General features: G+C 65.0%; 56 protein-coding genes (1 of these 56 cut by a window edge). 23 read left to right on the top strand and 33 right to left on the bottom strand.

The window, feature by feature from the left end; all coding sequences use genetic code 11:
* The 3 genes from DOD19_RS13985 to argS all read right to left on the bottom strand — a co-directional run.
* On the bottom strand, positions 1-67 hold the start of the coding sequence (locus DOD19_RS13985; protein ID WP_004633713.1) for a thiol:disulfide interchange protein DsbA/DsbL. It extends 590 nt beyond the left edge of the window; 67 of the gene's 657 nt are visible here — the first part of the coding sequence; the start codon lies at positions 65-67; its stop codon lies beyond the left edge, outside the window.
* 161 nt (positions 68-228) lie between these two features.
* Positions 229-939 (bottom strand): SPOR domain-containing protein, encoded by a 711-nt coding sequence (locus DOD19_RS13980; protein WP_024976831.1) that lies wholly within the window; start codon positions 937-939, stop codon positions 229-231.
* Between the two features lie 60 nt (positions 940-999).
* Positions 1,000-2,790: an arginine--tRNA ligase gene (gene argS / locus DOD19_RS13975; RefSeq protein WP_112186144.1), complete on the bottom strand. Its 1,791-nt coding sequence runs from the start codon at positions 2,788-2,790 to the stop codon at positions 1,000-1,002.
* Positions 2,791-2,967: 177 nt separating this feature from the next.
* On the opposite strand from argS, the gene DOD19_RS13970 reads away from it, so the two are divergent.
* Positions 2,968-3,291, top strand: a complete 324-nt coding sequence (locus DOD19_RS13970) for a DUF1840 domain-containing protein (RefSeq protein WP_024976829.1) — start codon at positions 2,968-2,970, stop codon at positions 3,289-3,291.
* A 127-nt stretch (positions 3,292-3,418) separates the two neighbouring features.
* On the opposite strand, the gene DOD19_RS13965 is transcribed toward DOD19_RS13970, so the two are convergent.
* The 3 genes from DOD19_RS13965 to DOD19_RS13955 all read right to left on the bottom strand — a co-directional run bounded on the left by DOD19_RS13965 (position 3,419) and on the right by DOD19_RS13955 (position 4,761).
* Positions 3,419-3,976, bottom strand: coding sequence for a ferritin-like domain-containing protein (locus DOD19_RS13965; protein ID WP_112186142.1), 558 nt, complete (start codon positions 3,974-3,976; stop codon positions 3,419-3,421).
* A gap of 35 nt (positions 3,977-4,011) precedes the next feature.
* Positions 4,012-4,443 carry a DUF883 family protein gene (locus DOD19_RS13960; protein WP_112186141.1) on the bottom strand — a complete coding sequence of 144 codons (432 nt, stop codon included), beginning with the start codon at positions 4,441-4,443 and terminating at the stop codon, positions 4,012-4,014.
* 144 nt (positions 4,444-4,587) lie between these two features.
* Positions 4,588-4,761, bottom strand: a complete 174-nt coding sequence (locus DOD19_RS13955; RefSeq protein WP_004633727.1) for a DUF1328 family protein — start codon at positions 4,759-4,761, stop codon at positions 4,588-4,590.
* Positions 4,762-4,984: 223 nt separating this feature from the next.
* Here DOD19_RS13955 and DOD19_RS13950 point away from each other — a divergent pair, with 223 nt between their 5' ends.
* Positions 4,985-6,427, top strand: a complete 1,443-nt coding sequence (locus tag DOD19_RS13950; RefSeq protein ID WP_024976826.1) for a CHASE3 domain-containing protein — start codon at positions 4,985-4,987, stop codon at positions 6,425-6,427.
* Between the two features lie 84 nt (positions 6,428-6,511).
* Here the strand turns inward: DOD19_RS13950 and DOD19_RS13945 are convergent, their stop codons facing one another.
* The 6 genes from DOD19_RS13945 to DOD19_RS13920 all read right to left on the bottom strand — a co-directional run bounded on the left by DOD19_RS13945 (position 6,512) and on the right by DOD19_RS13920 (position 12,675).
* Positions 6,512-6,652: an entericidin A/B family lipoprotein gene (locus tag DOD19_RS13945; protein WP_024976825.1), complete on the bottom strand. Its 141-nt coding sequence runs from the start codon at positions 6,650-6,652 to the stop codon at positions 6,512-6,514.
* 73 nt (positions 6,653-6,725) lie between these two features.
* Positions 6,726-7,166 (bottom strand): response regulator, encoded by a 441-nt coding sequence (locus DOD19_RS13940; protein WP_024976824.1) that lies wholly within the window; start codon positions 7,164-7,166, stop codon positions 6,726-6,728.
* A 102-nt stretch (positions 7,167-7,268) separates the two neighbouring features.
* Entirely contained in the window at positions 7,269-7,901 is a 633-nt protein-coding gene (locus tag DOD19_RS13935; RefSeq protein WP_037027780.1) for a response regulator transcription factor, read from the bottom strand.
* Between the two features lie 310 nt (positions 7,902-8,211).
* Positions 8,212-8,625, bottom strand: a complete 414-nt coding sequence (locus DOD19_RS13930; RefSeq protein ID WP_112186139.1) for a hypothetical protein — start codon at positions 8,623-8,625, stop codon at positions 8,212-8,214.
* Positions 8,626-8,866: 241 nt separating this feature from the next.
* Complete coding sequence (metH, locus tag DOD19_RS13925; protein ID WP_024976822.1) at positions 8,867-11,584, bottom strand: methionine synthase; 2,718 nt, start codon at positions 11,582-11,584, stop codon at positions 8,867-8,869.
* 50 nt (positions 11,585-11,634) lie between these two features.
* Positions 11,635-12,675, bottom strand: coding sequence for a homocysteine S-methyltransferase family protein (locus DOD19_RS13920; RefSeq protein WP_024976821.1), 1,041 nt, complete (start codon positions 12,673-12,675; stop codon positions 11,635-11,637).
* A gap of 152 nt (positions 12,676-12,827) precedes the next feature.
* On the opposite strand from DOD19_RS13920, the gene DOD19_RS13915 reads away from it, so the two are divergent.
* Positions 12,828-13,220, top strand: coding sequence for a rhodanese-like domain-containing protein (locus DOD19_RS13915; protein WP_024976820.1), 393 nt, complete (start codon positions 12,828-12,830; stop codon positions 13,218-13,220).
* A 111-nt stretch (positions 13,221-13,331) separates the two neighbouring features.
* Here the strand turns inward: DOD19_RS13915 and DOD19_RS13910 are convergent, their stop codons facing one another.
* The 4 genes from DOD19_RS13910 to DOD19_RS13895 all read right to left on the bottom strand — a co-directional run bounded on the left by DOD19_RS13910 (position 13,332) and on the right by DOD19_RS13895 (position 16,724).
* Entirely contained in the window at positions 13,332-13,589 is a 258-nt protein-coding gene (locus DOD19_RS13910; protein ID WP_012760982.1) for a DUF3567 domain-containing protein, read from the bottom strand.
* A 319-nt stretch (positions 13,590-13,908) separates the two neighbouring features.
* Entirely contained in the window at positions 13,909-14,748 is an 840-nt protein-coding gene (gene pcaD / locus DOD19_RS13905) for a 3-oxoadipate enol-lactonase (RefSeq protein WP_112186137.1), read from the bottom strand.
* A gap of 1 nt (position 14,749) precedes the next feature.
* Complete coding sequence (locus DOD19_RS13900) at positions 14,750-15,832, bottom strand: DUF3108 domain-containing protein (RefSeq protein WP_112186161.1); 1,083 nt, start codon at positions 15,830-15,832, stop codon at positions 14,750-14,752.
* A gap of 19 nt (positions 15,833-15,851) precedes the next feature.
* Complete coding sequence (locus DOD19_RS13895; RefSeq protein ID WP_024976817.1) at positions 15,852-16,724, bottom strand: IclR family transcriptional regulator; 873 nt, start codon at positions 16,722-16,724, stop codon at positions 15,852-15,854.
* A gap of 82 nt (positions 16,725-16,806) precedes the next feature.
* On the opposite strand from DOD19_RS13895, the gene DOD19_RS13890 reads away from it, so the two are divergent.
* The gene (locus DOD19_RS13890; protein ID WP_024976816.1) at positions 16,807-17,799 is read left to right on the top strand and encodes a fumarylacetoacetate hydrolase family protein; all 993 of its coding nucleotides are present in this window, start codon (positions 16,807-16,809) and stop codon (positions 17,797-17,799) included.
* A 3-nt stretch (positions 17,800-17,802) separates the two neighbouring features.
* Here the strand turns inward: DOD19_RS13890 and DOD19_RS13885 are convergent, their stop codons facing one another.
* Positions 17,803-18,711: an IclR family transcriptional regulator gene (locus DOD19_RS13885; protein WP_024976815.1), complete on the bottom strand. Its 909-nt coding sequence runs from the start codon at positions 18,709-18,711 to the stop codon at positions 17,803-17,805.
* A gap of 104 nt (positions 18,712-18,815) precedes the next feature.
* Here DOD19_RS13885 and DOD19_RS13880 point away from each other — a divergent pair, with 104 nt between their 5' ends.
* From DOD19_RS13880 to DOD19_RS13860, 5 genes are all read left to right on the top strand, one after another.
* Positions 18,816-19,820 carry an LLM class flavin-dependent oxidoreductase gene (locus DOD19_RS13880; RefSeq protein WP_112186135.1) on the top strand — a complete coding sequence of 335 codons (1,005 nt, stop codon included), beginning with the start codon at positions 18,816-18,818 and terminating at the stop codon, positions 19,818-19,820.
* Between the two features lie 84 nt (positions 19,821-19,904).
* Positions 19,905-21,068, top strand: a complete 1,164-nt coding sequence (locus DOD19_RS13875) for an ABC transporter substrate-binding protein (protein WP_112186133.1) — start codon at positions 19,905-19,907, stop codon at positions 21,066-21,068.
* A 68-nt stretch (positions 21,069-21,136) separates the two neighbouring features.
* Positions 21,137-21,955: an enoyl-CoA hydratase/isomerase family protein gene (locus tag DOD19_RS13870; RefSeq protein ID WP_024976812.1), complete on the top strand. Its 819-nt coding sequence runs from the start codon at positions 21,137-21,139 to the stop codon at positions 21,953-21,955.
* A 49-nt stretch (positions 21,956-22,004) separates the two neighbouring features.
* Positions 22,005-22,883 (top strand): PhaM family polyhydroxyalkanoate granule multifunctional regulatory protein, encoded by an 879-nt coding sequence (locus tag DOD19_RS13865; protein WP_112186131.1) that lies wholly within the window; start codon positions 22,005-22,007, stop codon positions 22,881-22,883.
* A 3-nt stretch (positions 22,884-22,886) separates the two neighbouring features.
* Positions 22,887-24,071, top strand: coding sequence for a patatin-like phospholipase family protein (locus tag DOD19_RS13860; protein WP_051541470.1), 1,185 nt, complete (start codon positions 22,887-22,889; stop codon positions 24,069-24,071).
* Here the strand turns inward: DOD19_RS13860 and DOD19_RS13855 are convergent, their stop codons facing one another.
* Positions 24,072-24,767, bottom strand: a complete 696-nt coding sequence (locus DOD19_RS13855; protein WP_024976809.1) for a glutathione peroxidase — start codon at positions 24,765-24,767, stop codon at positions 24,072-24,074.
* A gap of 404 nt (positions 24,768-25,171) precedes the next feature.
* On the opposite strand from DOD19_RS13855, the gene DOD19_RS13850 reads away from it, so the two are divergent.
* Together DOD19_RS13850 and rfaE2 are read left to right on the top strand one after the other, a co-directional pair.
* A complete protein-coding gene (locus DOD19_RS13850; protein ID WP_009239234.1) occupies positions 25,172-26,026 on the top strand; it encodes a ferritin in 855 nt (284 codons plus the stop codon).
* 74 nt (positions 26,027-26,100) lie between these two features.
* On the top strand, positions 26,101-26,598 hold the full coding sequence (rfaE2, locus tag DOD19_RS13845) for a D-glycero-beta-D-manno-heptose 1-phosphate adenylyltransferase (protein ID WP_024976808.1): 498 nt from the start codon (positions 26,101-26,103) through the stop codon (positions 26,596-26,598).
* Positions 26,599-26,602: 4 nt separating this feature from the next.
* Here the strand turns inward: rfaE2 and DOD19_RS13840 are convergent, their stop codons facing one another.
* From DOD19_RS13840 to DOD19_RS13830, 3 genes are all read right to left on the bottom strand, one after another.
* The gene (locus DOD19_RS13840) at positions 26,603-27,388 is read right to left on the bottom strand and encodes an SPOR domain-containing protein (RefSeq protein ID WP_112186129.1); all 786 of its coding nucleotides are present in this window, start codon (positions 27,386-27,388) and stop codon (positions 26,603-26,605) included.
* A 101-nt stretch (positions 27,389-27,489) separates the two neighbouring features.
* Complete coding sequence (locus DOD19_RS13835) at positions 27,490-28,371, bottom strand: type III pantothenate kinase (RefSeq protein WP_112186127.1); 882 nt, start codon at positions 28,369-28,371, stop codon at positions 27,490-27,492.
* Positions 28,368-29,249, bottom strand: coding sequence for a biotin--[acetyl-CoA-carboxylase] ligase (locus DOD19_RS13830; RefSeq protein ID WP_112186125.1), 882 nt, complete (start codon positions 29,247-29,249; stop codon positions 28,368-28,370). The genes DOD19_RS13835 and DOD19_RS13830 overlap by 4 nt, the downstream gene beginning before the upstream one ends.
* Before the next feature lie 186 nt (positions 29,250-29,435).
* Here DOD19_RS13830 and DOD19_RS13825 point away from each other — a divergent pair, with 186 nt between their 5' ends.
* The 5 genes from DOD19_RS13825 (at position 29,436) to DOD19_RS13805 (ending at position 34,389) form a co-directional block, all read left to right on the top strand.
* Positions 29,436-30,560: an ABC transporter permease gene (locus DOD19_RS13825; RefSeq protein WP_024976804.1), complete on the top strand. Its 1,125-nt coding sequence runs from the start codon at positions 29,436-29,438 to the stop codon at positions 30,558-30,560.
* Positions 30,557-31,435, top strand: a complete 879-nt coding sequence (locus DOD19_RS13820) for an ABC transporter ATP-binding protein (RefSeq protein WP_024976803.1) — start codon at positions 30,557-30,559, stop codon at positions 31,433-31,435. Before DOD19_RS13825 ends, DOD19_RS13820 begins: the two co-directional genes overlap by 4 nt.
* Positions 31,435-32,403, top strand: a complete 969-nt coding sequence (locus tag DOD19_RS13815; RefSeq protein WP_112186123.1) for an MlaD family protein — start codon at positions 31,435-31,437, stop codon at positions 32,401-32,403. The genes DOD19_RS13820 and DOD19_RS13815 overlap by 1 nt, the downstream gene beginning before the upstream one ends.
* 9 nt (positions 32,404-32,412) lie before the next feature.
* Complete coding sequence (locus DOD19_RS13810; protein WP_112186121.1) at positions 32,413-33,078, top strand: ABC-type transport auxiliary lipoprotein family protein; 666 nt, start codon at positions 32,413-32,415, stop codon at positions 33,076-33,078.
* Between the two features lie 120 nt (positions 33,079-33,198).
* Entirely contained in the window at positions 33,199-34,389 is a 1,191-nt protein-coding gene (locus tag DOD19_RS13805) for a VanZ family protein (protein ID WP_024976800.1), read from the top strand.
* Here DOD19_RS13805 and DOD19_RS13800 read toward each other — a convergent pair.
* Together DOD19_RS13800 and DOD19_RS13795 are read right to left on the bottom strand one after the other, a co-directional pair.
* The gene (locus tag DOD19_RS13800) at positions 34,377-35,621 is read right to left on the bottom strand and encodes a rhizoferrin export MFS transporter (RefSeq protein WP_024976799.1); all 1,245 of its coding nucleotides are present in this window, start codon (positions 35,619-35,621) and stop codon (positions 34,377-34,379) included. The two genes, DOD19_RS13805 and DOD19_RS13800, sit on opposite strands and share 13 nt — an antisense overlap.
* Positions 35,618-37,582, bottom strand: coding sequence for an NRPS-independent rhizoferrin synthetase (locus DOD19_RS13795; RefSeq protein ID WP_112186118.1), 1,965 nt, complete (start codon positions 37,580-37,582; stop codon positions 35,618-35,620). The genes DOD19_RS13800 and DOD19_RS13795 overlap by 4 nt, the downstream gene beginning before the upstream one ends.
* Before the next feature lie 687 nt (positions 37,583-38,269).
* On the opposite strand from DOD19_RS13795, the gene DOD19_RS13790 reads away from it, so the two are divergent.
* Entirely contained in the window at positions 38,270-40,372 is a 2,103-nt protein-coding gene (locus DOD19_RS13790) for a phospholipase C, phosphocholine-specific (RefSeq protein WP_112186116.1), read from the top strand.
* Between the two features lie 180 nt (positions 40,373-40,552).
* On the opposite strand, the gene DOD19_RS13785 is transcribed toward DOD19_RS13790, so the two are convergent.
* From DOD19_RS13785 to DOD19_RS13775, 3 genes are all read right to left on the bottom strand, one after another.
* The gene (locus DOD19_RS13785; RefSeq protein WP_112186114.1) at positions 40,553-40,855 is read right to left on the bottom strand and encodes a hypothetical protein; all 303 of its coding nucleotides are present in this window, start codon (positions 40,853-40,855) and stop codon (positions 40,553-40,555) included.
* Entirely contained in the window at positions 40,852-41,922 is a 1,071-nt protein-coding gene (locus DOD19_RS13780) for a DMT family transporter (protein ID WP_112186112.1), read from the bottom strand. The genes DOD19_RS13785 and DOD19_RS13780 overlap by 4 nt, the downstream gene beginning before the upstream one ends.
* 187 nt (positions 41,923-42,109) lie before the next feature.
* On the bottom strand, positions 42,110-43,555 hold the full coding sequence (locus tag DOD19_RS13775; RefSeq protein ID WP_162634371.1) for a helix-turn-helix transcriptional regulator: 1,446 nt from the start codon (positions 43,553-43,555) through the stop codon (positions 42,110-42,112).
* Between the two features lie 269 nt (positions 43,556-43,824).
* Between DOD19_RS13775 and DOD19_RS13770 the strand changes: the two genes are divergently transcribed.
* The 5 genes from DOD19_RS13770 to DOD19_RS13750 all read left to right on the top strand — a co-directional run bounded on the left by DOD19_RS13770 (position 43,825) and on the right by DOD19_RS13750 (position 48,972).
* Positions 43,825-45,348: an aldehyde dehydrogenase family protein gene (locus DOD19_RS13770; protein WP_112186110.1), complete on the top strand. Its 1,524-nt coding sequence runs from the start codon at positions 43,825-43,827 to the stop codon at positions 45,346-45,348.
* A gap of 17 nt (positions 45,349-45,365) precedes the next feature.
* Positions 45,366-47,087 carry a choline dehydrogenase gene (betA, locus tag DOD19_RS13765; RefSeq protein ID WP_112186108.1) on the top strand — a complete coding sequence of 574 codons (1,722 nt, stop codon included), beginning with the start codon at positions 45,366-45,368 and terminating at the stop codon, positions 47,085-47,087.
* On the top strand, positions 47,087-47,896 hold the full coding sequence (locus tag DOD19_RS13760; RefSeq protein WP_112186106.1) for a TorF family putative porin: 810 nt from the start codon (positions 47,087-47,089) through the stop codon (positions 47,894-47,896). Before betA ends, DOD19_RS13760 begins: the two co-directional genes overlap by 1 nt.
* Before the next feature lie 65 nt (positions 47,897-47,961).
* A complete protein-coding gene (locus DOD19_RS13755; protein ID WP_024976789.1) occupies positions 47,962-48,264 on the top strand; it encodes a hypothetical protein in 303 nt (100 codons plus the stop codon).
* A 246-nt stretch (positions 48,265-48,510) separates the two neighbouring features.
* The gene (locus DOD19_RS13750; protein ID WP_112186104.1) at positions 48,511-48,972 is read left to right on the top strand and encodes a hypothetical protein; all 462 of its coding nucleotides are present in this window, start codon (positions 48,511-48,513) and stop codon (positions 48,970-48,972) included.
* A gap of 78 nt (positions 48,973-49,050) precedes the next feature.
* On the opposite strand, the gene lipA is transcribed toward DOD19_RS13750, so the two are convergent.
* From lipA to DOD19_RS13735, 3 genes are all read right to left on the bottom strand, one after another.
* A complete protein-coding gene (lipA, locus tag DOD19_RS13745; RefSeq protein ID WP_012761007.1) occupies positions 49,051-50,052 on the bottom strand; it encodes a lipoyl synthase in 1,002 nt (333 codons plus the stop codon).
* A 42-nt stretch (positions 50,053-50,094) separates the two neighbouring features.
* Positions 50,095-50,784, bottom strand: coding sequence for a lipoyl(octanoyl) transferase LipB (gene lipB, locus DOD19_RS13740; RefSeq protein WP_112186102.1), 690 nt, complete (start codon positions 50,782-50,784; stop codon positions 50,095-50,097).
* 158 nt (positions 50,785-50,942) lie between these two features.
* Complete coding sequence (locus tag DOD19_RS13735) at positions 50,943-51,302, bottom strand: DUF2917 domain-containing protein (protein WP_024976786.1); 360 nt, start codon at positions 51,300-51,302, stop codon at positions 50,943-50,945.
* Between the two features lie 150 nt (positions 51,303-51,452).
* On the opposite strand from DOD19_RS13735, the gene DOD19_RS13730 reads away from it, so the two are divergent.
* A complete protein-coding gene (locus DOD19_RS13730) occupies positions 51,453-52,415 on the top strand; it encodes a transcriptional regulator GcvA (protein WP_024976785.1) in 963 nt (320 codons plus the stop codon).
* An 89-nt stretch (positions 52,416-52,504) separates the two neighbouring features.
* On the opposite strand, the gene DOD19_RS13725 is transcribed toward DOD19_RS13730, so the two are convergent.
* From DOD19_RS13725 to DOD19_RS13710, 4 genes are all read right to left on the bottom strand, one after another.
* Positions 52,505-52,804, bottom strand: a complete 300-nt coding sequence (locus DOD19_RS13725) for a DUF493 family protein (protein WP_112186100.1) — start codon at positions 52,802-52,804, stop codon at positions 52,505-52,507.
* Between the two features lie 20 nt (positions 52,805-52,824).
* Complete coding sequence (locus DOD19_RS13720) at positions 52,825-54,027, bottom strand: D-alanyl-D-alanine carboxypeptidase family protein (protein WP_024976783.1); 1,203 nt, start codon at positions 54,025-54,027, stop codon at positions 52,825-52,827.
* A gap of 92 nt (positions 54,028-54,119) precedes the next feature.
* Positions 54,120-54,767 (bottom strand): alpha/beta hydrolase, encoded by a 648-nt coding sequence (locus DOD19_RS13715; RefSeq protein ID WP_112186098.1) that lies wholly within the window; start codon positions 54,765-54,767, stop codon positions 54,120-54,122.
* A gap of 34 nt (positions 54,768-54,801) precedes the next feature.
* Complete coding sequence (locus tag DOD19_RS13710; RefSeq protein ID WP_045202559.1) at positions 54,802-55,131, bottom strand: NAD(P)H-dependent oxidoreductase subunit E; 330 nt, start codon at positions 55,129-55,131, stop codon at positions 54,802-54,804.
* Positions 55,132-55,478 lie beyond the last annotated feature (347 nt).

Genomic DNA, 55,478 nt, shown 5'->3' with positions numbered 1-55,478 from the left:
CCGGCGCGGTCATCAGGAAGCCGGCGCCGGTGGCGAGAGCGATCAGGAAAGCAGCGAGTTTTTTCATGGTGAATGGACGACGGATTAGACGACGAACTGGACGAAGCAACGGAAAAACCAGCGAAATCGAGTGCCGAGCCGCTCGACGCGGGTGTCAGCGTAACTGAATCTCAGGTTTCTGACCGATCACAGCCCGCCGGGTTCACAGCGGGCTGCACGGACTTCACGTTACTGGCGGGCGAAGCGGATGACCGATGATTCCACGCCCGTCGACTGCAGGCGGCTGCGCACGGCGGTCATCTCGTCGAGCGAGTTGAACGGCCCCAGCCGCACGCGATACATGGTGGCGCCGTTCACCTCGCGCTGCGTCACCTTGGCTTCAAAGCCTTGCATGGCCAGATTGCCCTTCTGGCGCTCGGCGTCTTCGGAGGATTTGTAAGCGCCAACTTGCAGGAAATAGCCCGTCTTGGCGGCATCCTGGCGGGCGATCTCGGCAATCGGATCCGTCACCGGCTTCTCGTTGGAGGCAGTGACCGGCGGCTTGGGCGGCTTGGCGCCCGGTGCGCTTGCCACCTGCGGGGTCGAGCCCGGCTGGGCCGGGTGGATGGTGATGCCCGGCGGCGGATTGTTCTGCTCGGCGGCCTGATCGACCGGCTTGGCTGGCACGCGGCTCCACAGCGGCGCGTTCGGGTCCGCCGCCTGCGGAGCGCTCGCCTGCGGCGCGGGTTGCACCGGCACCGGAAGCGTGTTGACCACGTTGCCCGCTTCGCTCGGCTTGGGTTGCGCGCCGCCACGCGAAACGAAGGGCACCGGGGCCTTGGTGATGTACACCGCCACCACCACGGCGATCGCCAAACCGACGATCAAGCCGAGCACCAGACCCAGAAACGTGCCGCCCCGTTGCGAGCGGGCACGGGAAGATTGCGTATTGCGTGCCATGTCGATCCTTCTAGAAGCGCCCGATTATAAGAGCGCCGTGTGATGCCAAATCGTGCGCATTTACATCTTTTGCGGCGCGGACACGCCAATCACCGCCAACCCGTTGCGCAGCACCTGTCGCGTGGCAGCCAGGAGCGCCAGACGGGCACGCTTGACGGCCTCGTCATCGACCAGCACGCGATCGGCGTTGTAGAACGCGTGGAAATCGCCCGCGAGGTCGCGCAGGTAGAAGGCCACGGCGTGCGGGGCCAGTTCGCGTGCGGCGTCGGCCAGCATGTCGGGGAATGCGGCCAGGCGTTGCACCAGGGCCGTCGCCTGCGGGCTGACGTCGGGGCCCGTCACCGCGGCCAGATCTGCGCTGGTGAGCGAGGCGGCGTCAACGCCTGCGCGTTCGAACACCGAGCAGATGCGGGCGTGAGCGTACTGCACGTAGTACACCGGGTTCTCGTCGCTTTGCTTGAGCGCCAGATCGACGTCGAAGACAAATTCGGTATCGGCCTTGCGCGACAGCAGGAAGAAGCGCACGGCGTCGCGGCCGCGCGTGAAGCGTGCGGGCCAGTTCGGCTCGCCGGCGTCCACGCAGGCGCGGATGGTGTCGACGCCGGCTTCGCTCTCGGCGTCACCGTTGGACCATTCGATCAGGTCGCGCACGGTCACGTACGAGCCGGCGCGCTTGGAAATCTTGACCTCGGCGCCGTCCTTCATCACCGTGACCATCTTGTGCAGGACGTAATCCGGATAGCCTTTCGGGATGCCGATGTTCAGGCCCTGCAGGCCGGCGCGCACGCGGGCGATGGTGCCGTGGTGGTCGCTGCCCTGCACGTTGATGACCTGTGTGAAGCCGCGGCCCCACTTGGTCGTGTGGTACGCAACGTCGGGCACGAAGTAGGTGTAGGCGCCGTCGGACTTGCGCATGACGCGGTCCTTGTCGTCGCCGTCGTCGGTGGTGCGCAGCCACAGCGCGCCTTCCTGCTCGTATGTCTTGCCGGCGGCAACGAGCGTATCCACCGTCTGCTGCACCTTGCCTTCGGTGTAGAGCGACGATTCCAGGTAGTAGCGGTCGAACTTCACGCCGAAGGCTTGCAGGTCGATGTCCTGTTCGTTGCGCAGATACGTCACGGCAAAGCGGCGGATGGCTTCGATGTTTTCAACGTCGCGCTCACCCGTCACTGGCTCGCCATCGGAGGCGCGTACCGTTTTGCCGGCGAGGTAATCGGCGGCGATGTCGGCAATGTAGTCGCCGTTGTAGGCGGCTTCGGGCCAGTTGGCATCACCGGGTTTGAAGCCGCGCGCGCGGGCCTGCACCGAGACGGCCAGGTTGTGGATCTGCACGCCAGCGTCGTTGTAATAGAACTCGCGGTGGACCTTGTGGCCTTGCCAGTCGAGCAGGCTCGCCAGCGCATCGCCCAGCGCGGCTTGGCGGCCGTGGCCGACGTGCAGCGGACCGGTCGGGTTGGCCGAGACGAATTCCACCAGCACGGGCGCGCCGTCATGTGTATTGGCGGCGCCGTAGCGATCGCCTTCCGCAAACACGGCGGCAATCACGTCGGCGCGCGCGGCGGCCGACAGGCGCAGGTTGATGAAGCCGGGGCCGGCGATCTCAACGGCGGACACCAGGCGCTGGCCGCGGGCATCGGCGCGGATGGCGTCGGCGATCTTGCCGGCCAGCTCGCGCGGATTGGTGCCCAGCGGCTTGGCGAGCTGCAGCGCGACGTTGCATGCGATGTCGCCGTGCGCGGCCTGCTTGGGGCGCTCCAGGACGATCTCCGGTCGGGCTTGGCCCTCGGGCAGCAGGGAGCCGACGGCGTCGGACAACAATTGGGCGATCGTCTGTTTGTGGGAGGGCAGCATAAAGAAACCATGACGCCGACAGTGCTGAAATGGATTGAAATCCAGTTCTGGCGCCGCCAGTTGCGTTGTTCGGGGAAAAGTACGAAATTTTATCAGGTGAGCCGTGGTCTCAGAGGTATCCGCCCCCAGTCATGGCAATCTGCGGCTCCCCCACCCAACCAAGGGAAACAAGAAATCATGATCACCTTTACTTCGCACGCTTCGCAAAAATTCTCGATGCAGAAGGATCTCGCCATGGTGTTGCTGGGCGTGATCGGCAAGACGCTGGGCGAGCGCGGTGTCATTACGCCCGAAGAAATGCCCCACGCCATCGATCGCCTCAAGCGCGCCATCAAGGATGACACGCACCAGGCACATATCAAGGTGGCCGAACTTTCGGCGCCCGAGCTGGACGAAGACGGCGAAGAAGAGCCGCCACATCTCGGCCAGCGCGCCTATCCGCTGCTGCACATGCTGGAAGAATCGCTGGTCGAAAAATCCAGCGTGCTCTGGGGCGTCTGAGCTTCGGGCGCAGGCCCAAAAAAATGCCCGGCCGCCAAACGGGGCGGTCCGGGCATCCGGCCACACGGGCCGGGAGCGGGGGAGGGGGCTGGCGCGTTGGCCGGTGTCTCGTCCTGCTGCGGTTGCGTTATTGGTCGTGGAGCATGTCGGACAGTTCGTCCGCGTGTTCTTCCTCAACGGCCAGAATCTGCTCCAGCACGCGCCGCGTGGTGGGGTCTCGGTCCCCGATGTAACGGATCATCTCCAGGTAGCTGTCGATCGCAATCCGCTCGGCCACCAGGTTCTCCTTGATCATGTCGACCAGGCCGTCGCCTTCCACGTATTCAGAATGGCTGCGCGTGGATAGGCCTTCCGGGTTGAAGTTGGGCTCGCCGCCCAGTTGCACGATGCGCGTGGCGATGCTGTCGGCGTGCGCCTGCTCCTCGTTGGCGTGCACAAGGAATTCTGCGGCGATCGGTTCTGCATTGATGCCCTTGGCCATGAAGTGGTGACGTCGGTAGCGCAGCACGCAGATCAGTTCCGTGGCCAGCGCCTCGTTCAGCAGCCGCAGCACGGTTTCCCGATCGGCTTTGTAGTCTCCGGTCACCGCGCCTTCCTCGATGTGCTTGCGGGCACGTTCGCGCAAGGTTTTGATGTCGGTGAGGAAGCCGCTTTCCGAGGGGGCGGCGACGTTGGTCCGGCTCATGTGTTTGCTCCTGCGGGGTGATTGGCGGGGGTGGTCTATTCGCTGCTGGCGTCGCGTCGGCTGCTGCCGCCGGCCAGCGCGACGACCAACCCGATCGCTGCGCCAATCGCCACGGCTACACCAACCGACTTGAATGGCGCCGCGGTAATGGTTTCTTCGGTGCGATCGAGCGCCCAGTCCATGCGTTCGCGGGCTTGCTGCGCGCGGTCGTTGGCGGCTTGGCGCAGTTGGTCGGCACGCGCATGCAGCGTGCGGCTGGCGCGCCGGGCTTCGGTGCTGCCTTCGTCGGTCAGTGTATGGATGGCGTTTTCGAGCGATCGCAGCAGGCTCTGCACGTCTTCCACGGCGGGGCGAGCGGCGTACCGGGCGTGGTCGACGGCGTCGCTGGCACTGTTCATGGCGCGGTGCGCGCGATCATTGACGTCATCAATTCGGCTTCGGACGCGTTGGCTGGCAAAGAGTGACATGGTGAAGCTCCTCATCGTGGCGCCGCGGGAGACATACACCGGCGGCGCAGTTGGTTCGGGTGCGATTTCGGCTTTTGCGAAAGCGGGCCGTATGCCAAAGGGTCTAGCAAGACACGGGCCGCGCTACCGCCTGGGTGGTCCGCGCTAATCGACGGCCTTGAAGACGGTGACGCCCAGCACCAGAAACAGCACGAACAGCACCACGAAGATGAAGAACAGGACCTTGGCGATACTCGCCGCGCCTGCGGCAATGCCGGTAAAGCCCAGCACGCCGGCCACCAGGGAAATGATGGCGAAGATGAGTGCCCATTTCAGCATGTTGTCGTCTCCGGTTCGGATGGATGGAATGCAGGGCAGCCGCGTATTGGGTGAGAGGCCGGCGCCCTGTCGCGTACTCCCACGCACATCGCGTGCCTGACCGGGGTGCGCCCCAAGTGTCGCGCGGCGCGCCCACGCGGTATCATCCGAATTGCCAAAAAAACACAAACGCAACGCGCGCCGCGTCGGGCGGTTTGACGCGTTTCCTATGGGTCTGCATGCCATGCGGTCATCCTTGCGCTCCACTCTGCTGCTCGCCGGCGGCATTCTGCTGACGCTCGGGGTGCTGATTGCCTCGGAGACGGGCAACATCCGCCTGAGCCAGGGCTATCGGCAGGTGATTCAGTCGCAGCAGGCTGAAACCGCCATCAACGAACTGCTTGCCGAGCTGGTGAACGCCGAGGCCGGGCAGCGTGGTTTCCTGCTCACGGGCAAGGACGAATACCTCGATCCGTACAACAAGGCCATCCCGCATATCCACGCGTTGATGGCAGAAATTCGCGATCACTACGCCAACGATCCGGACGCGCTGAAGCTGTTCTCTGAGACGGCGCTGCAGGTGAGCCGCAAGCTCACCGAGATGGAACTCACACTGATCTACGGCAAGCGTGACCTGGAAGTTGCGCTCGATCTGGTGCGCACCGATTTCGGCAAGGCGTCGATGGAAGCGGTGCGCCAGGGTCTGGATCGGCTGCGTCAGCGCGAGATTGCCACGGTGGCCCGCAGCCTTGAACACGCCGAGCGCGATCTGGCGCTGTCGCGCTACGGCATTGCGCTCATCACGGCGGTCAACATCATCCTGCTGGTGGTGCTGGGCATGCAGCACGCCAAGCGTCTTGCCGTGACGGAGCGCGAGCGCGACATGGCGGAGGAGGAAAGCCAGAAACTCGACCGCATGGTGCGTGAGCGCACGCGGCAGTTGTCCGACTTGGCCGCCCACTTGCAGCGCGTGACCGAGGACGAGAAGACGCGCCTCGCGCGCGAGCTGCACGACGAGCTGGGCGCTATCCTCACCGCCACCAAGATGGACCTGCACTGGCTGCGTTCACGCATTCACGCCAACGAGCCGGCCGTGAGCGAAAAGATCACGCGCGTGATGGCCCACGTGGATCAGGGCATCCAGATCAAGCGCCGCCTGATCGAAGACCTGCGCCCGACGATCCTGCTCAACCTGGGTTTGGTGGAGGCGCTCTCGCAGTTGACGGAGGACGTCGGCACGCGCAACGGCTGGCACACGGAAGTGAGCCTGCCCGACGACATGCCCAAGCTGACCGACGATGCGGCCATCGCGCTGTATCGCATCGTGCAGGAATCGCTGACCAACGCATCGAAATACGCGCATGCGACCACGGTGTCAGTGGCGCTCGATGTGGATGACCAGGGCGTGCGTTTGCGCGTGCGGGACAACGGCCGTGGCTTCCCGGCCGACATCGAGCGGCGCCGCATGGTCGGCCATCACGGACTGCTGGGGATGGAGCAGCGCGCCATTGCGCTGGGTGGCACGCTCGTCATCGATTCGATGCCCGGTGGCGGCGTGACGATCATCGTTGAACTGCCTCCCAGCGATGCCGTATTCGATCGAGGTGCGGCCAACGAACCGTCGGGCATGCAGGCGCTGACTGGCGGTATTGCGCCCGCGCCGGGCCACGGTGGCGCGACGGTGTGAGTCGCCCAGCGTGATGTCAACGCCCAAACAAAAAAGCCCCATCGCGGGGCTTTTTTGTTTTTGATGCCGGTGTAGCTGACGGCGTTACATCTTCTGCTTGGCGTTGTCGGCCGAGTTCTCCAGCTTCTGGCCACCGGTCTGGAGGTCCTTGCCGGCACCGGCCATGGTGTTGCAGCCGGCCAGGAATACACACGTCAGTGCAAGTGCGGCACACAAGGTCTTCATCGAACGCTCCTTGGGGGTGAGAAATGGCGTTGGGCGCGCGCCACGACAGCAGACGCGGCGGGCGCGAAGAATCTCAGGGGTGGAAATGCTGCGCGGGCTGCTGGCGGGGGCGGCCGACGCCGGCGCGCTCTTCGATCACTTCGAACACCTTGTCGAGTTCGAGCGATTTGTCGAAGAAATAGTTTGCGCCTGCCTCAAAGCAGCGTTGCCGGTAGGTCGGCACTTGCGCGTGGTTGGTGTAGACGATGCGCACGCTGGGCGACGCTTGATCGCGCAACGTTTGGAGGACCTTGAAGCCATTGCCCTGCCGCAATTGCAGGTCGACGATCACGACGTCATAGGGGCCCTGTCCGAGAAGGCCCAGCGCCAAGTCTTCGGTGTCTGCCCATTCGACCGTCGCCACGAAGGCGGAAGCCTTGAGGTATTCCAGCACCATGCCGCGAAGCACGGGGGAGTCCTCGATCAGGAGGACGCGCAGGCCACGGGTGGAGAGGGTGACGGCTTGATCCAGCATGGGTTGATGTTAGCCAGCGGGTTGCCGAGGTGGTATCAGGCGTTGTCCTACATGCCAGTTGGGTTTGCGGCGCGCCGAGGGAATTTGGCGCCCCACCTGATGCTACTCAACCAAGCCGTTCTTGATGGCGTAATACGTCAGATCGGCATTGGATTTCATGCCCATCTTTTCCAGAATCCGCGTGCGGTACGTGCTCACCGTCTTGACGCTCAGGAACAGCTCTTCCGCGATGACCGATACCGATTGCCCGCGTGCAAGCTTGCAGAAGATCTGGAATTCGCGTTTGGACAGCGTCTGGTGCAGGGGTTGGTCGGTCGGCTTTTCCAGGCCGCCAATCAGCAGCTCGGCCACCGTCGGGCTCACATAGCGACGGCCTTGCGACACGGTGCGAATGGCTTTCACCAGCTCATCCGGCGCGCTTTCCTTGGTCAGATAGCCCGATGCGCCCGCGCGAATCAGGTTGATGGCGTACTGGTCTTCCGGGAAGGTCGACAGGATCAGCACCGGCAGATCGGGATGGCGCTGGCGAGCGAGTTTGAGGGTGTCGATGCCGTTGCGATCGGGCATGGAAATGTCGAGCACCACGACGTCAAAGGCGCCGGTGCGGAGTTGCTCCATCACCTCTTCCCCGCTGGCCGCTTCCCCCGCGACTTCGATGTCCCGCTCTTCGGACAGGAACTGTCGAAGGCCGGCACGGACGATCTCGTGGTCGTCCGCAATCAGGACGCGAATCATGCTGCTCCTTATGAGCGCGCTGGGCGGGCTGCCCGGCTCCGCGCGCTGCGCTTGTTGGTTCGATACGACAGCAATTGTATCGGACTGTTGCGCCAAAACGGGGCTCCTCTTGCTGGCGCGGTCTGGGGGAGTTGTCAGGGTTTCCATAAAAGACCTCGGGAATGTGCATGAATCGCAACATGTCGATGCCTGCCACCGAGCAATCCATGTGCCTGAGCGCGTGCGCCCAAAGAAAACGGGGCGGAAGAGTTCCGCCCCGGGGTCGCTAAGATGCGCCGGGCTGTGCCCGGCTATCCCACGTAGTGACGTGTTACTTGGTCTGGGTAGTGGCCGTGGCGTTTGCGCCGGCGTCGGCGCTCAGGCCAGTAGAGGTCTCAGCCTTGGCAGCCTTGCCCGACTTCTCTGCCGACTTTTCCGTCTTGCTGACCGACTTGCCGACCTTATCGGCGGTCTTGTCGATGCCGGCTTCCGCCTTGGCCTTGTGCTCGTGCGCGGCCTTGGCGCCGTGCTCAGCCTTGGTGTTCAGTTGGCTCTTCGTGGACTCGGTGTCCAGCTTGGTGCCGGCATCGGCCTTCAGGCCTGCGCCGGTATTGCCTTGTGCCGGAGCCACGGCAGCCGTGCCATTGGTTTGCAGCGATGCGCCGGCCGACGGGGTTTGCGCGTTGGCGTAAGCCGAAGCAGCAGCGATGGCGATGGCGGACAGGGAGATCAGCAGCTTGTTCATGGAAGAGACTCCTTTCGTTCTGAACGGCCACGCGAAGGATTCGTCGCGGCATCACTCTGTGTGTGTTGAGTGAATGGGTTCAGTCTATGGAGCTCTTCCGGTTACGACTGTTAGGGGGTGTAAGCCTTTGTAATGTAAGGATCGCCCCTCTTGAAACCCCGGCGAAACCAATGCCGGCAAGGGTTTGCGGACGTAAGACACAGTGTGGATCACACCATGTCTTAAACGTCTTGTCACAGAATCAGAGATTTGGCGCGAGGGCGCGCTCCACAAACGCGCGGTCTTCACCGCTGCGGGCGATCATGTCGTCCACTTGATCCTGTCCGATCTTGCCCAGCGTGAAGTACGTGCTGTCCGGGTGCGACAGGTAGAAGCCCGATACCGATGCAGCGGGGGTCATCGCCAGCGCCTCGGTCAGGTTCATGCCGATCTCCTGCGCGTCCAGCACGCGGAACATGTCGCGCTTGACGGTGTGTTCCGGGCAGGCCGGGTAGCCGGGCGCGGGGCGGATGCCCTTGTACTCCTCGCGGATGAGCGCGTCGTTGTCGAGCGTTTCATCCGCCGCATAACCCCACAGGTCGCGACGCACGCGGGCGTGCAGGCATTCGGCAAAGGCTTCGGCAAAGCGATCGGCCAGGCCCTTGAGCATGATCGCGCTGTAGTCGTCGTTGTCGGCTTCGAACTGCTTCTCGCGCTTTTCCACCCCAATGCCGCCCGTCACGGCGAACAAGCCGATGTAATCGGCAATGCCGGTGCTCTTGGGTGCGATGAAATCCGCCAGGCAGCGGTTCGGGCGCATCACGCCGTCGATGATCGGGCGCTCGCTTTGCTGGCGGATGTTGCGCCAGGTGAGCGCGACTTCCGAGCGCGATTCGTCGGTGTAGATCTCGATGTCGTCATCGTTGACGGTGTTGGCGGGCAGCAGCGCGATCACGCCGTTGGCCGTGAGCCAGCGGCCGGCGATCAGCCGCGCGAGCATGCTCTTGCCGTCGGAGAACACGCGACGGGCTGACTCACCCACGATTTCGTCGTTGAGGATGTCGGGGAATTTGCCGGCCAAGTCCCACGTCTGGAAGAACGGGCCCCAGTCGATGTACTGCGCGAGTTCGTTCAGGTCGTAGTTGCGGAACACGCGGCGGCCGATGAACTTGGGCTTGGGCGGCGTGTAGTTCGACCAGTCGATCTTCGTCTTGTTGGCGCGCGCGGCAGCCAGCGACACCATCGGCTGGGCCTTCTTGTTGGCGTGCTGGGTGCGGATGCGGTCGTAATCCGCATGCAGCTCTTCGACGTAGCGCGCGGCGCCTTCGTCCGACAGCAGGCTCGACGCCACGCTCACCGAGCGCGAGGCGTCCGGCACGTAGACCACTGGGCCTTCGTAATTTGGGGCGATCTTCACGGCGGTGTGCACGCGGCTCGTCGTCGCGCCGCCGATCAGCAGCGGGATCTTCTTCACGCGGAAGTATTCGTCGCGCTGCATTTCCGATGCCACGTAGGCCATCTCTTCGAGCGACGGCGTAATCAGGCCCGACAGCCCGATGATGTCCGCGCCTTCCACTTTCGCCTTTGCCAGGATGTCGTTGCACGGGACCATCACGCCCATGTTCACGACTTCGAAGTTGTTGCACTGGAGCACGACGGTGACGATGTTCTTGCCGATGTCGTGCACATCGCCCTTGACCGTGGCGATGACGATCTTGCCCCGCGAGCGCACGTCGCCGCCGGCTGCTGCAATCTGGCGCTTCTCTTCTTCGATGAACGGAATCAGGTGGGCCACCGCCTGCTTCATCACGCGGGCGGATTTCACCACCTGCGGCAGGAACATCTTCCCGGCGCCGAACAGGTCGCCGACGATGTTCATGCCGTCCATCAGCGGGCCTTCGATTACCTGGATCGGGCGGCCGCCCGCGGCAAAGATTTTCGCGCGGACTTCTTCGGTGTCTTCGACCACGTAATCGTTGATGCCATGCACGAGCGCGTGGGCCAGGCGCTTTTCCACCGGCTCCTGGCGCCAGGCGAGGTTTTCTTCGCGCTTGGTGCCGCCTCCCTTGTAGCGGTCGGCGATTTCCAGCAGGCGATCGGTCGCATCCGGGCGGCGGTTGAGCACCACGTCTTCCACGCGGTCGCGCAGTTCGGGGTCTAGGTTCTCGTACACACCCAACTGGCCGGCGTTGACGATGCCCATGTCCATGCCCGCCTGAATCGCGTAGTACAGGAACACGGTGTGGATCGCCTCGCGCACCACGTCGTTGCCGCGGAACGAGAACGACACGTTCGACACGCCGCCGCTCACCTTCGCGTACGGCAGGTTCTGCTTGATCCAGCGCGTCGCTTCGATGAAGTCGACGGCGTAGTTGTTGTGCTCTTCGATGCCGGTGGCCACCGCGAAGATGTTCGGATCGAAGATGATGTCTTCCGGAGCAAAGCCGACCTTGTTGACCAGGAAGTCGTAGCTGCGCTTGCAGATCTGGGTCTTGCGCTCGAACGTGTCAGCCTGGCCCTGTTCGTCGAAAGCCATGACCACGGCCGCCGCGCCGTAGCGCCTGATCAGCTTGGCGTGGTGCGCGAACTGTTCTTCGCCTTCCTTGAGCGAGATCGAGTTGACGATCGCCTTGCCCTGCACGCACTTCAGACCGGCCTCGATCACTTCCCACTTGGACGAGTCGATCATGATCGGCACGCGCGCGATGTCCGGCTCGGAGGCGATCAGATTCAGGAAGCGAACCATCGCCGCCTTGGAGTCGAGCATCGCCTCGTCCATGTTGATGTCGATGACCTGCGCGCCGTTTTCGACCTGCTGGCGCGCCACGGCCAGCGCCTCGTCGAACTGGCTGTTCAGGATCATGCGCGCGAACGCCTTGGACCCGGTGACGTTGGTGCGCTCGCCGACGTTGACGAACAGGGTGCTCTCGCCGATGTTGAACGGTTCGAGGCCGGAGAGGCGCATGGGGTGGTCGGTCATGATCGTTTGATGCGAATGGGGACGGCGGTGTACGGGCGTGGGGCCTGTGCTCAGGCGGCTTCTTTGTATTGGCCGGGCCAAGCGCGCGGTTTGCGATTCGCCACGCGCTCGGCAATCGCCTTGATGTGCTCAGGCGTCGTGCCGCAGCAGCCGCCCACCAGGTTCACCAAGCCGGCCGACGCAAACTCGTCGACCAGGCTGGAGGTGACCTCTGGCGTTTCATCAAAGCCCGTGTCGCTCATCGGGTTGGGCAGGCCGGCATTCGGGTAGCACGAGACGGCCGTGTCACAGATCTTCGCCAGCTCGGCAATGTACGGACGCATCAGCGCGGCACCCAGCGCGCAGTTCAGGCCGAAGGTGATCGGCTTGGCGTGGCGCAGGCTGTTCCAGAATGCCTCGACGGTTTGGCCCGAGAGGATGCGGCCCGAGGCGTCGGTCACCGTGCCGGAGATCATCACGGGCACGCACTCGCCGGTATCTTCGAAAAGCTGATCGATGGCGAACAGCGCCGCCTTGGCGTTGAGCGTGTCGAAAATCGTCTCGACGAGGAATACGTCCGCGCCGCCTTCGAGCAGCGCTTTGCCCTGTTCGTAGTACGCATCGCGCAGCAGGTCGAAGCTGACATTGCGTGCGCCCGGGTCGTTCACGTCGGGCGAAATGCTGGCGGTCTTGGGCGTCGGCCCAAAGGCGCCGGCCACGAAGCGGGGCTTGTCCGGCGTGCTGTATTTGTCGCAGGCCTCGCGCGCCAAGCGGGCGGCCACGACGTTCATCTCGTAAGCCAGCTCCGCCATCTTGTAGTCTTCTTGCGCGATAGTCGTCGCACCGAAGGTGTTGGTTTCGATCAGGTCCGCGCCGGCCGCCAGGTACTGCTCATGGATTTCACGGATGACGTCGGGGCGCGTGAGCAGCAGCAGCTCGTTGTTGCCCTTCACGTCGATCGGGTGGTTGGCAAAGCGCTCGCCGCGGTATTGCGCCTCGGTCAGCTTGTAGCGCTGGATCATGGTGCCCATCGCGCCGTCCAGGATCAGGATGCGCTCGCGCAGCAGCGCGGGCAGGTTGGCGGCACGGGTGTAGGGCAGGGGCGCGGTCATGGGGAGGGACTCCGAGGTGCTGCGGCCGGTCAAATATTCCGGATTTGCGGCCAAAGGTGAATTTTACCAGTCGCATCAATGACTTGCCGCCGTTGTGGGCAATCGCGCTCCTATAATCCACATCACGCCATTTGCCCGCCCTGACGCCCGCCATGCAATTGCTCGATCCCACAGACGCCCACGCTTTCCTGGAGCGTACGCCCGCCGCGCTTTTTGTCGACTGCCGCAGCGAAATGGAACACCTGTTCGTCGGCCATCCGGCCGGCGCCCATCACGTCTCGTGGAACGATGGCCCGCATTGGGAGGTGAACCCCGAGTTCGTGCCGACCGTGCGCAAACTGACCGGCCATGGCGTCGAGCGTCCCATTGTGCTGATCTGCCGGAGCGGCAATCGCTCAGCCGCTGCGGCGCACGCACTGGAAGAGGCGGGTTTCCGTGATGTGTATGTCGTGCGCCACGGCTTCGAGGGAGACCTGGACAGCACGCGCCATCGCAACACGCTGAATGGCTGGCGTCATGCCGGCCTGCCGTGGGAGCAATGCTAGAAGGGCGCTATCGACCCGATAGTCGATCGACACATGAAAAAACGCCCGGCAGCGCCATGCTCCGGGCGTTTTTGTTGATCCGTCTGGCGGGCGATCTTGCCCGCGCGTAGGTCAGTGCATCGTCACCGGCTGCGTCATCACCGTGTCGAATTTGCCGAGAAAGTCGTCGACTTCTTCAACGGTGGGCTCGCTGGCGATCAGCTTTTTCACGTCCTCACGGAAATGCTCGGCTAACTCGCCGCCGAGGAAGATTTCACGTTTGAGGTTCTTGTCCACGATCTCGTAGCCACCCGCTGCCAGCATGGCGTGTTGGCCGTCTACACCGAACTCAACAACACAGTAGTTGTCGCTGTTGTAGATCATCTGCATGGTGCACCTCCGAGGCGTCAATCGTCTTGCTGTTGTGGGGACTGCTCTACTGCTGCACCGGGTAGATGGGGCCCACGACCATGACTTCAAGGGCCGATCAACTCCCGCCTCCTGACCGTTCTGCCCCATCTGCTCCTTGGGCTTTATGATCGGTCACAAAGTTCGCGAACGCGAGGCGAAATGTGTGACGTGCGTTGTGATCGCGTAACAAGACCTTTCCGCTCCTGCATCGAAAGAAGCAAGCGGCCTTCCGCCATTCGGCGGGTAGACGACGGGCCGTGTGCGGGGCGCCTGCAACTATCGGCAAGGCAAGCAGGCCTTATGGCGTGTCACATTGGCTCCCGCATCCTGCGTGCCCGAGGAATTCATCCAGATCGGTGAGGAAGGCCTCCTCCTGTTCGATAGGCGCCAAGTGCGCTGCGTGCGAAATCACTTTCAAACGGGCGTCGGGAATGAGCGAGGCGATCTCGCGCGCTACTTCCACTGGCGCGCCGGTGTCTTGTTCGCCGGTCATGACGAGCGTTGGGCAAGCGATGCGTGCAAGCGAGCTGCGTGTGTCGAGCGCCTTGATGGCCAGGCATGCACCGACATAGCCGTGGGGGAGCGTGGCGCGCAGCAATTCGCGAATGCGTTCCACTACGTCGGGATGGGCTTCACGAAACGGCGTGGTCAGCCAGCGCTGCATCGTGGGTTCGACAATGCCGCTCATGCCGTGCGCTTCGACTTGGCCGATGCGTTCGTCCCACATGGCATGCGCTGACACCGGCGTGTAGCACACGGTGTCGCACAGCGTGAGCGAGAGCAGCCGCTGCGGGTATCGTACGCCCAAAACCTGCCCGACCATGCCGCCCATCGACAGGCCAACGAAATGCACCTGTTCAATCGACAGGGCATCAAGCAAGCCGGCCACATCATCCGCCAATTGGAACAGCGTGTAGGCGCCGTGCGGCGCGCTGGTCTTGCCGTGGCCGCGCGCGTCGTAGCGCAGCACGCGGTGGCGGCTCGCCAGGCGTTGGGCGATGCTGTCCCACAACCGGTGGTCCACGCCCAACGCGTGCGCAAGCACGACCCATGACCCATCTGTGCCGTCGGTACGGTAGTGGATATCGATGCCGTTGGCGCGCACCGTGCCGGAGTTGGAGAGGGCGTTGGCGTCCATGTCAGCCTCCTTCTTGGGACTGGTAGACCAGATCGAATTGCATGCCGTTGGGCTCGGTCTGGCGCAGGCGTACTGGGAGCCAACCGTGATCGGCAGACAGCCAGATCTCTACACGCCGTTTGTCGTCTGCACGGCGCGGCAGGCGTATGAAGTGTTGCGCACGAATCGTGCCGTTGGGGGTGTCGATGGTTTCCTCGCCGACATGCTGGACGCGGGCCACTTCCACGCTGTCGGTATCGGCGATCGGGAATTCCAGCGTGAGGCCGGGGCTGGCGATCCGCTCGGGGCCGCCACGGGCCAATCCGGTCAATTGCAGGAAGACGCTGAAGCGGTCTTGCGTGCCCTCGGGCAACGGAAGCACGGCCGGCGAGCGGGTGAAAGTGACCGTGGGTGCGCCCTGTGCGCCGGAAGCCGGTATGGAGTCGGTCGCGTAATGGAACGTCGTCACGTCGGGTTGTCGGCGCCCGCGCACTTCTTCGTAGCGCGTGGGGGTGAGGCCATACGGGCCGACCACACCTGCGCTGCGAAACGCGAGTTTGCCAAAGAAGAGCGGCAACGGAATTTCCACGGCAAGCGTGTAAGTTTTGCCATCGGTGGCCCAGCGGATCACGCCATCTTCGTTGCGCACGCCGTTGACGTAAGTGGCGTACCGCAGCGTGGCTGAGGGCGGCAGCGAGAACGCGTCGCCCGGCGGTGCAGGCGGCCCGCTCGGGCCTTCGCCGCTCAGATCCTTGACCACGCCCGTATCGCCCGAGGCTTGAGCGCCAGCGCTGGTGAATTCGGACGGGTCCATGCTTGCCAGATCGGGCGCGGGCGGCGTGGGTGTCGGCGCCGGAGCGGGTGGGGTCTGAGAACGCGGACGGGGCGAAGCCGGGCGGGCCTTGGGCGCAGCCGGGGGCGTTGGCGGCTGCACGGGCTCGGGATGCAGCAACAGCGTGGGGATGATCTGCTCGGGCGCCGGCGGCCACGTCACCTGACGGCTGCGCGCGATCCACACGACGGCAATGATGTGCAGCACGAGCACGGCCAGCAGCACGAGCCCGAACCGGCCAAGCCGATAGAAGCGACGCCTGCGGGGTTGCACGCGGTCGGTATTCAGTTCGTCAGGATTGCGGGGCGTGGGGTGCAACGTATCCAAGATCGGCGGAAAGCTGTTGTGCGGCCAGCCGCAAGCGCCGCTCCAGCGGGCTGCTCCAAGTGGTGTCGAAGGTGCTTTGTGCGCCCAACGCGATCAGCACGAGACACAATTGGCCGTTGGCGTCGAACACAGGCAGCGACATCGCGTTGATGCCCGGCAATACGCCGCCGTGGATGCGCGAAGCGCCGTGCTTGCGCACGTCTGCGCAGATGGCGTCGTAGGCTTCGAGCGTTTGCGGCAGCTCGGGGTTCTCGGCGCTCGGGGTATTCCCTGCTGCCGTAATGCGGTCGAGTTCGCGCTGGATGAACGCACGCGTTTGCGCACGCGGCAAGTAAGCGCCGAACACGCGACCGGTGGCCGAGTTCAGCATCGGCATCACGTCGCCCAGGCGCAGGCTGACCGTTACGGGATGGCTGGCTTCTTCCCAGTGGACGATGGCTGGGCCCTGGTTGCCCCACACGGCCAGGCCGATGGTGTGATCGATCTCGTCGCGCAATGCGGCGGCTGCGGGCCGGGCGCGGCGCATCGGGTCTTGCCGGTTCAGGCTTACCAACCCCATTTCCAGCGCGAACGGCCCCAGGTCGTAGCGGCCTTCGGGCGTTTGCGTGACGAGCCCCAGGCGCGCAAAGCTCACCAGATAGCGGTGCGCCTTGGCGGGGTTCATGGGCGCCGCACGCGCCAGGTCGCGCAGCATCATCGGGCCATCGGTGTGCGTGAGCACTTCCAGCAGCCGGAAGCCGACTTCGATGGACTGGATGCCCGAGCGCGCGGGCGCATCCAGTTCGCCATCGGCATCGGACTCCAGGTCGAGATCGGTGTCGGCGGGCAGCGGTGACATGGTGAGGGGTGAGGGATCAGTTCGGGCCAGTTTAGCCGATGCTAGGTGTACCATCCGCGCAGCCTTTTTCCATACAACGCACATGAAACTCGCCACCCTCAAGGATGGCTCGCGCGACGGCCAGCTGGCCGTGGTTTCGCGGGACCTGAAGACCGCTCACTTCGCCACGCACATCGCCGGCACACTGCAGCGCGCGCTGGACGACTGGGCCTTCCATGCACCGCAGTTGCAGGATCTGTACGACCAGCTCAACGCGGGCCGTGCGCGCCACCCGTTTGCGTTTGACGCCGGCAACTGCATGGCGCCGCTGCCGCGCGCCTACCAATGGGCCGATGGCTCGGCCTATGTGAACCACGTTGAACTGGTGCGCAAGGCACGCGGCGCCGAGATGCCCGCCGAGTTCTGGACCGACCCGCTGATGTACCAGGGTGGTTCGGATGACCTTGCCGGCGCGCATGACCCCATCATCTGCCGCAGCGAAGCGTTCGGCATCGATTTCGAGGCGGAGGTGGCTGTCATTACCGGCGACGTGCCGATGGGCACCGAGCCGGCCGCCGCTGCCGAGGGCATCCGCCTGATCGTGCTGGCCAACGATGTGTCGCTGCGCAACCTGATCCCGGCGGAGCTGGGCAAGGGTTTCGGCTTCTTCCAGAGCAAGCCGGCCACGTCGTTCTCACCCGTGGCCGTCACGCCCGATGAATTGGGCGGCGCCTGGCGCGAACGCAAGGTGCATCTGCCGATGACGGTGCGCTGGAACAACAAGAAGGTCGGCCAGCCGGAGTGCGGTACCGACATGGTGTTCGACTTCGGCCAGCTGATCGCGCACATCTGCAAGACACGCAACGTGCGCGCGGGCAGCATCGTCGGCTCGGGCACGATTTCCAACGTGGACCGCAGCAAGGGGTACGCGTGCATCGCCGAGAAACGCATGCTGGAAACCCTCGAATCCGGCGCACCCGTCACCGAATACATGCGCTACGGCGACACCGTGAAGATCGAGATGTTCGACGCCAATGGCGTGTCGATTTTCGGGGCGATCGACCAGGAAGTCGTTGCCCCGGGCACGCAGGCGTAAGGCTTAAGCGGATTCGGGTGCCGTTTTCGGACGGCGCCCCCGCTTTGGCGCCGCGGCACCCGCTGTCAGCGCCTGCCCGTGATACCCCAGGCGCAGCGACAGCGTCCGCCCGGCTTCGCGCAGCAGCCGCGAGGCGGGACCTTCCAGGCTGGAATCGAACACGCTGGACAAGCCCAGGGCCGTGATCGCGCCCGCCAGCTTGCCTTGTGAATCGAGCACCGGCACGGCCACCGAATCGATGCCGTGCACCAACGTCCCGCCGATGCGGGCCACGCCTTCCTGCCGCACCGCCTGCCAGCGAGCGCGGCAGTTCAGCCAGTCGGTCAGGCCGGCCTTGCCGGCGCCGGGGCCGCGCAGTTCGCGGTCGATGAGCGAGACGATCTGGATTTCCGGCATCCACGCGGCGCACGCCTGGCCCGTGGCCGAGTTCAGCAGCGGCATGACCGAGCCGACCCGCACATTGACCGCCACCGGGCGGCCGCTGTCTTCCCAGCGCACGATGACGGGGCCGCGCGAGGTCCAGATCGACAGAAACACGCTTTCGTTCAGCCGTTCGGCCAGCTTGGGCAGCAGGTTGCTGCCTTCACGCACGAAATCCACGTCGGACAGCGCCGACAGCCCCACCTGCAATGCCTGTGCGCCCAACCGGTAGCGGGCGGAGGCGGGGTCCTGCTCCACAAAACCCATGCGCTCCAGCGACACCAGGTAGCGGTGAACCTTTGCGCGCGGCATGCCGAGCTGGCGGCCCAGTTCGGAGACGGCGTGTGCGCCACCGGCATGCGCCATCGCTGAAAGCACGCTCAGCGCGATCTCGGCGGACTGGATGCCGGCGCTGGTGCGTTCAGGCGCGGCGTCTTCTGCGGGCAAATCGTCGGGCGAGGTATCCGGCGGCAGGGGAGCGTCGATGGGCATCTTGAAGTCTCGGGTGTCGCTTTATAAGATACGCGTTACGTTAAAAGATACAACCGGCGCGGCGGCCCGCGCGCTGGAAAAGACCTCGAAACCCGGGAGACGCCATGAAGCTGTCGATCTTTTCCGTGCAGGACCACTACCCCGACCGGCCCCGCAGTCTGCCGCAACTCTACGCAGACGTCATCGCCCAGGCGCGTCATGCCGAAGCGCTCGGCTACGACACCTTCTGGGTGGCCGAGCATCACTTTCACGAGTACGGCGCCGTCCCTAACCCCGCGGTCTTTCTCTCGCATCTGGCCGCGCAGACGCAACGCCTGCGGCTGGGCACGGCCATCTCCATCCTCACCTTCCACCATCCGGCCACCGTGGCGGAGAACTACGCGATGGTCGATGCGCTTTCGGGCGGGCGGCTGTCGCTGGGCGTGGGCTCCGGCTATCTCAAGCACGAGTTCGAAGGCTACGACGTCGACCCCGCCATCAAGCGCGAGCGCTTTGACGAAGCGTTGATGCTCGTCGAGCGCTTGCTCGCTGGCGAGCGCGTGCACCACGCGGGCCAGTTCCACACGCTGCGCGACGTGCGCCTCAACGTTCTGCCGGTGCAGGCCCGCGTGCCGATCCACGTGGCGATCCTGCGGCGCGAGGCGGCGTATCACATTGGCCGGCAGCGGCGGCGCATGCTCTTCGTGCCGTATGCCTCGGTCGACAGCTTCGACGACATCCGCACGTTGATGGACGATTACCGGCGCGGCCTGGCCGAAGCGGGCATTGCCGACACGCGCGGCATGGCGGCCGTCGCGCTGCACACGCACGTGGGCCCCACCGATGCCGCCGTGCGCGCGACGGCCGCCGACGCGTTCGATCTGTACGTCGCCACGCGCCTCTACGCGCGCCGCCAAACCTACGACGATGTGCTGGCCAGCGGCCTGTCGTTATTCGGCACGCCTGACGCGGTGGCCGAGAAGCTCGCGCGGCTGTCCGACATGGGCGTCGATCACGTGATGGCGCTGCATAACTTCGGCCTGATGCCGCAATCGGCCGTGCTCGAATCGATGCGCGCGTTGGTGGAGGATGCGTTGCCGCGTGCCGGCATCACTGCGCTCGCTGCCTGAACCTGTCTAGCCTGGGCGACTCCGCATCGCCAAACCGCCGCAAAACCGCTACGCTCTTTGCCAAACCACGGGAGGAGACCCCCAATGCAGCGACCGAAGTGGCGACATGCGGGCGTACTGGTTGGTTTGGCTTTGCTGTCTTCCGCCGCGCTGGCGGACATCCGCATCGGGGTGACGGTGTCGGCCACTGGGCCGCAGGCCTCGCTGGGGCAGCCCGAGAAGAACGCCACCACGCTGTGGCCGCGAGAGATCGGCGGTGAGAAGGTCGACGTGATTGTCCTGGACGACGCGTCGGACACCACGCGCGCTGTCACCAACACGCGCAAGCTGATGAGCGAGTCCAACGTGGACGTGATCGTGGGCTCGTCCACGACACCGAATACGCTGGCGATGATCGACGCGGCGGCCGAGGGGAGGACGCCTGTGATTTCGCTGGCCTCATCCGCCAGGTTGGTCGAGCCGATGGATGCGAAGCGGCGCTGGATCTTTAAGACGCCGCACTCGGATTCGCACATGGCATCGCTCATTGCCGAGCACGCCGCCGCGCATGGCGTGAAGACCATCGCCTACATCGGTTTTGCGAATGCGCTGGGCGAGGCCTTCCTGGCGGAGGTGCAGCGCTTTGCTGATCTCAAGCACATCCGCATCACCGATACCGAGCGTTTTTCGCCCACCGACAACAGCGTGACCGCGCAGGTGCTGCATCTGCTGGCCAACAAGCCCGACGCGGTGGTGATTGGCGGCTCCGGAACGCCCGCCGCGCTGCCGGCCCGGGCGCTGGCCGAGCGCGGCTACACCGGCAAGATCTACTTCAATCACGGCGTTTCCAACAACGATTTCGTCAGGCTGTGCGGCAAGGATTGCGAAGGCGCCTACGTGCCGACCGGCCCCGTGATGGTCGCCGCCGAATTGTCCGACACCAACCCTGCCAAGAAGCAGGCGCTGGATTTTGCGCGTCGCTACGAGGCCGCCTTCGGCAAGGGAAGCGTGTCGATCTTCGCCGCCTACACGGGTGACATCGGCGTGCTGTTGCAGCGTGCGGTGCCGGTTGCGCTCAAGCGGGCCAAGCCGGGCACGCCGGCCTTTCGCGAGGCGCTGCGCGACGTACTGGAGCAGGTGCGCGATCTGCCCACCAGCACCGGCGTGGTCAACATGAGCCCGCAAGACCACGTCGGCCTCGACCAGCGCGCCCGCGTGATGGCGCAGATCCGCCGCGGCCAATGGCATTTGGCCGATACCGCAAAGTGACGGTGGCGCACATCCCGCGTTGCACGTGCGATCTCATCCGCTATGCTTGATCCATTACCTCGGACGCTATGACCTCGCTCGCTCCCCGCTTTGCCCGCTATCAGGCGCTGACGCTCGTCCAGCACGGCCCCATCCTTGAAATCGTGATGGGCGCGGCGCAGTCGGCCAACCGCAAGCTGTCCACTGCCGATGCCGGCCTGCACCGCGAGCTGGCGGAGATCTGGCGCGATGTGTCCGCCGAGCCCTCGGTGCGCGTCGCGCTCATCCGCGGTGAGGGCAAGGGCTTCTCGGCCGGCGGCGATCTGCACCTCGTCGAGCAGATGGCCGAAGACTTCGACGTGCGCACGCGCGTCTGGCACGAGGCGCGGGACCTCGTCTACAACGTCATCAACTGCGACAAGCCCATTGTCAGCGCCATGCACGGCCCGGCCGTGGGGGCAGGGCTGGTCGCCGGATTGCTGGCCGATATTTCCATCGCCGCCAAGGACGCCCGCATCGTCGATGGCCACACCCGCCTGGGCGTGGCAGCGGGCGACCATGCGGCCATTGTCTGGCCGCTGTTGTGCGGCATGGCCAAGGCCAAGTACTACCTGCTGCTATGCGAGTCCATGACGGGCGAGGAGGCCGAGCGCATTGGGCTGGTCTCGCTAGCCGTGCCCGAAGCGGATCTCGTCAACTGCGCATTCGAAATCGCCGAGCGCTTGGCGGCGGGTTCGCAGACGGCCATCCGCTGGACCAAGTACGCGCTGAACAACTGGTTGCGCTTGGCGGGTCCAAGTTTTGATACATCGCTGGCGCTTGAATTCATGGGTTTTGCGGGCCCCGACGTGCGCGAGGGCATTGCGAGCCTGCGCCAGAAGCGTCCGCCCACGTTTGATGGCGCCTGATAGGAAACACGCCCGTGCGCCCGACCCCGACCGATTTGTAGGAGACACCATGTTCACCCAGATGCCCAATTTCGCCGAAGGCGGTTTCGATTTTCTGCGCAAGCTGTGGGGCGGCGGCTTTGCCGGGATGGCCGGTGGCGGCATGCCCAACATGGCCAGCTTTGCCGCGCCGCCGATGGATCTCGAGGAAATCGACAAGCGCATCCACGACCTGCGCGCTGTTGAGGGCTGGCTGCAACTGAACGCCAGCCTGCTGCGCACGGCAATCCAGGGCCTGGAAGTGCAGCGCGCCACGCTGGTGGCTTTGCAGACCTTCGGCTCCGCGCTGACGCCCGATGCCATGAAGTCCGCGTTCGACGGCCTGACGCCGAGCGCGTCCTCGACTGACGAAGAATCCAAGCCCGCGTGGCCGCACACGGCCGCCACAGCCAAGCCGGCCGAAGACGAACCGCCGCCCGAAGACGAGGCCGAGGCGGAAGAAGACACTGACGACGACCAAGCCGAAGCCCGCGCCGAGAATGCCCAGGCTCAGGCCCAGGCCGCCGCGCAGGCGCAAGCTGCCGCACGTGCCGCCGCAGCCGCGCTGGACCCCTCGCCGTGGTGGAACATGCTGCAGCAGCAGTTCAACCAGATCGCCAGCTCCGCTGCCGCCGCCATGCCGATGCCGCAGAACCTGATGCCGGGTTTCCCAGGAGGCTTCCCTGGGTTTGCGGGGGCTCCGGGCGCGGAAGGGCTGGACGCGGCGCCGGAAGACATCGAAGACAAGACGGCGCCGGCCAAGCCCAAGCGCGCTGCCGCCAAGCCGGCGCAGAAGCCGGCCACCAAGACGCCTGCGGGCAGCACGGCCAAGCCAGCCACCAAGAAGGCGGCTGCCAAGAAAGCGCCGGCGAAATCTGCGCCGCGCAAGCCCGCCAACGACACGCCCTGATCGATGTCGCCAGACTGCACTGCGCTCTTGATGATGGGCGGCGGCGCGCGGGCCGCCTATCAGGTGGGTGTGCTGCGCGGCATCGCGGAGTTGGCGCGGGAGTACGCGCCGGGGGTGGCTCGCACGCCGTTCGACGTCATTTGCGGTACGTCGGCGGGGGCGATCAACAGTTTGGGCCTCGCACGCGGCGCACAGGATTTCACGCTCGCCACCGAGGCGCTCACCCAGCTCTGGGGCAGCCTGCATGCCGATCGTGTCTATCGCACGGACGTGGGCCGCGTGGGCTCCAGCGGTGCCCGGTGGCTGACCGCGTTGGCGTTCGGCTGGATGACCGGCCGCACGCCGCGCGCACTGTTCGACAATACGCCGCTGCGTGAACTGCTTGAGTCGCAACACGACGGTCAGCAGGTGCAGGCCGCATTCGATGCCGGAGCGCTGCGCGCGCTGGCCATCACCGCGCTGTCATACACCACTGGGCGCCACGTCACGTTCTATCAGTCGCCGCATGTGGTGCTGCCGTGGCGGCGTTCGCAACGGATTGCGGTATCCGATGAGATCGGCGTGTCGCACATGCTCGCCTCGTCGAGCATCCCGTTCATCTTCCCAGCCGAGCCGGTGCCGCTCGAAGGTAACGACGAATGGTTCGGCGACGGCACGATGCGCCAGATGTCGCCGTTGAGCCCGGCCATTCATCTGGGCGCGAATCGCATTCTGGTGGTGGGCGCCGCGTCTCGCTCGCAGCCGGGCTGGTACGACACGGTGCCGGCGTCCGGCTATCCGTCGCTCGCGCAGATCGCGGGGCAGGCGCTGGCGAGCATCTTTCTTGACGGGCTCTCGGCCGATATCGAACGGCTGCAGCACGTCAACGCAGTGGTGGCCCGCAACCCCGAGATTGCCGACGCGCGCGACGGCTGGCGCAAGATCGAAGTGCTGGTGATGGCGCCGTCCGAGCGCATCGAGCTGATTGCCTCGCGCCACGTGCAGCGCCTGCCGGGCACGGTGCGTGCGCTGCTCAAGCCGCTGGGCGGCACCGAAGCGCGCGGTGCGGCATTCGCGAGCTATCTGCTCTTCGAACCCGAGTTCACGCAAGAATTGATCGACCTGGGCGAGCGCGACGTACAAGCCCGTCGCGACGAGCTGGCCGCGTTCCTGTACGGCGCGATTCCTGACACGATGCGCGCAGCCTGATCAGCGCGACGAGCGTGTCGACGGTTCAGCCAACAGCGCATCGATGCGCTTGATGAGCGCTGGGTCGCTCGGCTCGATGCTGCTCGGGAACACCGCCGCTACGCGGCCGGTGCGGTCCAGCAGATATTTGTGAAAGTTCCACTTGGGCGGCTGGCCCGTCTGCGTCGCCAGCCACGAATACAGCGGCGACGCGCCCGCGCCAACCACCGCTGTCTTCGAGAACATCGGGAATTTCACGCCATACGTGTTGTAGCAAAAGTCGGCGATCTGCTTGCTGTTGCCGGGTTCTTGCTGAAAGTCGTTCGACGGAAAACCCAGCACCGCCAGGCCCTTGTCGCGGTACTTCGCGTACAGCGCTTCGAGCCCTTCGTACTGATGCGTGTAGCCGCAATAGCTGGCGGTGTTGACTACCAGTACGACGCGGCCGGCGTACTGGCAGAGGTCTTGCGGCGCATCGTCCTGCAAGCGCTTGACGCGAAAGTTCAGGCTGGCGGGGCAGGCGCCTGCGGCAGCCGGTGCTTGCGCGGTGGTTGGGGCGCTCGAAGTGGCGGCATGCCCCGTGCGTGGCAGCAGCAACGCGATCACGGCAATAGCAATCGCAATGGCGATCATCAGCAGATGATGTCGACGCAGCACACCCGACGCGTGCAATTGCAGGCGCGGCCGACGCGCGGAAACGGTGGCAGAAAGCAACATGGCGAATCTCCAAAAGCGGACGCTCAGCCGGCGAGCCGGAGTTTGTCTTCAGTCTAGGGTATAACGCCCCGGGGTCGCCTCAGGTGAAATGTGCGGTATGCGTTGCGCGCCATTCGCCCCACGAATTGCAGCGCTTCCTATACTGGAAACCTTGCCCGGCGGTGCCCGGTCTGACACAAAAGACGGACGGCCACCGCGCTGCCGATCACATCGCGGCGTACCGCGAGACAACGCGCGACCGCATCGCGTGTGAGGGGGTCGCCAAGCCACGTTGCGATTGTGGCGCCGGCAGGCCTGTTGTCACGAGGAAACGGGCGGCGCAGAACTTTGCTCCGGCAACCACGAAAATCGGGGGCGGGTCAAGCATGTCTGCTAGAATCCGCCTGCAAATTCAAAGGCTTACCATGCTCTATCCCGAATTGTTCAAGTCGTTGGAAGCGGTCCGCTGGAATATGGAAAAGGATATTCCGTGGGACACGTTCGATGCGTCGCTGCTGACCGACGCGCAAGCGCAGACCATCAAGATGAATGCCATCACCGAGTGGTCTGCCCTGCCGGCCACCGAGATGTTCCTGCGTGACAATCGTCACGACTCCGATTTTTCGGCGTTCATGAGCGTGTGGTTCTTTGAAGAGCAGAAGCACTCGCTGGTGCTGATGGAATATCTGCGCCGCTTCCGCCCTGAGCTCGTACCGACCGAAGAAGAGTTGCACAACGTGCGCTTCGAGTTCGATCCGGCCCCGCCGCTGGAAACGCTGATGCTGCACTTCTGCGGCGAGATCCGCCTGAACCACTGGTATCGCCGTGCCTCCGAATGGCACACCGAGCCGGTCATCAAGGCAATCTACAAGCATCTGTCGCAGGACGAAGCCCGCCACGGCGGCGCCTACCTGCGCTACATGAAGAAATACCTCGGCCAGTTCGGCGACAGCGCGCGCAGCGCATTCGCCAAGATCGGCGTCTTGATGGCTTCGGCGCGCCGCACCGAAAAGCCGCTCCACCCGACCAATCTGCACGTGAACAAGGCGCTGTTCCCGCAAGACACCGTGCAGTCGCGCCTGCCGAACCCGGACTGGCTGGAGCACTGGCTGGACGAGCAGATCAAGTTCGACGCCGGCTGGGAAAAGAAGGTCATCGAGCGCATCCTGCACAACATGGGTCTGCTGTTCGAGCGCACCTTCGAAACCGTGCAAGACCTGAACCGCTACCGCAAGGAACTCAACGCACGTCTGCTCGGCTCGGCCGAACAAGCTGCCTGATCCTTGCCACTGGCAGTGAGCGGCCCATCGATTCGATGGGCCGTTTTGTTTTCCACCCCGATTTCGCTTTTGCCATGACCGCTCGCCAGCCCGCGCCCGCCTTTGAACAGAAGATCTGCGACTCCGTCGATGTGGAAGCCCGCGTGCGTGCCTTGCCGCGCCCACTGGTCTTCACCAACGGCGTGTTCGACATCCTGCATCGCGGGCACGCCACGTATCTGGCGCAGGCGCGCGCACTGGGCGCTTCGCTGGTGGTGGGCGTGAATACCGATGCCTCGGTACGGATGCTGGGCAAGGGTGACGACCGCCCGCTCAACACGCAGGACGATCGCCTGGCCGTGCTGGCTGCGCTGGAAGCGGTGAGTCTGGTGGTGTTGTTTGCCGAGCGAACCCCGGTCGAACTCATCCAGCGCGTGCGTCCCGACATCTACGTCAAGGGCGGCGACTATGACATCGATGCGCTGGAAGAAACGCGTGTCGTGCGTAGCTGGGGCGGCACGGCGCTGGCGATTCCCTTTGAGCACGATCGCTCGACGACGGCGCTGCTCAAGCGCGTGCGCGCGTCGTCCTGAACGCTTAGCGCGATGCCGTGACTGCCGCGCAAGCGTGCAGGTCTTCGGCTCCCAGCGTTTTCTTCAGTGCGGCCAGTTGGGCTACGACGCCCGATGCCGCATCGGCGGTGGTGGTCACGCGTAGCGAGGTCTGCGAGCCGAGCCGGCGCGTTTGCGTGACCACGGCCGTGCGCACATCCTTGGCGCGCAGTTCGTCCAGACGCTGCTGCGCGCGCTCCTTGTCGCGGAACAGACCGAGCGACACCACAAACGTATTGCCTTCTTGCACGATGGCTGAATCCGCCACGTTGCGGCGTTTGAGTTCGGCCACCTTGCGATCGGCGTCGTCGCGCGTGTCGCGGGCCGGCATGTGGACCCACCAGCGGTTGTCTTCCTGGCGCGTGATGCGCTCAACCTGCACGCCGGCCAGCTGCTTGAGCTGGTCGATGCCTCGCGTGGCCTGTGCTTCGGTCAGGCCGCCGAGTTCGGTGCAACTGCCGCCGCTGTCAGAGGTGGTAGTGGTGGTCAGAGCCGTATGCTCGATGTTCGCTTGCGGACTCGATGCGGCAGGCGCCGACGCCGCCGGCGGCGAGCCTGGCGCCGATTGGGGTAAGGCGGTGGCCGGTGCAGAAGCGGGTGCCGGTTCGAGAATACGGATGGCTTCGGTGCGGATCTGACGGCGCATGCGATCGGGCTCGCGCTCGCTCTCGAACCACGCCTTGGACACTTCTGGCCCGAACACGCCGGTATTGGCCGCGAGCAGAACGCCGTTGACGAGCAGCAGGAGCAGCAGGGCGAGGCGAAGCGTCATGGTGCGAACGGACGTGGATTCGGACGGTGGCTCGGAATGCAGGAACACAGCAGCAACAACGGTAAGACGTCAGACGAAAACTGCAGCCCGGCCGACCGAGGCTAGGCCAGCGTCGCGGCACCTTCCCGGCGCGCGCGCGCCAGCACCTGCAGGCCGAGCAGCACGAGATTATCGTGCATCTGGAACGGCATGCGCAGATGCGGCCCCAGCGCGGCGCGTGCTCCGCCGCTCAGCACGCAGCGTGCCGGGCCGGGGTATTGCTTCTGCAGTGCCATCCACGTCTGCGCAATTGCGCCCGCCTGTGCGATGACGCAGCCCAGCGCGATGGCGTCCTGCGTATTGTCGGCCCAGGGCGGCGCAACGACGTCGCCCGCACTCAGGTAGCTGACATCGACTTCGGGCAACTGCGCCGTGTTGCGTGACAGCGCGCGCATCATTAATGTGAGGCCGGGAAGGATCAGGCCGCCGGCAAACAGGCCATCGGGCGTGACGATGTCGAGTGTGGTGGCGGTGCCTGCGGTTACCAGCAGCAGGGCCGCGTCGGGCCACAAGTGGCGTGCGCCGAGCGCGCCAACCCACCGATCAGTGCCAAGCTGCGTTGGGTCGCGATATCCGTTGCGCAGGCCGGCGGTGGCATCTTCCGACGCGGCAATGCGCACGCGTGCCCCGTCGAACACGCGGGCGATGCGCGCGGTGAGTGCATCGCGCAGTGCCGGGCCAGCCACTGCACTGATCCATACCTCGGGCGGGGCAACGCCGGAGGCGTGGCAATCGCGCCAGTCTTCCACCAGTTCAGCCAATCGATCGTGCGCACGGGCGCCCGCATGCTGCCAGGGTGTGCCGCCGGGTTCTTCGGGCAGGGCGAGTTCGGCATCGGCACCACCGGCAATCCATGCCCACTTGATGCGCGTATTTCCCGCGTCGATCAGCAACAGCGGACGGGCAGGGGTGGTGTGCGCGGCGGAAGCCTTCAGGCGCGTCATGGCTGTTCCGCGTCTGCGCTGCGCAAGGAAACCTCGCCGCTGTGGATCCACTGCACACGTCCGCCAGATTCGATCGCCAGCCGGCCTTGTGCATCGATGCCATGCGCCACGCCTTCGAGCACCATGGTGCCGTCCTGCCACAGGCGCACCCGCTCGCCGGCAAAGGCATCGCGGGCGGCAAACGGCGCAACGAACGGCGCCAGGCCCTGTGCGCCGAAGCGCTGCAGGTGTTCACCCAGCGACGTGAGCAGTGCCGAGAACACGGCATTCGGCTCTGGCGCATCCACCAGTTCTTCCACGCCTGACAGGCCGCGGCCCAGCGTGTTTTCCAGCACGCGCGGCCGTTCCAGGTTCAGGCCGATGCCGATGACGGCCCAGGTCCGGCCCGGCTCTGTCCGTACGGTCTCGACCAGGATGCCGGCCAGCTTGCGCCCCGCAATTTGCACATCGTTGGGCCATTTCAGTGCGAGCGCCTGTCCGCTCCCGCCCCGGGCTTCCGCGTACCCAGCCACGGCGTCGGCCACGGCCACACCCACGGCCAAGCTCAGTCCGCCAAGCTGCGCGGGCTCGCCCGCAAAGGCGCAGGCGATGGAGAAGGTCAAACCGTGGTCGCCACCCCACGGGCGGCCTTGGCGACCGCGCCCGGCGGTCTGGCGCTGCGCGGCCAGCACGCGCGCACCCAGCAGCGGCGCGGCGCCGGCTGGGGCGGGAATCGTCGTGCTGGCAGGCCAGGCGGCATCACGCACGGCGGCCATCAGGTCGGCGCTGGTGGAGCCGGTGGTCTCAACCACATCGACAGGCCAGCCGGCAGCCGGGCCGCTGGGCTGGATGCGCTCGCGCGCAAGGCGCCACCGCGCGGAGGGTTCGGCAAGAGACATAAAAAACGGGCGATCAAGTTCGCGCTAAGAATGCGCGCATTGTACGAGCGGTGCTGCAAACACGGGACTGGCGCTTGCTTCAAGCGATGCAAAGGCCTCACAGTGTGGCAGCCAGTGTGACAGCGTTTGGCGGCGCGTTGGCTACAATTCGACCGATATCCGGCATCACCGCTTACGGAGAACCGTTTGATCACCTGCCGTACACCGCAGCTTGAGGTGCGCGTTGTCGATGGACGCTCCGTCGCCTTTCTCTCCGGCGACTGGACCACGCTCGCGCTGGCCGAGCGCGCTGGCGTGCGCAGCGCACGTCAGCAGATCCGCGCCGGGCTGGACAACGCCAACGCGTGGTGCCTGACCGAAGTCGGCCGTATCGACCACTTTGGCGCGCAACTGCTCTGGCGCGCCTGGGGCAACCAGTGGCCCGAACACCTGGATGCCCGGCCCGACCAGCGCCGCATGCTCGATCGCGTTGCCAAGCTCGACCCCGGCGGCTGGAAGCAGCGCTTGGCGCCGCGCATGAACCCGGTGGCGATCCTCGGCGAGGGCATGCTCGATTTCTTCGATCACGCCCGTAACGGCATCGCCATGGTTGGCCAACTGATGTTCGACTTCGGCAGGTTCGTGCGCGCGCCGCATCGCGGGCCGTGGCGCGAGATCTCCGCCAACATCTACAGCACGGGCTACAAGGCGCTGGGCATTACGGCGCTGGTGGGTTTCCTGATCGGCATCGTGCTGAGCTATCTGTCGGCCAACCAGTTGCGCGTGTTTGGGGCCAGCATCTTCATCGTCAACATTTTGGGGATGGCCATCATCCGCGAGCTTGGACCGGTGCTGGCTGCGATTCTGGTGGCCGGGCGTTCGGGGTCAGCCATCACTGCGCAGATCGGCGTGATGCGGGTGACTGAAGAGCTGGATGCGATGCGCGTGATGGGCATCTCCCACGGCTTTCGGCTGATTCTGCCCAAGGTGATTGCGCTGGCGATTGCCATGCCGCTGCTGGTGGCGTGGACGGATCTGCTGGCGCTGGCGGGCGGCATTCTTGCGGCCAAGTTCCAGCTCGATATCAGTCCGACGTATTTCATCACCTCGTTGCCCGATGCGGTGCCGGTGGCCAACCTGTGGCTCGGCATCGGCAAGGGCGTGGTGTTCGGCATGCTGATTGCGCTGGTGGCGTGCCACTTCGGTCTGCGCATCCAGCCCAACACGCAGAGCCTGGGCGAGGGCACGACTACGTCGGTGGTGGTGTCGATCACCATCGTCATCCTTGCCGACGCCGTGTTTGCCATCCTCTTCAAGGACGTCGGGATATGACGCGCCCCCGCCATCCGCATATCGAGCATGCCGGGGCGCCGCCGGCGATCACGCCCGCGCGCGAACGCGTGATCGAGGTGCGCAGCGTCACCAAGCGCTATGGCAAGGTGACCGTGCTGGACAACATCGATCTGGACGTGTTTCGCGGCGAAGTGCTTTCCATCGTCGGCGGCTCGGGCAGCGGCAAGACGACGCTGCTGCGCCAGGTGGTGGGGCTGGAGAAACCCACCTCGGGCACGATCCACATCTTTGGCGAAGAGCTGACCTGCCAGGTGGGCAACGATCTGCAGTCGATGCGCAACCGCTGGGGCATGCAGTTCCAGCACGGCGCGCTGTTCTCTGCGCTGTCGGTGATCGACAACGTGGCGTTGCCGATGCGCGAATTGCGCACATTGCCCGACGCGTTCGTCCAGCGCGTGGCGATGCTCAAGCTGCAGATGGTGGGGCTCAAATCGACCGATGCCGACAAGATGCCGTCGGACCTGTCGGGCGGCATGATCAAGCGCGTGGCGCTGGCACGGGCGTTGTCTCTGGAGCCGGAGCTGGTGTTTCTGGATGAGCCGACCGCCGGGCTGGACCCGCGCGCATCGGACGATTACGTTGCGCTCATCCGCGAGTTGCGCCAGGAGCTGGGCCTGACCGTGGTGATGGTGACGCACGATCTCGACACCCTGGTAGCGCTGTCCGACCGCATTGCCGTGCTGGCGGATCGCAAGGTGGTGGCGGCCAAGCCGCTGGAGCAGATCATTCAGATCGATCATCCGTTCATCAAGGAATACTTCCTGGGTGAGCGGGGCAAACGGGCCCTGATGGCGCTGGGCCCGCAGATGACGGAGGCGGTGGCTGCAGCCTCGCTTTCGACGCAGGAGGATTGATGGAAAACAAGGCCCACGCATTCCTGGCCGGGCTGTTCACGATCGGGCTGGTCATATTCATCGGGCTGGCCGTCATGTGGTTCAACCGCGACCAGACCGTACGCGTGCCGTACGACGTGGTCACGCGTTCCACCGTCAACGGGCTGAACCCACAGGCTTCCGTGAAATATCGTGGCCTGGACGTCGGCAAGGTCGACAGCATCCGCTTTGACGACAAGGTGCCGGGGCAGATCGTCGTGCGCGTGCTGGTCGACAAGGATGCGCCCATTACCACCACGACGTATGGCCGCTTGGCGTACCAAGGTGTGACGGGTCTGGCCTACGTCCAGCTCGACGACCGCGGCTTCGACAACAGCCAGCACGCGCCCAGCCCGGTGCGCCTGGCCACATCCCAGAAGGACCCCGCTCGCATTCGCATGGAAGCCGGCTTCCTCGACGAACTGGACAAGCGCGGCGACCAGATGCTCTCTAAGCTCGATCAGACGCTGAACTCGCTGTCGATCATGTTTGACGACGAGCACCGCCAACAGGTCACGGCGTCGCTGCAATCGTTCCAGAAGACGATGGACGCCTACAGCACGCTCGCGCAGCAGGCAGAGCCGACCGTGCGCCGTCTGCCCAAGATTGCTGACAACCTCGATTCCACGCTGGTGGCCACGCGCAAGCTCACGCAATCGCTGTCCGACCCCAAGGGGCCGTTGATGACGACGCTTTCCGGCGCCGGGACCGATCTGACGGCGGCGACGCAATCGATGCAATCCGCCGCCAACGTGCTGACCTACGAAACGCTGCCGCAACTCAACGGCTTTGCGCGTGAGGCTCGCCAGGCTGTGCGCGGCTTCGACCATGCCGTGACCGACTTCAACGCCCGGCCGCAGAGCGTGCTGTTTGGCCCCGCGCCCGGCGCGCCCGGCCCCGGTGAGACCGGCTTCACCGCGCCCGCCGCCCGCGCTTCGGCCCAGCCCTGAGGAGATTCCATGCCGATGTTCTCTGCTGTGTTCCGCCGCTCGCACGCGCTGCCTGCTTTGATGGCGCTGTCGCTTCTGGCAGCTTGCTCAAGCGCCCCCGTGGCGCCCGCCGCGCTGTATGACTTTGGGCTCGCGCCGGCCACCAGCGCAGGCGCACGCCTGCCTACCGCCTTGCGCGTGGCCGACGTGGCCGGCCCCGGCTGGATGGATGGCAACGCCATCTACTACCGCCTCGCCTATGCGCAAAGCCAGCGCACCGACGCGTACGCCAACAGCCGCTGGGTGGAATCGCCTGTGAGCCTGTTCGACGCGCGCTTGCGCAATGCGGCGGCCGCGCGCGGCCATGTGGTCGGCTATCCCACGCCCGATGTGCCGAGCTTGCGTATCGAGCTGGTCGACTTTTCACAGGTGTTCGACAGGCCTGAAGCCAGTCGGGGCGTGGTGCGTCTGCGGGCAACGGTGTCACTGGCGCGCGGGGTGATCGACCAGCGCGTGGTGCAGGCCGATGCGCCTGCGCCCAGCCCTGACGCTGCGGGTGGGGTGACGGCGCTCACGCAGGCGTCGGACAAGGCCATCGGCGAGGTGCTCGACTGGGTGGCGGGTTTGCCGCTGGCGGCGCCAACCCCGGCCGCGCCCACAACGCCCGGGGCCGCATTTGGCACACGCCGGCGCTGATACCTCGACCTCTCCACCGGATGGAGGAACCATCCGTGAAGAGCGGCATCGGACGCTATCATGGGCGGCTTCTTCCGGGCATGTCCGCTCCTCCTCCTAGATAGATAGCTGCTTCTTCCGGTGACGGACTTCCACTCGCAACCCGCCGCACCCACTCCGCATCGCCACTCGCCGCTTGCACGCGCCGGGCTGGGGTGGTTCGTGCTGCTGGTCGTCTACGCCAGCCTGTATCCGTTTGCCGGCTGGACGGACACCGGCGTGTCGCCGTTTGCCTTCCTGAGCGCACCGCTGCCGCGCTACAACACCGGCTTCGACCTGCTCACCAACGTGTGGGGCTACATGCCGCTGGGCATGCTGACGGTGCTGGCGCTGCATCCGCGCATCACGGGCTGGCGTGCGGTGTTGCTGGCCCTGCTGGCGGGGTTGCTGCTCTCGGGCGCCATGGAAGCGATCCAGACCTATCTGCCCACGCGCGTATCCTCCAACGTCGATCTGGCGACGAATACGCTGGGCGCGCTGCTGGGCAGCATCGTCATGCTGCCGTTTGCGGCGCGGCTGATCGACCGGGGCGGGCTGCGCCGCCTGCGCCGCCGCTGGTTCGAGCCGCATGCGACCTTTGCGATCCTACTGATGCTGGTGTGGCCGTTTGCGCAGATTTTTCCGCAGGAATTTCTCTTCAGCATGGGCGGGGTGATCCGCAGCATCCTGCTCGATCCATCGCCGGATGCCTTTGTGGTCAATTTCCTCAACGGCTGGTTTCCGGAGCTGTTCGACTGGCAGGACAAGCTGACGGCGCACCCGGAAGCGCTGCAGCGCCAGGAACTGCTGGAAGCCCTCATCACCGCTTGCAGTTGGATCGGCACGGGGCTGCTGGCCAGCGTGGCCATGCGCCGCGGGGCGCCCATGCTGCGCCTGCTGGCCGCGTTGCTGGCCGGCGCGCTGCTGGTGAAGGCGGGGGCGACGGTGCTGCAGTTTCCGCTGGGCGGCGCGTGGGATTGGCTTTCATCTGGCGCGCGTTTCGGGCTGGTCGTCGGCTCGCTGGTGCTGGTGCTGCTGGTGCGCCTGCCGCGCTGGCTGCGCGGTGCGCTGGCCATGGCCCTGCTGATCGCGCTGATCATCCTGTCCAACGTGCTGCCGCCGAGCCCATATTCGTGGGTGTCGGCGCAAAGCTGGCGGCTGGGGCGCTTCGTCCACTTCAACAGCCTTTCTCAATGGATCGGCTGGCTGTGGCCGTTTCTCGGCCTCGGCTACCTCGCCTGGCGCGCCGAGCAGACACAGCTGCAGCGGCGCGCCGGACGTCAGGCGCGTTGAGTCTGCCCCACCGCCGATGCTGCGTGTGGTGAGGCTGCGCGGCGTATGACCAGCAGGGCAAGCAGTGCCGCCAGGTACATGGCGGTCATGGCGACAAAGCCCGCACGCCATCCGAACAGGCCCGTCGACAACGCCGCCACGCCCAGGCCGATGAGCGCGCCGCCCTTGGCTGCACTGCTGCACAACCCCAAAGCAAAGCCTTGACGATCTTCCGGGCTGGTTTCTGCCACCAGGCTGTTGAGGACCGGTAGCAGGCCGCCCAGGCACAGACCCCACGCCAGGCGCGCAGCGATGAACGCGGCTTCCCCCTGAGCAACGCCTTGCCAGAGCGCAGTAAGGCCGCAGACGGCGGTCAATGCGCAGACGCGCCCTAGCGTGACGTGCACGGGCAGGCCCGCAAACCGCTTTGCCCACCAGCGCGCAGACAGCGCCAGTGTCGCGGCCGTGGCGCTGTACGCCAGACCGGCCAGCATCACCGAGCCATGCAGCGTCTCGGTGATATACGGCGCGAGGAAGCCTTGCGGCATGACGCGTGCCGCCTGCACCGCCACTGTGCCGAGCAACAGGCCGATCACCAGGGCGCCCAGCGGAGCGTGACGTGCCTGGCGAGCATCGGCGTCCGGCTCGTCTACGGACTGCGCGGCGGGCTTGATCGCGGGCAGGCAGACCATCGCCAGCGGAATGCACGCCAGGATCACGACCGCGCCCGCCGTGTTGGCCATGCGAAAGCCCATCCACCCCACGAGCCACGCACCAACCGGCGGGGCCATGAAGCTGCCGCACGCCGTGACGGTCTGCAGATCGGCGAAGACTCGCCGGCGCATGTCGGCCGGCGCCACGCGCATGGCGTAGATCTGGGCGGCGGCCAGAAAGCCCGCCAGCCCGCCTTGCACCGTGCGCGCCAGCAGCACGCTTGCTGCTGAGTCTGCATAGACCGACCACAGTTGTGACGCGGCCAGCGCGACCAGCGCCCGCAGGATCATCGGCTTGGGCCCGACACGGTCGGCCAGGCGCCCCCACCATGGCGCGGTGACGAGCGTGGCGGCCATCGGCGCAAAGTACGCTGCGCTCGCCACCCACGCGAACGGCACGTGCGGCACCGGCGACAGCTCACGCAGGAACAGCGGCCAGAACGGCCCCGTCATTTCCATCGCGCCCATTGAAAGGGCCTGGATGACGAGGAGCCACCGGATGGCCCCCCGCCACGCGTCCACAGTCGTTGCCGGGTTCATGCGCGAGCGGCTGCAGCCAGCGGGTTGGGCAGCGCGGCGTGCATGTCGTCGGACTGGTCGCGCAGACGCATGCGGACGAACGTCTTGAACGTCCATGGCGCTTCGAGCAGCGCGTGGCGCTCATGCTTCCATGTGTCGGCATCCAGCGCTGTGCGGTTGGCTTCGAACACGGCCTGCATGGTGTCATGCCATTGGTGCAGCCCGACGGCGCTACCGTGCTCGGGAAACAGCGCCAGGGCTAGTTCACCGATATGGCACAGCAGGAAGGCGTGGATGAGCTTCTTGCGCGGAATGTCCCGATCGGGATACGTGGTGTGGCCGGCACGGAACGGCTCGATCGAAAAGCCCTGTGCCTGCAGCGTCGGCAACGCGATCTTCACGTCGCCAAAGTCACGCACCACTAGCCGCACCGGCATGCCGGCCTCGTCGATGACGACGAAGGTGTTCTGCTGATGCGCCTCCAGAGCAATGCCGTAACGCAGATAGAGGCCGACGATGGCCGGAATGGCGACGCGCAGGTACGCGTTGAAGAAACGCGCGGCCCGCTCGGCGCGCGTGCCATCGGCTTGGCGCGCCAGCACTGTGTCAAGCAGCAGGGGCGCCGCTGCGTGCGTCATGTCCGCGGTGAAGTCCGGCGTGAAGAGGGCACCGACCGGCAGCAACCGCGCGGTTCCGGCAATGCGTGTGGTGGGGTTGTCGCGCACGATCATCGACAGATGCCGGGCGCGATCGTCCTCCGTGCCGGCCACGTGAATGCCGTGGCGTTCAGGCACGATCGACAGAACGTTCGCCAGTCCTGCGTCGGTCGCGAGGATGCGTTCCAGCAGGGCGCTCACGCGCGGCCCCATCACGGCCGATTTGGGCGATACGGTGCGCTCAACGCTGGTCAGCCGCATGCTGACCGGCAGCTTGAGCATCGGGCCGCCCGGCGCGTCGGTCGCGGCCACAGTGCGGAATGACATCGTCGGTCGGGCGGCAATGCTGATATCCGGCAGGTTGATCAATTCGCCGGCGGCGAATTCAGCTGCGAAGGTCTCGCCGAGCGTCGTGTCGCGCTGCCATGGGTGAACGGGCAGCGGCAGCCACGCTTCGGGCGCGAGCTGGCGTGCCAGCAAGGCTTTGCGAAACGCCGCCATCGCGTCGGGGAAGGTTGCCGCGAACCAGTCGGCGTACGGCTGCACTCCCTCCATCGTGGTGACCTGCAGGCGATGCGCCGCGACGGCCACCACGCCGATGGGCACCTGCGCTTCGAACTCCGGTGAGAGCGCGATGACCTGTTCAGGCGCGAGCCCCAGTCGCGTCTTGTAGGCCGGATGCCATGGGTGGCCGCCAGTGCCCCACTGCTCGGTGCGCGCCAGGGTGTGCGGCGTGCCATCCCCGCAGAGCAGGGCCAGCGCGTCTTGCGACGCTGCGGTGCGATGTTCGGCGGCGAGACGTTCGCCCCAGGCCAGCCGATAGGCCTGACACAGCGTGTCGTTGTCCTGGCTGTTGTCCAGTTCCGTCGCGAGGCGGGCAATGGCGGCCAGGCGGTGGGCGTCGGTGGCATCGCCAATGTCCAGCATGGGCGCGAGCCAGTTGAGCAGGGCGGACGGACGTTCAATGGGTGCCGGCGGGCGCTCGTGCGCCAGCACGGCGATATCACCGGTCAATGTCCAGCTGCCGAGCGCGCCCGGACGCAAACCAGTGAAACGCAACAGCACGCGCTGCTGCCAGATCGGCAGCAACGTCACATCGGCGCGTGTATCGGCGATGAGCTGGTCGGCATTGAGCAGCGCTTCACGAAACAGCGCCTGCAGCAGGCGCGACAGCACGCGCCGCCGTGCCAGTTGTTGTGCCGCTGACCAATGCTCGGCGTGCACGCCAACTTCGAGCAGCGCGGGAATGGATTCAAGACGGAAGTTGCCGGCCGCAGCTGCGGGTGCGGTTTGGGTCTTGGCGGCGGTATCGGATCGACGTTGCATGAGGGCTCCTACGGGACATGAGCGTGTGCAGGCGAGCGGGGGCTCGACCCTGCAGCACAGGGGGTCCTGATGTAGGGGCCGCTTCAGAGACAGGCGGGAATGCAGCGCTCCCATGGGGAAGCTGCAAGGGAGGCTCGTTCTTCTAGGTATGTGCGCAATGCAAGCAGCCTGATCGGCTGCACGGTGGCGCCATTTGGTGCGCTGCAGTGTAGATGAGAATGATTCGCACTTGCAACACTATTCCATCAATCTGCGAGCTCGGGTGACGGAGCCGGCGCGTGCCGTCGTCACGTAACCGACATGAATCCTTTCTACCTTAGCGCGTGGTGAGTAGACAGCGCGCGCAGCACAGTCGGGCTCGCCGATGTCATCTGGAGGTCATCTGTGTCTGCCAACCGAAATGCCAGCGCTTCACGCCGCGTGCCTGCGTTTGTGGCGGGTGCGGCTGTGCTGTTCGCGCTCGTGTTGAGCGGTTGCGATGCTTCTGACCCACATGTGCCTGCCGTGGTGCGCGCACGGCTTCCGTGCCGCCCGCCTCGCCGCCGCCCGCCGTTGCCTCGCAAAACGTCTTGGCACCGCCTGTGATTCATACCGTCGACTGACTTTGCGCGTTGCGTTCAGTCAGTCGCTGCCCCGTGTTGTTCCCCCCCCACCACCCCCCCAATACACAGACATCAGGACGAGAACATGACCTCCAACAGTCGCCGTGGTTTTCTCCGCTCCGCCGCCCAGTTGGCTGCTGCATCCGCAGCCATGGGCGCGGTGCCCGAAGGCATTCGTCAGGCGCTGGCGATTCCCGCCCATAACGCGCACCGCAATATCGAAGACGTACAGCACATCGTGATCCTCATGCAGGAGAACCGCTCGTTCGATCATTACTTCGGCACGCTCAAGGGCGTGCGCGGGTACGGCGATACGCGCACCGTCACGCTGCCGACGGGCAAGAGCGTGTGGCACCAGCCGATGGCCGGCGGCGTGGGCGAAGTCCTGCCGTTCCGCCCGAGCGCGCCGGATCTGGGCCTGCAGTTCCTGCAAGACCTGCCGCACGGCTGGAACGACACCCACCTCGCCGTCAATGGCGGGCGTTACGACGGCTGGGTCCCGCACAAGGGCACCACGACGATGGCGTATCTCACCCGCCAGGACATTCCGTTCCACTACGCACTGGCTGACGCCTTCACCATCTGCGACGCCTATCACTGCGCCACGCCCACGTCGACCGACCCGAACCGCTATTACATGTGGACGGGCTATGTCGGCAACGACAACGTCGGCGGCGGCCCCGTGATCGACAACGCAGAAGCCGGCTACGGCTGGTCGACGTATCCGGAAGTGCTGGAAGCCGCCGGCATCTCGTGGAAGATCTATCAGGACATCGGCACGGGCCTCGATGCGGCCGGCTCCTGGGGCTGGACGAGCGACGCCTACATCGGCAACTACGGCGACAACTCGCTGCTCTACTTCAAGCAGTATCAGAACGCGCAGCCCGGCAACCCGCTGTACGATAAGGCGCGCACCGGCACCAACGCGTCGGCCGGCGACGGCTACTTCGACATCCTTAAGCGCGACGTGCAGAACGGCACGCTGCCGCAGGTGTCGTGGATTGCCGCGCCCGAGGCTTTCTCCGAGCACCCGAACTGGCCGGCCAACTACGGCGCCTGGTACATCGATCAGGTCTTGCAGGTCCTGACCTCCAACCCCGAGGTGTGGAGCAAGACCGCGGTGTTCATCACCTACGACGAGAACGACGGCTTCTTCGACCACCTCGTGCCGCCGTTTGCCTCGTCGGGCAGCAATGGGCTGTCGACGGTCGACACCACGGGCGAATACTTTCCGGGCAACAGCACGTACGGTGCCGGCAGCTACGGCCTGGGCCAGCGCGTGCCGATGCTGGTGGTATCGCCGTGGTCCAAGGGGGGCTACGTGTGCTCGGAAACGTTCGACCACACATCGATCATCCGTTTCATCGAGCAACGCTTCAAGCGCACGCACGGCGCGAAGTCGCCGAACATCTCGAAGTGGCGTCGCGCCGTGTGCGGTGATCTGACGTCTGCGTTCAACTTTGCTACGCCCAACGAGGTGGTGCCTGCATTGCCGAGCACCGCCGCCTACGTGCCGAAGGACAAGCTGCGCCACGCCAGCTACGTGCCGCTGCCGCCGCTGGTGCAGGCCGTGCCGAAGCAGGAAACCGGTGTGCGCCCGTCGCGCGCCCTGCCGTACGAACTGTTCGTGCGCGGCCGCCAGGATGAGGCGGCCGGCAAGTTCCAACTGGAATTCGTGAACACCGGCGACGTGGGCGCTGCCTTCCTCGTCTACACCGCCGGCAGCACCGACGCGCCGCGTACCTACACGGTGGAAGCGGGCAAGCGCCTGTCGGACAAGCTGGCCGTGAACGCCGGTGGCGCGTACGACTTCACGGTGCATGGCCCAAATGGCTTCCTGCGCCGCTTTGTCGGCAAGCTCACCCTTTCGGGCCTGCTGCGTCCGCATGGCCATGCGTTGGAAGTGAAGGAGGGCTACGACGTGGCCAACGGCAACCTGCAACTGCGTCTCATCAACCACGGCCGCACGCCCACCGTCTTCACGATCAAGAGCGCGTACACGGGCGAGAGCGTGCAGCGCGAAGTGCGCGGCGGTGACGATGCGTCGGTGTACCTCGACCTGCGCAGCCAGTACGCCTGGTACGACTTGACCGTCACGGCCAGCACCGATGCCGGCTTCGAGCGCCGCCTCGCCGGTCACGTTGAGACCGGCCGCGTCAGTGTGTCCGATCCGGCGCTGAGCGCATAAGCGGTACTCAAGCAAAAGCGGCCCGCCGGCGTGGTCTGCCGGCGGGCCGTTTTTCTTTTTTGATGCTCCAGTGTCAGAGCTGCTTCGTGTACGTGCGTGCCTGATACAGCGCTAGTGCGCTCAGCCCGACGATCACCACGATCGCCAACACATCGGCAAACGGATAGCCCCAGTAATCGGTCATTGCGTGGTCTCCTTCGGTTCGAGGTCGAGCAGGCCGGTGTCGGCCATGCGTTGACGGCCAAAATCGGTGATGGCGTAGCGGAAGTGCACCTTGCCCGTGGCTTCGTCCAGCGTGTCTTCAGCCGTTTGCACCAGCCCGCCGGAGTAGAGATCCGCGAGGATGGCACGGATGCTGCCCGTCCAGTATTCGTCTTCGGGTTTGCCGTATTCGATGCAGGTGCGATGGGCGATGTCGCTGTCCCACAGCGTGTCGTTGCCCGCGAGCAGTTGCAGGATGTAGCCCTTCGTGTGCAGTTTCATGCGTGCGTCTCCGTGGATGCAGGGGTGGCACCGCCGCGGATCACTTCCAGGTTTTCCGAGCGTTCCGACACCATCACGAACCCGCCGAAGATCACCAGCGCCAGGCCGATCAGGAAGTACCACTCCGGAAACTGCAGCGTGAAGATGGCGGTGAAGAGGGTGGCGAACATCGCGTAGAACGCGCCCAGCGCTTGCCCGCGCCCCACGCCGATCAGCGGGAACGACTTGTACCAGGCCACCGCGCAGAACGAGAAGGTGACGCCGCCCACGACCAGCCACAGCAGCGCCTTGCTGTGGACAATGCCTGAGGCAATCTCCGTTACCGGCACGGGCACATGCGCAAACAGGGCGATGGCCGGCAGGATGAGGACGACCCAATAGATGGCCTCGGCGGTGTAGCGGATGGAGACCCCGCAGTCAGGGTCGGTCACGTCCATGGCACGGCCCACGATCGCACCTTCCAGGCCCCAGCCGATCGCCGCCATGGCGCCGCCCAGGTAGCCGATCCACTGATTGCCGCCGCTGTGTGATTCGGCCATCAATGCCGGCGCGTAGATCGCCACGCCGCCCAGGATGATGATGGCGATGCCCACCGCCGCCCGCGCGCTGATGCGCTCGTTGTACCAAAGCTTGGCGACCGTCGCGCCCACCACCGGATACAGCAGCCCGGCCACTGCCGCGAACACGGCGCCGACATAGCCCATCGCCAGATACGAGCCGAAGTTGGCCATCAGCCCGCCGACGACAGCCGCAATGAAGTACCAGCGCGAGATCTTGCGAAACTGGCCGATGGTGCGGAAGTAATCGCCCAGCTTGCCGAGAGAGCCGAGCCACACCCACTGGAAGACCGTCACCATGACGCTATGGAACGCCGTGATGACGGCCGCGCAGACCAGGAATGCGCGCGGATCGGACAGGTCCATCGTGGCAAACGGAGATTCATGCCAGACGGCCGTGCCCGGCACATACCAGGCGCCCCACAGGATGGCCGCCCATAGTGCCCAGCGATAGCCCCATTGCAGGGTGCGTTGATGATGTGCCGCGCGGGCGGCAGAGGAAGAAGCCAAAACCGATCTCCTTGTTCTGTAGGCGCCAGGTGCAGGGAAAACGCGTGTGACGCCCTAGTTACTGGAGGTTAAGAAATTAACTAATAGTTCTTTGGAGTCTATGCCGGCCCTCCAGGCGTGCCGGAAAAATCATGATGGATTGGAAATGTCAGGCGTTGACGTTCGCGACGTCAGTTGACGCCGTAGGCTAGGACGCGCCCGCCTCGGGCACCGTATTGACCACGGTGATCATGTGCAGCGGGGCATCTGTGGCCGGGTCACGCGCCAAGGACGTGGTCATGCGCACCGGCACTGCCGAGCCATCGCCGCGTACCAACTGCAGCGTGAGCGCATACGTGGGCACCGTCCCAGCGAGCAACTCGCCGTATTGGCGCAGATGGCGCGCGAGGTCACTGCGGTGCGTGAGGTCCAGCAGCGTGCGTTGCTGCAGCGCCGCTTCGGACTGGCCCAGCAGCTTGCACAACCACGGGTTGGCGCTCAGGCATCGGCCTTCCAGGCTCACCTGCGCGATACCGATCGGTGCTTGCTCGAACAGCGTGCGCAGTTTGGACTCACTGTCACGGAACGCGGCCTGCGCTTGCACTTGCGCGGTAATGTCCTGCGCCGCGCCGATCATCGTGGGCGTGGCCGCGGAAGGGTCCTGCACCTCGCCTTCCTCACGAAGATGGCGGCGCGTGCCATCGGGCAGGGTGATGGCGTATTCGACGCGATACGGCTGCCGTGAGGCGACGGCCCGATCCAACACGGCCTGCACACGGGCGCGGTCTGCGGGAACGATGGCGTCCAGATAACGTGCCATCGTCACCGGCGTGACTTGCGGCGCCCAGCCGAAGAGGCGGTAAGCCTCATCCGTCCAGCGGCAGGCGTCGCTGCCGGGTTCCCAGATCCAACTGCCGAGGTGGGCGATCTGCTGCGCCTTGGCCAGCAGCGCCTCTGAATCACGCAACGCGGCTTCGGCCGTGTGGCGCTCGGTGGTATCGAGGCTCAGGCCGATCATTTTGACCGGCCGGTCCTGTGCGTCGCGCACGAGCGTGGCGCGTGAGACGATCCAGCGCACCACGTCGGGTGCCGGTGCGATGCGGAATTCATGGGCGTAGACGCCGCCCGCGGTCAGGTTCTGAGCGATTGCCGCCTGCACACCCGGCACGTCTTCGGCAACGACGCATTGCCAGAAATCCTCCAGCGTGCGGATCGGCCGTCCAAACAGGCGCGCGACATTCGGCGAATACGCCACCGCATCCGTCAGCAGGTTCCACTCCCACGTAACCACGCCGGAAATCTCCTGCGCGAAGGTCATGCGCGCCTCACTTTCCATGATCGCGGCGATGTGCTTCTGGCGGCCTTCGCGGGCGCGGGCGTCGGTGGCCAGGCTGGCTTCCAGGTCGGCCAGAGCCCGGTCGCCGTAGCGCAGCCAGAGCCAGTTCACGTTCAGGAAGCGCGCCAGCGCGAGCAGGTTGGCGTATTCGATCTCGCCGCCGCGCGTCCATTTATGGACGGCAGATGGTGACACGCCCAGCGCCGCCGCCACTTGCTTGAGCTGGATGCGACCGCGCGTCAGCACGCCTTTAAGGCGGCCAGCAAAGCTGTCGTCATCAAGTGGGCCGTCGGACGGCGGAAGTGCTGCGGCGGTCATGGGGGCGGATTGACTGGAAGTGATTCGCGACAGTATAGCGTGACAAAAATAGCGAGAATTTATCGATAAATTGCAGCGTTAGGTCATAACGATTGGCCTGGTGCAACTAATTTTTTCTAGACTAGTCGAAAATTCTCCAAAGGTAAATAAAAACACCATCAGTGAATTTCAGGGTCGCCGCATCGGATGGGTGTCTGACAAGACGCCTCGGTGCCGGCATTTCGGGCGCCGACTTCTTTGCGCGCCCATCATCCACAGGGGTACTGGATATGACGCAAGCTTCCCTTTCCACCGATTTCCGTTCCGCCGCACTGGCTCCCCGTCTTGATCTCTATATCGACGGCCAGTGGGTGCAGCCCGAAGGCGGCGTGTACCGCGACATCGTCGATCCCGCCACCGAAAACGTCCTGACGCAGGCGGCCGACGCCTCCGTGGCCGATGCGCAGCGCGCCATCGCCGCCGCCCGTCGCGCATTCGACGAAGGCCCGTGGCGCCAGACCGGCCCGCGCGAGCGTGCACGTCTGCTCAACCGGATTGCCGACGCCATCGACGCCGACGCCGAGAACCTGGCGACGCTCGAATCGCTCAACACCGGCAAAACCATCATCGAAAGCCGCTGGGACATGGACGGCATTGCCGCGACGTTCCGCTACTTCGCGGGCCTGGTCGCCACGGAATCCGGCCTCATCAACGAGGCACCGGACACCGTCATCAGCCGTACGCTGCGCGAGCCGGTGGGCGTGTGCGGCCTCATCACGCCATGGAACTACCCGCTGCTGCAAGCCGCCTGGAAGATCGCGCCGGCGCTGGGCGCGGGCAACACCGTCATCGTCAAGCCGAGCAACCTGACGCCGCTGACCACGCACCGCTTTACCGAGCTGCTGGTTGAGGTCGGCGTGCCGGCGGGCGTGTTCAACCTCGTCACGGGCGCGGGTGAAGCCGGTGCCGAGCTGTCGCGCAACCTGGACGTGGATCTCGTGTCGTTCACGGGCGGCGCGGTTGCCGGCGCGGCGGTCATGAGCGCGGCCATCGGCAACTTCAAGAAGATCGGCCTGGAGTTGGGCGGCAAGAACCCGAACATCATCTTCGACGATGCGGACTTCGATACCGCCGTCGATTACGCGGTCAACGCGGCGTTCTTCCACGCGGGCCAAGTGTGCTCGGCCGGATCGCGCCTGATGCTGCAAGACGGTATCCACGACCGCTTTGTCGATGCGCTGGTCGAGCGCGTCAAACGCATCCGCGTGGGCAATGGCTTCGCTGAAGGCACGGAGATGGGCCCGGTGCAATCCGCCTTCCAGCGCCAGAAGATCATCAACATGATCCAGGCGGGCGTGCAGGAGGGCGCGGTGCTGCGCTGTGGCGGTAAGGCACCGGAAGGCGAGGCGTTCCAACGAGGCTTCTGGCTCGAGCCGACGGTGCTGACCAACGTGCGCGACGACATGAAGATCGCCACCGAAGAAATCTTCGGCCCGGCGCTGACCGTTGAGCGCTTTTCCACCGAAGAAGAAGCCGTGCGCCGCGCCAACGCCACGCCGTTCGGTTTAGCCGGCGCCGTGTGGACGGCCGACCTGAACCGCGCCAACCGTGTGACCCGCGCACTGCGCTTCGGCACCGTGTGGGCCAACGACTATCACCCGTACTTTCCAGAGGCACCGTGGGGCGGCTACAAGGCCAGCGGCATCGGCCGCGAACTGGGCTGCGGCGGCCTGGACGAGTACACCGAACTCAAGCACAGCTACATCAACCTCGCTCCGCAGCCGATGGGCTGGTTCGGCGCGGACGCTGCGTAAGAACGGGAGGGCATCTTTTGACCACAAACACCGTACAGGAATACGACTACATCATCGTGGGCGCGGGCTCTGCCGGCTGCGTGCTGGCTGCGCGCCTCACTGAAGACCCGGACGTGACCGTGCTGCTGCTCGAAGCGGGCGGCCCTGACCATCGCTGGGATTTCCGCACGCAGATGCCGGCGGCACTGGCGTATCCGCTGCAGGGCACCGCGTACAACTGGGCCTACGAAACCGAGCCCGAGCCGCACATGAATAACCGCCGCATGTCGCAAGGCCGCGGCAAGGGGCTGGGCGGCTCGTCGCTCATCAACGGCATGTGTTTCATTCGCGGCAACGCGATGGACTACGAGCGCTGGGCGAGCGATTTTCAGTTGGACGACTGGACCTATGCCGACTGCCTGCCGTACTTCCGCAAATCGGAGACGTACGACAAGGGCGCCAACGACTGGCACGGCGACGCTGGCCCGCTGCAGGTCACCACGCCCAAGCACGACAACAGCCTGCTGTTCCACGCCTTTATCGAAGCCGGTGAGCAGGCCGGCATCCCGGCTACGGACGATCTGAACGGCTACCGCCAGGAAGGTCTGGGCCCGATGGATCGCACCGTGACCGCCAAGGGCCGACGTGCCAGCACATCGCTGTGCTACCTCGACAATGCGCGCAAACGGTCCACGCTGACCGTGCTGCCACGCGTGCTGGCCGATCGCGTGATCTTCGATGGCACGCGTGCCGTGGGCGTCGAAGCGCTGATGGATGGCAAGCGCGAAACATGGCGTGCGCGCCGCGAGGTGATCGTCACCAGTGGCGCTATCGCTTCGCCCCAGTTGCTGCAGCGCTCGGGCGTGGGCAATGCCGATGAACTGCGCGCGCTGGGCATTCACTCCATTGCGCATCTGCCCGGTGTGGGCGAGAACCTGCAGGACCACCTGGAGATGTATATCCAGTATGAGTGCCTGCGCCCGGTGTCGATCTACGAAAACACGCTCTGGTACAACAAGCCGAAGGTCGGCCTGGAGTGGTACATGCACGGCACTGGCCCCGGCGCCAGCAACCACTTCGAGGCGGGCGGCTTCATCCGCAGCGATGACAGCTTCGAATGGCCGAACATTCAGTACCACTTCCTGCCGCTGGCCGTGAACTACGACGGCAGCAACCCCGTGAAGATGCATGGGTTCCAGTGCCACGTGGGTTCGATGCGTTCGCCATCCAGGGGCTACGTGAAGCTCGCCTCGCGCGATCCGCGTGACAAGCCGCGCATCCTCTTCAATTACATGGCGCACGATGTGGATTGGCGCGAGTTCCGTGCCGGTGTGCGCATCACGCGCGACATCATCGCGCAGCGTGCCTTCGATCAATACCGCGGTCGCGAAATCAGCCCCGGTCCGAGCGTGCAGACCGATGCCGAGATCGATGCCTTCGTACGCCATCACGCCGAGACCGCACTCCATCCGTCCTGCACCTGCAAGATGGGGCCCGCAGACGACCCGATGGCCGTGGTCGACAACGAGGGCCGCGTGCATGGACTCGACGGACTTCGCGTGGTCGATGCGTCGATCATGCCGCGCATCGTCACCGGCAACCTGAATGCGCCGACGATCATGATGGCCGAGAAGATTGCCGACCGCATTCGCGGTGTGGCGCCGCTCGCTCGCTCCGATGCGGCGTTCTATGTGCATGGCAAATCGCCGCTGCAGGCGCCGGCCAAACCGCTGGTCGCTAGTGAACTGGTGGTGGCGTGATGCGCTGGCGCAAGGTCGCGACAATGCTGGGTGGGGCGGCGGCGTGCGCTGCTGCCCTGCCCGCACTGGCGGATGACGTGCCGGCCGGCGAGGACAAGCGCTGGTCGGCCAATGCATCGGTTGTCTCGCAATACGTCTCGCGCGGCCTGCGCCAGACCTGGGGAAAACCTGCCCTGCAGGCCGGCGTCGATTACACCGCACCGAGCGGTTTCTATGCCGGTGCATGGGGTTCCCAGGTCAGCGATCACGTCATTGCAGGGGCACATGCCGAGATCGATACCTACCTCGGCTATGCCACCACCGTTGCGCATGGCGTCGAGTTGACCACCGGGCTCTACCGCTACTGGTACCCCGGTGCCCGCTACGACAAGGCGGTCGGCGGCGGCCCCGGCACGGGCTACGACTACACGGAATGGATGGTCGGCGCCGGCTGGCGCGGCGTGTCGGTCAAGGTGTGGACATCCCTGTCGAACTACTTCGGCTTCGATGGCAATTCGCTGGCCGACGGCATCGATCGCGGCAGCCGCGGTTCCACCTACGCCGAAGCCAACTGGGCCGTGCCCTTGCCCAACGACTTCACACTCGGCCTGCATATTGGCCACGAGCACGTGCGCAACCACAGCGCGTTCAGTTTCACTGACTACCGCATTGAACTCTCGCGCCCCATCAACAAGTTCTTGACGCTGTCCGCTGCGTTGACCGGTGCGGACGCATCTGCCTACGCCCGTCAGTTCTCCGTGCGCAACGGCACTGATCGCATGACGCTCGGCCGACGCACGGTCGCCCTCAAGCTGACGGCCACGTACTGAGCGGCAGGCGACGGCGCGCTACCTGCAACCCTTTCTCCACAACCTCTGCTTTCAAAGCACACACCATGGCCTCCCTGGGTTTTACCGACGTTGTCGGTCTGGTCGGCGTCGCCGCTTATGTTTCTGCGCACTTTGGCGTGCAGGTCCTGCATAAGCCGCCGACCGGCGCATTTGCCGTTCGCCTCAATTTGCTTGGACCGATTTGCATCCTGATTTCGCTGATGGGCGCGTTCAATCTCGCGTCGTTTCTCACCCAGTTCTTCTGGCTGGCGCTGACGCTGATGGGCTGGTGGCGGAATAAGCAAGCGGGGCGGCCGGTAGCGGAACCCGCTGGCGCGCCGCGCCCGGGGCATCCCGCGCAGCAGTAGGTTCGCCCCTCACGGTTAAAACCGCGTCTACGTACGCGGTTTTTTTTGCGGGACCGATTTGGGATTGCCGCTAGATATATGGCTCAAGAGTCTCTTTTCCCGGCGCGGGTGCTGAAAAATTGTTGATGTATGAAGAACAGTATTTTCTTCAATTGAGTATTTATTCATCATGGGCAACGATCTATTCTGATCACAAGCGCAACGAACTGAGCGCAACCGAATATCCAGACAGATCAGGAGCCCATCATGAACACCCGTCTCGCAACCGCTTTCTCCGGTAACGCTCTGCTGGCCCTGGTGGCCACGGTTTCGGCTTCCGCAGCGCTGCTGTCGGCCCAACCGGCCGCCGCTGCCGTCCAAAGCAGTGCTGATCCGTACACGCAAGGCGCTGTCGCCAAGGCTGATCCGTACACCCAGGGCGCTGCCGCCAAGTACGACGTCTATACCCAAGGCGCCGATCGCCAAGCCGATACCTACGGCTACCTGTCGTGGAAGAACGACCGCTTCGATCCGTACACCCAAGGTGCTGTCGGCAGGGCTGACCCGTACACCGATGGCGCAATCGCCAAGGCCGATCCGTACACTGACGGCGCTGCCGCCAAGTACGACGTCTACACACAGGGCGCTGATCGCCAAGCTGATACCTACGGCTATCTGTCGTGGAACGGCGATGCCTCGTATCCGAAGGACGCCGCTTCGCAAGCCTGATCGAGCCGCATCAAAGCAAAAGGGCCTTGGGGTACAACCCAAGGCCCTTTTTGTTTGTGCTGCGTTTCTGCTTCGTGATCAGACCACGCCGGCTTCGTGTGCCTGCTGATCCGCGTGGTACGAGCTGCGCACCATGGCGCCCACGGCCGCGTGCGTGAAACCCATCTCGTACGCCTTCTCTTCGAACATCTTGAAGGTGTCCGGGTGCACGTAGCGCAGCACCGGCAGATGGTGGCCCGACGGCGCCAGATACTGGCCGATCGTGAGCATGTCGATGTCGTGCTCGCGCATGTCGCGCATGACTTCGAGGATTTCCTCATCCGTCTCGCCCAGGCCCACCATCAGGCCGGACTTGGTCGGCACGTTCGGGTTGCGGGCCTTGAAGTCCTTCAGCAACTTGAGCGAGTGCGCGTAGTCCGCACCGGGGCGGGCCTGCTTGTACAGGCGGGGCACCGTTTCGAGGTTGTGATTCATCACGTCGGGCGGGCATTCCTGCAGAATGTCCAGCGCCTTCTCCAGGCGGCCGCGGAAGTCCGGCACCAGCACTTCGATGCGCGTGGCCGGCGACAGGGCGCGCGTACGCGAGATGCAATCGACGTAATGCTGGGCGCCGCCGTCACGCAGGTCGTCGCGGTCGACGCTGGTGATGACGACGTAGTTGAGCTTGAGTTGAGCGATCGTCTTGGCCAGGTTTTCCGGCTCGTTCACGTCGAGCGGGTCTGGGCGGCCGTGCCCGACGTCGCAGAACGGGCAGCGGCGCGTGCACTTGTCGCCCATGATCATGAACGTAGCCGTGCCCTTGCCGAAGCACTCGCCAATGTTCGGGCAGCTTGCCTCTTCGCACACCGTCACGAGGTTGTTGGCGCGCAGGATGTCCTTGATTTCGTAGAAGCGCGAGTTGCCGGTGGCGGCGCGCACGCGAATCCAATCCGGCTTCTTGAGCTTCTCGGCCGGCACGATCTTGATGGGAATGCGTGCGGTCTTGTCGAGCGACTTCTGCTTGGCCGTCGCGTCGTACGGCTTGTTCGACGGGGTGGCAGGGGTGGCGACTTCAGTGGCGCCGGCGGCGGAATCGGTCATCGTGTTCTCCGCACGGGCTTGCGGCTCGTGCATTTCAGGGCGCTATGCGGTAGCGGCCTCGGCGGGGTGCGCTTGCGCGCGTTGCTGCAATTGGGCGACCAGCGCATTGGCCAGGCCGCGGGAAACGGGTTGCCAGTCGTTCGCATCGACGGCGCGTCCGGACGCATCACGGGCGCCGGCGGTCACCATATCGACGGTTTCCAGGCCGGCATAGCCACACGGGTTGATCTGCGTGAAGGGCGACAGGTCCATCGCCAGATTCAGGCTCACGCCGTGATAGCTGCAACCGTTACGGATCTTGAGCCCCAGCGCAGCGATCTTGGCGCCTTGGTGCGGCCCGCTCGACAGGTAGATGCCGGGGGCGCCAGCCTTGCGTTCGGAGGCGACATTATACGTGGCGAGCGTCTCGATGACGGCCGCCTCGATGGCGTCGACCAGCGCCTTCACGAACAGTCCACGTCGGCGCAAATCCAGCAAAAGGTAAGCGACGACTTGGCCGGGGCCGTGGTAGGTGATCTGGCCGCCACGATCAACTTTCACCAGCGGGATGTTGCCGGGAGCCAACAGATGCGCCGGATCGCCGGCCAGGCCGAGCGTGAACACCGGCGGGTGTTCGACCAGCCAGATCGTGTCGGGCGTATCGGGGCCCCGCTGCGCGGTGAATGTCTGCATTTCGTCGAAGCAGGCGGCGTAGTCCTGCAGGCCGCGCTCGACGATGTCAATCGGAATCATGCCCGCGAGTGTAGCGCAGGGCCGCTAACGGCGCCCTGTGCCTTTGCCCGCTTCGGTCGCAGGGTCGGGCAAAAAAAGCCGGCGCGATGGGAGGCATCGGCGCCGGCGTCGGCTTTTGCAGCAGATGCCGCAAAGGAGGCTAAGAACAGGTTTCGGGCTCAGGCGGCCACGACCGGTGTGTCGGCGTGCTCGTTCCAGCCGAGTGCGGCGAGTGTGTGGCGCCATCCGTTCGTGACGTGCCACGGCTGGCGCGGCATGTGACCGTCGGTGGCTTCCACGGCCAATGCGACTGGGCCGAGGGCTTTCGGGTCTACCGAGACGACGATTTCTTCACCGCGTTTTACGGCAACGCTGCCGCCCGCGTGCAGCCATTCGTCGCCGGCTTTGTTCTCGTGTGTGATCCATACGTCGTGCCCGTAGGCTTCTTCGACGCGCAGATTCTGGTTGGCCGGCATGCGCAATGCCACCACTTCGCCGGGCTGCAGAGTGAATACAATTTTTGTTAGTACAGCTTTCATGATCGGCTCCTTCACGGCAGTGGGATGGGGCCTTGCCGTTGAAGGAATTCTAGGCGCTTGGTTGCCTTGTACCAAACGATATATATTGCGTTTCTTGATAGTGCAGCTCACATAAAAACCACGCCGCGCTACGAAAATCCGGAGGGAAAGATGACTGAAATCCGCGAGCCGATGCGCTTGCCGTCACTTGGCGCGCTGCGGGTGTTCGAGGCGGCGGCACGCTATGAGAGTTTTTCGCGTGCGGCGACGGAGCTGTTCGTTACGCACGGTGCCGTCAGCCATCAGATGCGCACGCTGGAAGACGAGCTGGGCGTGCCGCTGTTCGAACGGCGCGGCAAGCGCGTCATGCTCACCCACGCGGGCCGCGCCTATGCCGATCGCGTGCGCGAGGCGCTCGACCAGATCGCCCAGGCCACGCACCAACTGCGCGCCGGCAACCGCGATAACCGCCTGGCCATCAGCACGATGCCGTCGTTTGCCGCGCGCTGGTTGACGCCGCACATCGGCACCTTCATCGAGCGCCATCCCGAGTTGGAGGTGGAGCTATTCTCCAGCCCCGCACTGGTCGACTTCGCGCGCGAAGAGGTGGACGTGGCATTGCGCATGGGTTCGGGCAACTATCCGGGCCTGTACGTGGAAAAGCTGCTCGACGATGTGTTCTTCCCGATCTGCAGCCCCGCGTTCAACGGCGGACGTCTGCCGCGCACGCTGGCCGAGATGGCGAGCATGACCCTGCTGCGCAGCGAGGGCGAGGCATGGAAACCGTGGTTCGATGCGGCCGGCGTGGAGGGGTTTGTGGAGCCGCGCGGCGGGCTGATGTTCCAGGATTCGTCGTTGCTGTTGCAGGCAGCAGCAGCGGGGCAGGGTATTGCGCTGATCCGCCCGACGTTGGCCTTCAATGACCTGCTGACCGGTCGCGTGGTGCGCCTGTTCGAGACGACGATCCCGTGCCCGTGGAACTACTACTTCGTGTGTCCGCACAGCGCGCTGCAGACGCCCAAGATGCAGGCGTTCCGCACGTGGCTGCTGCCGGAGATTGCGGCGTTCAAGCTCAAGCTGGCGGGGCTGATGAACGACAACGCGGTGTGCCTGGGGCACGTCTCGAAGGGCTGAGACCGGCCATCGAAAAAAACTCGCTGACAAAGCAAACGCCCCGGCATGACCGGGGCGTTTTGCTTTCTGCCTGGTGGCGCAGAGGTGCGTTACAGCACGATCTTCACCATCGGGTGGCTTGTCAGCGCCTGGTACAGCGCGTCGAGCTGTTCGCGGCTCGTCGCACGCACGATCACCGTCAGGCCCAGGTAGTTGCCGCTCGAAGACGGGCGTGTTTCCAGGCGCCCTTCGTGGAACTCCGGATCGTGCAGGCGGACCACCTCGACAATGGTCGCGGCAAAATCGTCATGCATCGGCCCCATCACCTTGATGGGGAAATCGCTCGGGTACTGGATCAGCGACTGTTCGGGCGGAATGTGGCCCGGCGGGGTGGTGTGAGAGGAGGTCATGTCGAAGTGAATGGGGGTGATTACTTCTTTTTAAACCACAGCTTGACCGCGTCAATCGTGCGGCCGACGAAGCCGGCTTCCGGCACGGCTTCGAGCGCCACCACCGGGAACTCCGATACCACGGTCGAGCCGTCCATCACCTTGACCATGCCCAGTTGCTGGCCTTGCGCGATCGGGGCGATCAGCGGGTCCTTGCGCTCCAGCACAGGCTTCAGGCGCGCACCTGCGCCCTTGGGCACCGTGATCCACTTGTCTTCCGACACGCCCAGTTTCACGTTTTTGGCCTGGCCCTTGTACACGTCGGGCGTCTGCAGCGCTTCCTTGGCCTTGTACAGGCGCACCGTATCGAAGAACTGGTAGCCGTAGTTCAGGACTTTCAGGCTCTCCTGTGTGCGGATAGCGTCGCTCTTGGTGCCGATGATGACCGACAGCAGGCGACGGTTGGCGCCCGGCACATCCGGCAGCGGACGGTTGGCCGAGGTGACGAGGCAGTAGCCAGCCGACTTGGTGTGGCCGGTCTTGCCGCCGTCGACGGTCGGGTCGAGCCACAGCAGGCGGTTCCGGTTGGACTGCTTGATGTTGTTATAGGTGAAATCCTTCTGCGAGTAGAACTTGTAGTCCTGCGGGAAATCCTTGATCAGCGCCGCGGTCAGGATCGAAAGATCACGTGCAGTCGAGTAGTGATTCGGATCGGGCAGGCCCGCGGCGTTCGCGAAATGTGTGCTCTTCATGCCCAGACGCTCGGCTTCGCGGTTCATCAGCATCACGAAGTTGCTCTCGGTGCCACCTACCGCCTCGGCTAGCACGAGGGCTGCATCGTTGCCCGACTGGATGATTAAGCCTTGCGTCATCTCGCGCACCGATGCCGGCTTGCCGGCTTGCAGGAACATGCGCGATTCGTCGGTCTTGACCGAGCGCACGGTCTCGGTGGGCGTGATCATCTGGTCGTACTTGAGCTTGCCGTCGCGCACGGCTTCGAAGACCAGATAGGCCGTCATCAGCTTGGTGAGCGAGGCGGGCTCGATGCGTTCGTCCATGTTCGCGCCGCCGAGTACCTGGCCGCTGGTCACGTCGGTCAGCATCCACGAGCGGGCCGCGACCTGCGGGGCAGGTACCGGTTGCGCCATGGCGGGCAACGCGGTGACCAGCACGGCGGCTGCTACAGCGGTTGCGGCGGCGGAATGGAAGGCGAGGGGCGTGAAATGGGCGAAGCGGGTCTGCATGTCGGGTCCTGCGGTCTGCTTGGAGTTCAATGGCGCCGCCTGCCAGAAAAAAGGGGGGAGGCGCGGCGTCCGGAAAATCAACGGGTTTGGTGTTACGGCTGCGGCGCCCAGGCGCCGGTAATGAGCTGCCGGATCAGATGCAGCTTGCGGTGGAAGAAGTGATCGGCGCCCGGGATGACGATCACGGGCAGCTCCTGAGGTCGCGCCCAGTTGAGCACGTCGATCAGCGGCACGGTGTCATCCTGTTCGCCGTGAATGATGACGGTGTCGGCCGGCACTGGCGCGACATCCCAGCGGGAGGTGGCGGTGCCGACCAGCGCCAGACGCTCGGCGGGCGTGCCCGCTTCGGCCAGACGGCGAGCCACTTGCGACACGACAAAGCTGCCAAACGAGAAACCGCCCAGCGCCAGCGGCAGCGTGGCCACGTCGGCGGACCATTCGGTCTGCGTACGCATCCAGTCGAGCACGGCCAGCATGTCGTCCTGCTCGCCGATGCCGTTGTCGTGCGTGCCTTCGGTCTTGCCCACACCGCGAAAATTCAGGCGCACCGTCACATAGCCCAGGCCAACGAAGGTGCGTGCCAGCGTCTGCGCGACCTTGTTGTCCTTGGTGCCGCCGAACAGCGGATGTGGATGGCCGATCAGCGCCAAGCCGCGCGGCGCGGTGTCCGGCTGGTCGATCGACAGGTCGATCTGCCCGACCGGGCCGGGAATCAGGCGTTCTTCGGTATGAACGTTCATGGAAAAGGGGAAAGCAGATGCAGTAAAGCTAGGCTCATGCGTTGGCAGGGCGGTCGACCATCAGCCGTTCGACCGGTTTGCCTTCAACCAGATGGCTCTGGATGATCTCGTCGATGTCTTCCTTGTCGACAAAGGTGTACCAGACGGCCTCGGGGTAGACCACCATGACCGGACCGAGTTCGCAGCGGTCCAGGCAGCCGGCCTTGTTGATGCGCACGCGGCCTTCGCCGTTGATGCCGAGTTCCTTGCAGCGCTTCTTGGCGTATTCCTGCATGGCTTTCGCGCCGAAATCTGCACAGCAGCGCGAGCCGTCCTCGCGTTCGTTCAGGCAGAAGAAAACGTGGTGCTTGTAATGGCTGCTCATGGGCGGACCGAGAAGGCTGGGAGGGCTGCGTGACGGCACGTGCGGCAGGATGCGAATGGCTTCCTGGCGTCGCGCACCCATGTGGATTTGCGTAACGAGCCGGCATTATACGGCCCCGATGTCACCGTTCCCGCAGGATGCCGGTGCGACGCGACGGCGCGATGCTGCGTTGCAACACGTTTTCCGGATGTCTGGACGCCTTCTGTGCGCGGATTCCGGGATTGACGACGGCTGAGGCGGGTGCCATCGTAGTCACACCAAGGTGGGGCAAGGGTTGGCGGGCCGCCAGTGCTTGAGTTTGACGTTGGCATAGCCCTTGCAATAAAGAGCAACCTGCTGCGGGAGGC

It is taken from the genome of Ralstonia sp. GX3-BWBA (assembly GCF_003290055.1).
Taxonomy (GTDB): domain Bacteria; phylum Pseudomonadota; class Gammaproteobacteria; order Burkholderiales; family Burkholderiaceae; genus Ralstonia; species Ralstonia holmesii.
This window is presented reverse-complemented; position numbering and strand designations above follow the sequence as displayed.

Bases quoted from the DNA above. Each gene is read 5' to 3' on its own strand.
- DOD19_RS13980 (WP_024976831.1), bottom strand. From the start codon at position 939: ATGGCACGCAATACGCAATCTTCCCGTGCCCGCTCGCAACGGGGCGGC.
- argS (WP_112186144.1), bottom strand. From the start codon at position 2,790: ATGCTGCCCTCCCACAAACAGACGATCGCCCAATTGTTGTCCGACGCC.
- DOD19_RS13970 (WP_024976829.1), top strand. From the start codon at position 2,968: ATGATCACCTTTACTTCGCACGCTTCGCAAAAATTCTCGATGCAGAAG.
- DOD19_RS13965 (WP_112186142.1), bottom strand. From the start codon at position 3,976: ATGAGCCGGACCAACGTCGCCGCCCCCTCGGAAAGCGGCTTCCTCACC.
- DOD19_RS13960 (WP_112186141.1), bottom strand. From the start codon at position 4,443: ATGTCACTCTTTGCCAGCCAACGCGTCCGAAGCCGAATTGATGACGTC.
- DOD19_RS13955 (WP_004633727.1), bottom strand. From the start codon at position 4,761: ATGCTGAAATGGGCACTCATCTTCGCCATCATTTCCCTGGTGGCCGGC.
- DOD19_RS13950 (WP_024976826.1), top strand. From the start codon at position 4,985: ATGCGGTCATCCTTGCGCTCCACTCTGCTGCTCGCCGGCGGCATTCTG.
- DOD19_RS13945 (WP_024976825.1), bottom strand. From the start codon at position 6,652: ATGAAGACCTTGTGTGCCGCACTTGCACTGACGTGTGTATTCCTGGCC.
- DOD19_RS13940 (WP_024976824.1), bottom strand. From the start codon at position 7,166: ATGCTGGATCAAGCCGTCACCCTCTCCACCCGTGGCCTGCGCGTCCTC.
- DOD19_RS13935 (WP_037027780.1), bottom strand. From the start codon at position 7,901: ATGATTCGCGTCCTGATTGCGGACGACCACGAGATCGTCCGTGCCGGC.
- DOD19_RS13930 (WP_112186139.1), bottom strand. From the start codon at position 8,625: ATGAACAAGCTGCTGATCTCCCTGTCCGCCATCGCCATCGCTGCTGCT.
- metH (WP_024976822.1), bottom strand. From the start codon at position 11,584: ATGACCGACCACCCCATGCGCCTCTCCGGCCTCGAACCGTTCAACATC.
- DOD19_RS13920 (WP_024976821.1), bottom strand. From the start codon at position 12,675: ATGACCGCGCCCCTGCCCTACACCCGTGCCGCCAACCTGCCCGCGCTG.
- DOD19_RS13915 (WP_024976820.1), top strand. From the start codon at position 12,828: ATGCAATTGCTCGATCCCACAGACGCCCACGCTTTCCTGGAGCGTACG.
- DOD19_RS13910 (WP_012760982.1), bottom strand. From the start codon at position 13,589: ATGCAGATGATCTACAACAGCGACAACTACTGTGTTGTTGAGTTCGGT.
- pcaD (WP_112186137.1), bottom strand. From the start codon at position 14,748: ATGGACGCCAACGCCCTCTCCAACTCCGGCACGGTGCGCGCCAACGGC.
- DOD19_RS13895 (WP_024976817.1), bottom strand. From the start codon at position 16,724: ATGTCACCGCTGCCCGCCGACACCGATCTCGACCTGGAGTCCGATGCC.
- DOD19_RS13890 (WP_024976816.1), top strand. From the start codon at position 16,807: ATGAAACTCGCCACCCTCAAGGATGGCTCGCGCGACGGCCAGCTGGCC.
- DOD19_RS13885 (WP_024976815.1), bottom strand. From the start codon at position 18,711: ATGCCCATCGACGCTCCCCTGCCGCCGGATACCTCGCCCGACGATTTG.
- DOD19_RS13880 (WP_112186135.1), top strand. From the start codon at position 18,816: ATGAAGCTGTCGATCTTTTCCGTGCAGGACCACTACCCCGACCGGCCC.
- DOD19_RS13875 (WP_112186133.1), top strand. From the start codon at position 19,905: ATGCAGCGACCGAAGTGGCGACATGCGGGCGTACTGGTTGGTTTGGCT.
- DOD19_RS13870 (WP_024976812.1), top strand. From the start codon at position 21,137: ATGACCTCGCTCGCTCCCCGCTTTGCCCGCTATCAGGCGCTGACGCTC.
- DOD19_RS13865 (WP_112186131.1), top strand. From the start codon at position 22,005: ATGTTCACCCAGATGCCCAATTTCGCCGAAGGCGGTTTCGATTTTCTG.
- DOD19_RS13860 (WP_051541470.1), top strand. From the start codon at position 22,887: ATGTCGCCAGACTGCACTGCGCTCTTGATGATGGGCGGCGGCGCGCGG.
- DOD19_RS13855 (WP_024976809.1), bottom strand. From the start codon at position 24,767: ATGTTGCTTTCTGCCACCGTTTCCGCGCGTCGGCCGCGCCTGCAATTG.
- DOD19_RS13850 (WP_009239234.1), top strand. From the start codon at position 25,172: ATGCTCTATCCCGAATTGTTCAAGTCGTTGGAAGCGGTCCGCTGGAAT.
- rfaE2 (WP_024976808.1), top strand. From the start codon at position 26,101: ATGACCGCTCGCCAGCCCGCGCCCGCCTTTGAACAGAAGATCTGCGAC.
- DOD19_RS13840 (WP_112186129.1), bottom strand. From the start codon at position 27,388: ATGACGCTTCGCCTCGCCCTGCTGCTCCTGCTGCTCGTCAACGGCGTT.
- DOD19_RS13835 (WP_112186127.1), bottom strand. From the start codon at position 28,371: ATGACGCGCCTGAAGGCTTCCGCCGCGCACACCACCCCTGCCCGTCCG.
- DOD19_RS13830 (WP_112186125.1), bottom strand. From the start codon at position 29,249: ATGTCTCTTGCCGAACCCTCCGCGCGGTGGCGCCTTGCGCGCGAGCGC.
- DOD19_RS13820 (WP_024976803.1), top strand. From the start codon at position 30,557: ATGACGCGCCCCCGCCATCCGCATATCGAGCATGCCGGGGCGCCGCCG.
- DOD19_RS13815 (WP_112186123.1), top strand. From the start codon at position 31,435: ATGGAAAACAAGGCCCACGCATTCCTGGCCGGGCTGTTCACGATCGGG.
- DOD19_RS13810 (WP_112186121.1), top strand. From the start codon at position 32,413: ATGCCGATGTTCTCTGCTGTGTTCCGCCGCTCGCACGCGCTGCCTGCT.
- DOD19_RS13800 (WP_024976799.1), bottom strand. From the start codon at position 35,621: ATGAACCCGGCAACGACTGTGGACGCGTGGCGGGGGGCCATCCGGTGG.
- DOD19_RS13795 (WP_112186118.1), bottom strand. From the start codon at position 37,582: ATGCAACGTCGATCCGATACCGCCGCCAAGACCCAAACCGCACCCGCA.
- DOD19_RS13790 (WP_112186116.1), top strand. From the start codon at position 38,270: ATGACCTCCAACAGTCGCCGTGGTTTTCTCCGCTCCGCCGCCCAGTTG.
- DOD19_RS13785 (WP_112186114.1), bottom strand. From the start codon at position 40,855: ATGAAACTGCACACGAAGGGCTACATCCTGCAACTGCTCGCGGGCAAC.
- DOD19_RS13775 (WP_162634371.1), bottom strand. From the start codon at position 43,555: ATGACCGCCGCAGCACTTCCGCCGTCCGACGGCCCACTTGATGACGAC.
- DOD19_RS13770 (WP_112186110.1), top strand. From the start codon at position 43,825: ATGACGCAAGCTTCCCTTTCCACCGATTTCCGTTCCGCCGCACTGGCT.
- DOD19_RS13760 (WP_112186106.1), top strand. From the start codon at position 47,087: ATGCGCTGGCGCAAGGTCGCGACAATGCTGGGTGGGGCGGCGGCGTGC.
- DOD19_RS13755 (WP_024976789.1), top strand. From the start codon at position 47,962: ATGGCCTCCCTGGGTTTTACCGACGTTGTCGGTCTGGTCGGCGTCGCC.
- DOD19_RS13750 (WP_112186104.1), top strand. From the start codon at position 48,511: ATGAACACCCGTCTCGCAACCGCTTTCTCCGGTAACGCTCTGCTGGCC.
- lipA (WP_012761007.1), bottom strand. From the start codon at position 50,052: ATGACCGATTCCGCCGCCGGCGCCACTGAAGTCGCCACCCCTGCCACC.
- lipB (WP_112186102.1), bottom strand. From the start codon at position 50,784: ATGATTCCGATTGACATCGTCGAGCGCGGCCTGCAGGACTACGCCGCC.
- DOD19_RS13735 (WP_024976786.1), bottom strand. From the start codon at position 51,302: ATGAAAGCTGTACTAACAAAAATTGTATTCACTCTGCAGCCCGGCGAA.
- DOD19_RS13730 (WP_024976785.1), top strand. From the start codon at position 51,453: ATGACTGAAATCCGCGAGCCGATGCGCTTGCCGTCACTTGGCGCGCTG.
- DOD19_RS13725 (WP_112186100.1), bottom strand. From the start codon at position 52,804: ATGACCTCCTCTCACACCACCCCGCCGGGCCACATTCCGCCCGAACAG.
- DOD19_RS13720 (WP_024976783.1), bottom strand. From the start codon at position 54,027: ATGCAGACCCGCTTCGCCCATTTCACGCCCCTCGCCTTCCATTCCGCC.
- DOD19_RS13715 (WP_112186098.1), bottom strand. From the start codon at position 54,767: ATGAACGTTCATACCGAAGAACGCCTGATTCCCGGCCCGGTCGGGCAG.
- DOD19_RS13710 (WP_045202559.1), bottom strand. From the start codon at position 55,131: ATGAGCAGCCATTACAAGCACCACGTTTTCTTCTGCCTGAACGAACGC.